Below are 57,671 nucleotides of genomic sequence, written 5' to 3' on the forward strand. Positions count from 1 at the left end.
TCGACATCTTCACATTGGCGAGATCAACTCCGCTCCCGTCCGCCTTCACGCGAACCTTCACGTTATAGTCAATCACGCGCTTGACAGGCACAAGTACCTTCATCGCGTTCTCCTTTTGTTAACTTGGTTTGGTTTGTACAAGCGAGGAGCGCCCGGATACCGTTTCGTACCAGGCGGAAAGCTGTGGACGGTCGGAACGCCAATCCCCGATCGGCAGGCGGAAATCGAGATAACCCAACGCGCAGGCAAGACCGATGGAGGCGGCGTCAAAACCGGGTTCCAGCGCGTCGGAGACATGCGCCTCGAACCAGTCAAGGGCGCGAGTGATCCTGTCTTGTTGCCCGTCGAGCCAAGGCTGGGACACCTGATCTTCGGGCCGGACACGCCGTTCATAAACGCAAAGTAACGCGGCCTCGATCACGCCTTCGGCAAGGCTTTCGACCGTGAGGCGGTCGAATTCGGCATCGCCGTCCGTGTAAAGGCGCGTCGCGTCGCTCAGGCTGTCGATGAAGCGTAAGATCGCGCGGCTGTCATACACGACCCGGCCATCAGCGCGAACCAGGCAGGGCAGTTTGCCCAGAGGGTTGTGCGCGGCCAGATCGGAGTTGGTATCAATCGGAGAAGTCGCGACCTCAACCTCTTCTATGAGGTTCTCGACTCCTTTTTCCAGCACTGCCACTCTGACTTTGCGGGCAAAAGGCGAGGCGGGAGAATAATACAATCGGTTCATGAAGCGGTTTCCTGATTCAGCGTGGCTGTGGGTGGCAGGATGCTATCCAGTTTTTCCGCAGGCACCAGCCCGCTCTTGGCCGCCACCTCGCGGATCGACCGGCCGGTAGCCAAGGCCTGTTTGGCAATGCGGGCCGAGGCATCATACCCAAGCAGCGGTACGAGCGCGGTTGCAAGAACCAGACTGTTGTCCAGCAAAGCAGCGCAGCGTCCGCCTTGATCCCCTGCACACATTTTTTTCGGTCAGTACGTTTATGCCTCTGATCAGGATATTGAGGGATTTCAGAAGATTGCAGGCAACGACCGGTTCCATCGCGTTCAGTTGCAATTGCCCGGCCTCGGCGGCCATTGTCACCACAAGATCATTGCCGATAACCTGATAACAGACCTGGTTGACCACCTCGGGGATGACCGGGTTCACCTTGCCGGGCATGATCGATGAACCGGCCTGCACTACCGGCAGAATGATCTCGCCCAAGCCCGCGCGCGGGTCGGAAGACAACAGCCGCAGATCGTTGCAGATCTTGGAAAGCTTGACGGCCACCCGTTTGAGGATGCCCGAGAAAGTCACGAAACCGCCCAGATCGGAAGAGGCTTCGATCAGGTCGCAGGCCTGTTTCAGATCGAATCCCGAAAGCTCTGCCAGATGGGCAGCCGCACGTTCGTCATATCCGTCCTCGGCATTGACCCGCGTTCCGATGGCGGTACCGCCGAGGTTGATCTCGGTCAGCAACCGACCGATTTCACGAATATGGTCAATATCTTCGCCCACGGTAACGGCGAAAGACCTGAATTCCGCCCCAAGAGACATCGGAACCGCATCCTGCAACTGCGTCCGTCCCACCTTGGCAATATCGGCGAAAGTCGAGGCGCGGTCTTCCAATGAAGACTGAAGTCGGGCCAGTGCGCCGCACAACGGATCTACATGCGACAACACCGCCAGCCGCACCGCTGTCGGATAAACATCATTGGTGGATTGGCCGTGGTTCACGTCATCGTTGGGGTGAAGATGCGCATAATCGCCCGGTGCATGTCCAAGCTTTTTAAGCGCAAGATTGGCGATAATCTCGTTCGCATTCATGTTGGTCGAGGTGCCAGCACCGCCCTGGATCATGTCGACGACAAAATGTGCGTGATGCCACCCGCAAGCCAAGCCAGCTTTTGGGCGGGCAGCAGCAGCGCGTCGCGCTGGCTCGCGCCCTGGCGCCGAAACCCAAGGTTCTGCTGTTGGACGATCCCCTGTCGGCGCTGGACTTGAAGCTGCGAAAGGCGATGCAGCTGGAACTCAAGCAGCTGCAGCGCGAAACCTGGATTACTTTTATCTTCGTCACCCACGATCAGGAAGAAGCTCTGACGATGTCCGATCGTATTGCGGTGATCTCGGCAGGCGAGTTGCAGCAGCTGGGTTCGCCGACGGATATCTATGAGCGTCCGCGCAACATGTTCGTGGCGGATTTCATCGGTGAAATAAACCTGTTGGACGTGTCGGTCGACGAAATCAGGAACGGCCGTGCGATTTGCCATCTGGGTGGCGGGTACGAGTTGACATGCGATCAGGTTGAGAGTGTCGGGGTGGGTTCAAAAGTCCACATGTCGGTTCGGCCCGAACGGCTGTACAGTCTGACAAACCCGTCCAAAGCGAAAGCCAGAAGGGACGCGTCAAGGAAAACATCTTTGTCGGAACCGACATCACCACGATTGTGGACCTGCCGGACGGCCCCGATTTCGTCGTGCACACGTCGAATTCGGATCGCGGCAACAAGCGGATCTTCGAACCCGGCACCGAGATGTTTGTCAACATGGAGCTGGGGATAGCGCGCCTCCTGATGGGCTGATGGCTGCGGGTGCTGCAGAGGTGGTTCCGCGACAACCGACATCTATAGTGAGGCCCGGACCTGGCTGTTGCCGCCTGCCTGGGTCGTTCCAGCCATTCTGGTTCTGGCTCCTGTTTTCATGATGCTGATCTACTCTTTCCTGACGAAAGAGTTTCGCGGAGGTGTGATCTGGGAGTTCAACCTGGCGGCCTATGACCAGTTCTTCTTTGACCGCGGCCTGTTCGGGGATGACCCGGCCAAGATCGAATGGACCTATCTCCTGATCTTCTGGCGTTCGATCTGGCAGGCCGGAGCGGCGACGATCCTGTCGCTGGCGATCGCCTTTCCGACCGCCTGTTTCATCGCCACGCGGGCCGAAAGCGTGCGCCCGATGTGGGTGTTCCTGATCACCATTCCCTATTGGGTCAACCTGCTGATCCGCACCGTTTCGATGAAGTTTCTTCTGCGCGATTAGGGCCCGCTGAATGACTTCCTGATCAATATCGGCCTGATCGACTGCCCGCTTCAGATCGTCAATACGAATTTCGCGGTGCAGTTGGGGCTGTCCTACTCCTATCTGCCATTCATGGTATGGACAACGCTGCGCCGGGTATTGCTGCGTGCGGTCAAGCCGGGCGTCATCGCGGGCTGTATCCTTGGCTTCGTGCCGTCGATGGGCTCGTTCCTTGCGCCTGACCTGCTGGGAGGGGCCAAGAACTTCATGATCGGTTCGCTGATCGAGGAACAGTTCAAGGGTAACGCGGGCAACTGGCCCTTTGGTGCGGCGGCATCGATGATCCTGATGAGTATGGTTCTTCCTGCTGATGTTCTATGCGCGTCGGCAATCCAAAGCCGAGAAAGCGGAGGGCTAAGTCAAAAACCCGCAAAGTTCGACATCCAGGCCTTTCCCGGTTCAAACCGATCACCGTTCTGTATCTGATCATTCTCTATGCGCCGCTGTTGGGTGTGACAATCTAAAGCTTCAACGCCTCGCAATCGCTGACAAACTGGGAGGGCATCTCGCTGCACTGGTACGCGGATGTCTTTACCGGCCCGGAAAACGACAAGTTCAAGGCTGCGGCACTCAACAGCGTTATCATTGCGATCATCGCGGCCAGCGTGTCGACAAGCATTGCCACGCTGGCGGCGACCCGCATGGTGCGTGGCGGCAAGTTCAAACTGCGTGCGCTTTCCTTTGGCCTGATCAGCATGCCGTTGATGGTGCCGGAGATTATCTCGGGTTTCCTGTTGGCGTTCATCGTCAGCCTGGATGACTTCATTATCACCAACTTCGTCAAGGCACGGGTGTCGAAACCCTGCCGACGGGGATCTTCGGGTCGGTCAAGCAGGGGATCAAACCAAACATCATGGCGATTTCGACCATGCTGCTGAGCGTGTCCATCATCATGGTCACAATCAGCTATTTCGTCGGCGAACCCGACAACACCAAATAACCGACAGATGGAGAAGACAATGAAACATTTGATGAAATACGCGGTTGCCGCACTGGCCCTGATACTCGGTGCGAATGCAGCCGCCAAAGGCAATCTGGTTCTGTACCACTGGTTCGAATACATGCCGCAAGAGGTGCTGGACAAGTTCGCCGAGGAAACCGGCATTGAGGTGGCCATGGACACCTACGATTCCAACGAGTCGATGCTGGCCTCGCTGCACCTGGGTATCCCGCAGTGCTCGACTGATCGCGAACTGCTGTAGGCACTGAACGAATTGCTGCAAAACGGCAAGCAGCACTGGACCTCGTTCAATTGGGACACCGCCAAGGAAGTTCTGGTGTCAGGCGATGCGGCTGCAGGTCAGATCTATGACGGCTTTACCGCCAAGGCCCGCGAGGAAGGCGCCAACGTGGAATATGCCTATCCGACCCAGGGCTATGTAGCGTGGATGGACAATGTGGTGCTGCTGAAGAACGCGCCCAATCGCGACAATGTGGTGAAATTTGTGGACTTCCTGTTTGAGCGGGAAAATATCGCCACAGTCACCAACTTTGCGCAATATAATGCCGGCATTAACGGCATCGAGGAGTTTCTCGACCCGGCGCTGGCCCAACAGCCCGAGAAAAACCCCCACGCAAATGCGGGTCCGGGCGTCTTTATCGAGGCCTGCAACGAAGAAACTCAGGCCGTTTACGACCAGATCTGGACCAATCAAAAAATAACCACTCCCCGTTCCAGGTTCCTATTGGAACATACTCCCCTCGACGCGAATATTCCGTCGGGGGAATATTTTTGTCCGGGCTATGATTCTGCAGGTCGCCGCACCGGATCAATCAGGCGCGCCGACATAGGTGTGCAGCATGACCAATTGCCGTTCGATGATGAGGTGCAGCCCGCGACAGGTGTTTCCGCGAAAGTTTTTGACGGCGACGACAGGTATCGCTCGGCCTGACCGGGATAAATCTGCAGCCCCTGGGAGGTACGTTCGGCGATTTTGTCCGACAGGACGTTGTCGGCCACCGAGCCCGGCACGGCTGTTTTATTCGGTCTGGATCACTTGCCCTGTGTGTGCATCTCGCGCTTGCGGTCGCGGGTACGTTTTGTGGCCTCTTCACTGCCATCGTGATAGGTGCCAAACCACTTGTCCCAAGGCATCTCGGCATTGCCATAGTTGCATTCATAATAGCGGTGGTGCAACTGGTGGAAGAACGCCCCGAGCAGCAACGCCTGGCGATCCCTGGCCCAGATCGCCTCGTATCCCGAATGGGACGAGGCCGCGCCCAGCATCAGCCAATAACCCAGGAACAGCATGTGTACCGGGTGACTGGGAAGGATCAGCACGATGAGGATGGCACTTGTATAGCCGAACGCCTCGACCGGATGCATCGACATTCCGGACCAGGGGCCGGGATTGACGTTGCGGTGGTGCACGGCGTGGACATGATTGTAGATAAACGGCTGGTGCAGAAACAGGTGCACCACATAGAAATGGAAGCTTTGCCAGATCGCCAGGACCGGGAACAGCAAAACAAACCAGATGGGATGCGCGGCAAAGCCGAGCGTGCCGATGAAATTGCTGGCATAGGCCAGACGCAGGATGCATTCGAAGATCGACAGGGACGTCGCGCCGAACACCATGGAGTAATAGATATTGTCCCAGGTCTGATAGCCGAACTTGTACAGTGCGTTCTTACGTTTCATATAGGGGCGCGGGTCGTATTTCAGCAGCTTGCCCTGCCCGTCGATGCCGTAGAACCAGTGATGCAACCCGCCCGCCACGATCAGCAGAAACACCCAGTTTCGGATGAACACCCAAGCCATCCAGCCAAATGCGAGGCTGGCCTGATCCGGCCCCACAGGTTGCAGCCAGAAGGCTACCACGAACGCCAACGCCAGATAAATCGAGCGGTCCGAGAATTGCAGGTAGTTCTCACAGATCCATTTGGCCAGCACGCCGAATTTGGGCGGCCAGAGCCAATAGGGGGCGTACTTCACCGGAAGCTCGGGGTGCCAGTACCATTCGCGGCTCATCGGTCCGGGATCGGTCAGAGTGGTGTTTGTGTCGTTCGGGTTGGTGTCTGCCGTCGTCATGTCATGCCTATTCCCGATTTCGTGCCGGTCTCAAGAAAGCCTGGCCGGCGGGCAACAGGCGTTCAGGCCCTTCATGCACTCGGTTTACAGCTTGGCGCGCATACCGGCCGTATCGCAACGGTCGGGTTGCGGGTTGCTGGGACACCACCATTTGTGAAATTCTGCTTCACGGCCCCCGCGCCCGCCTTATTCGGCAGCCTTGAGTTCGGAGCCTTGCGGGATCACCTCGTAACCGGGTTCTTCCGGCTCATCGTCCAGCATTTCCGGCGGGAAGCCCGGCGCGCGGATGTCAAGGCCGGTGGCCTCCTCCAAACGGCGGATGATGTTGGGACTCAGCTCGCGATCCCCGTAACGCTGGATTGCGTCATCGAATATCTTGATCATCAGCGGGTTCATTTCCAGCGGCACGCCAGCGCGGTCGGCGACCTCCTGAAACAGGCCGATATCTTTTTTCACCAGGTCCATGGTGAACGAGATATCGCGCGACCCATTCAGAATCACCTGGCTTTCGGTTTCGTGCACGAAGGATGTGCCCGAACTAATCTTGATCGCTTCATAGGTGGTGTTCAGATCCATACCCGCTGCCTTGGCGGTCACCAGTGCCTCGGCACAGGTGATCAGGTTGGCGGTGGCCAGGTAGTTGGTGACAACCTTCAGAACCGACGCCGAGCCCAGATCGCCGGTATGCAGAATGCGGCGGCCCATGGTTTTCAGGAACGGCGCAATCCGGTCGAACGTAGCCCGGTCGCAGCCCGCGAAAATCGAGATATTGCCGGTTGCCGCCCGGTGGCAGCCGCCCGATACGGGGCAATCCACCGCCGCGCCGCCCGCTTCCATCACCAGGGCCCCAAGGCGTTTGACCTCTGCCTCGTCGGTGGTGGACATCTCCATCCAGATTTTGCCTTCGGTCACCTCAGGCAGCATCTGCTGCATCACTGCGTCCGAAGCGGCGGGCGATGGCAGGCAGGTGATGACCGCATCGCAGTCACGCATCAGCTGCGCCGGGCCATCGGCCTTCTTCGCGCCACGGCTGACGAAGTCCGCCACCAGTTCTTCGTTCAGGTCATGCACCGTCAGATCAATGCCGTTGCGCAGCAGTGATCCTGACAGCTTGCCGCCCACATTTCCAAGACCAATAAATCCGACTTTCATCTGCACGTTCCTTTACCAGGCCCCCGCCCGCCGGTGCGGAGATTTTGATCCACAGAAACGATTAACGAGTATTGATCGAAAAAGTAAAATGAATAAAAAGAGCCGATATCATCAAAAATTTTTGGTTCTGGCATGTCCAAATCTCCCAATCTGGTGTGGCTTCGGTCGTTTGAATGCGCGGCTCGACACATGAGTTTCACCACTGCAGCCAAAGAGCTTGGAATTACCCAAACAGCGCTAAGCCTGCATGTCAGGTCGTTGGAAGCCGACCTGGGGTGCAAATTGTTCACCCGGGCTGCGCGCAATCTCAGCTTGACTGAGGTCGGGCAAGCCTACGCTTATTCCATCCGCCGCGCCCTGGGAGAAATCGATCTTTCGACAACCAGCCTGTTCGGGTCCACGCATTTGCAAGAACTGACCGTGCGGCTGCCGATTTCCTCGGCGACACTGTACCTTGCTCACAGATTGCCGGATTTCGTTCAAAGCCATCCCGATGTTTCAATTCGGTTGGTCTCCAACATCTGGGCTGAATCGGCAGGTCGCGAAAACGTTGATGTCGAATTGCGATTTGGCTTTGGCGACTGGAGCGACGTACCCGCCAGAAAAATTTCTGAAGAGAGAATCGTACCCATTGCCGCCAAGTCCCGAGGCCAGCACGGCCTTGCAATCGAGGATCTGCGCAAGGGTCCGCTGATACAGATCCTGGGTTTTCAGGACATGTGGCGAAAATACCTTTCGGCGTTTGGCGTCGAAGACACCGGCGAACCCCCCCCTTACGCAGTCGACACGACGATTGCGGCAGTGGATATTTCGGCCGCCGGTGGGGGATATGCGGTGATCCTCGAAAGATTTGCGAAAACAGCGATCGAGACGGGAAAATCAATCGCAATCGTCGGAGATGCAGTTCCGATCGATCAGGGGCATTTCCTTGTCGGCATGTCAGCATCAGGTTCAAACGGGGCCGCGAAACAGCTTTTCGAGAACTGGGTCGAAAGGGCATTCGAGTAGGGCGAACAATCCCGAGAACGAACGCGGCGGTTGGAGATCCAAGGCGAGTTCGGGATATCGGAGACAGGTCGTTCTTGCCGGTGCGAACAGGAAACATCGGCCGAAGAATTCAAACCGGCCCGCTACCCCCTTAAATTGCCAATTTGACTTGTCACTTGCTGTCCGATGTCGCGACGCCCATCCAGTCAACCGGTGGCGGTTCCGCCTGGAAAGCGGCGGCACGTCTTATCATGAGTGCGGAGGCCGGATCACCGCCGCGTGCTTTCTCGGCCGCATCAAATGCCAAAACCGCTTTGTCAAAACACCTGTTTCGATAGTGTGCCAGCCCTTCTTCGTAGGCCACGATCCAGTCACGAGAACCTTCGAAGTCGTCGGCCATTGCTATCAGTTCGAAGATGACGAGCCCTTCGGTGCGACCGAACACCGCGAGCGTGTCGAGTTCCCTGACGACAACTGTGTCGCCAGCCTCACGCCGTGTTGCCTGACCGATCAGGATGGAGGTGCCATACTCCTTGTTGGCGCCTTCCAGGCGGCTGGCAACGTTCACGACATCACCGATCGCCGTGTAGTTCAGCCGCTGTTCGGAGCCTATGTTGCCAACCAGCGCCTCGCCGCTGTTCAACCCGAGCCGAACATGCAATGGGTGACCCGTGTCGTCCCTTATATTCGTCGCCGCAACGGCATCGACGAGATCCAGCGCCGCGCGGCATGCGTTTTCGGCATGGCTGGAATCCAGACGTGGCGCCCCCCAAAATGCCATCACGGCATCGCCCATGAATTTGTCGATCGTGCCGTCATGACGGTCGATGGCAGATGCCGCGGCGCTGAAAAAGGGTTCCATCAGTTGAACGATCTTCGGGCCGAGCTTCTCGGACAGCCCCGTGAAACCGGCGACGTCGCAAAACAGGACGGAAATCTGCTTCACTTCTCCGCCGGGTTGCGTGTGGATGCCTTCGGCAACCAGCATTCGAACAAGATCGGCGGGAACGTATTTGCGAAAAGCCGAAAGACCCGCAGCCATGTTCGCCGTCGCAGCGGAAAGGTTCGCGAGCTCCGACAAATTGGAGGGCCGGCGTTCAATCTGTTCGATGTCGAAGCGTTCGACTTTGTTCAGGTCCTCGACAATGCGCGCCAAGGGGTTCGAGACGACCCGCCGAACCAGCCAGATCGCGAATCCGGTTGCCGCGATCACAACACCGACCAACACGTAAATCAGGTTCATCAAGGTCCTGTCGAACCCTGACAGGAATGCCGATTCCGGAATAACCGTGGCAACGCGCCAGCCGTAAAAACCCAGCGGTGTAAGTGCAACTGCGTAGGGAACGCCATCGTTGACAATTCTGGTCGTGGAATTTGCCGGTGTGCGCGTGGCAGATTTTCCCAGCAACGTCTCTCCCGACAATTTGGCGACCTCATAAAGATCGCCTTCGCCCATGCGCGCCGGCGTGACCTCATCGGCATTCGGGTCCGGAACGGCAATCACCTCGCCATCCGCGTCCAGAATAAAGGCTGCGCCGAACTCACCCGGTCGCAATGTACCAAGAAAACGCGATAGCCGGTCGGTTTCGATGACGACCGCCAGCACACCCTGTCGTCTGCGGTTCACGTCAATAGGTCCGGCAAAAGCATAAGCTGACTTCTGGCTGCCCGGCAAATCGCGAATTCCGATCCAATCCGGCGTGTCGCGCCCGATGAAATTCCGGAACCAGGCATGATCACGCGGGTCATATGTTGTTGGCGTAAAGTTTCGCTCTTCGAACTGGATGTCGCCCGGGATGAAGATGTACCGGTCGGCGCGCTGCATCCGATTTTGGATTTCGTCGTCAATTTCAATCATCTCAAGGCCGCTGTCGCCAAGGCGGTGAGCGCTGAAAAAATCTCCGTCGGGCCAGCCGAACATGATCCAGGATATGTTGGGTTGGGCCTGCAACTGGGACAGGAAAACAAACTCGCGCTTGTCGGCCTGCCGTGTCGTAATGACGTTTTGCAAAAAAGTAGTCCGTACGGCGGCCCAAGCTGCTTCTGCCGATTGGAGTGTCAGTCCGACTTCGGTTCGAACGGTGTTGGCGATCTGGCTGTTGATCTCGGCCGCAAGCATGCGGCTGTTTTCGCGCGCTGTCGTCCACCACAGTGAATGGACAACGAAAGTCGACATGCCAATCGAAAGGGCAACGAGCATTGTCACGGCGATCCCGACGCTGACGCGCATAGTCACTCCCAACGGCGGTAATCGCCAGCCTCAACAGCTTAATTTGTCAATTGGCCAATTGGAACCTCGTTGCTGTACCCGTTGATTTCACACCAAATCAACTAACAGTGCCATTCTGTGTTCAGTCCCGAATGGCAAGAGTTGTCTGCAGGTTTGAAATCATTGAACTGGGCGGCGGCAATTTCGGGCACACCAACGCTCAAGAGATCCAACCTGACGATCTCTGACGGCGCCCTTCCGTCGCCGTGGTGGTTTCGGAATCCTCACCGACAGCGAACATGGCCGCAGGAACGGTCAAACAAATTGGCGCAGCCGCACCGCCAGCCTACTGTGCCTTTGGCAGCAGCGCGCCAAGGGTCTCCGCCAGTTTCCCGATCATCTCGTCAATATGCGCGTCGTCGATGATGAAGGGCGGGGCCAGCAGGATGTGGTCGCCTACCCGCCCGTCGCGCGTTCCGCCCATGGGATAACAGATCAACCCGTTGGCCAGCGCGGTTTTCTTGATCCGCGCCGCCAGTCCCTCTGACGGGTCAAAGGGTTTCCGGCTGTCGCGATCCTCGACGATTTCGATGCCGCGGAACAGCCCGCGCCCGCGGATATCGCCAATATGGGGATGCTGGCCAAAGGCGGTTTCCAGCGCAGATTGCAGCCTGCCACCCATCGCGCCCGCACGCGAAGGCAGGTTGCGTTCGACCAGTTCGCGCACCACTGCCAGCGCCGCCGCCGTGGCGACTGGGTGGCCCAGATAGGTGTGACCGTGCTGGAAAAAACCCGACCCGTTTTCAATCGCTTGATAGATCGCCTTGCTGCACAACATCGCGCCAATCGGCTGATAGCCCGCGCCCAGACCCTTGGCGATGCACAGGATGTCGGGGGCGATCTCGTCATGATCGCAGGCAAACAGATGCCCGGTACGGCCCATGCCGCACATGACCTCATCCAGGATCAGCAGCACGCCGTGTTGATCGCAGATCTCGCGGATACGCTTGAAATACCCCTCAACGGCGGGCACAGCGCCCAGGGTCGCACCCACCACAGGCTCGGCCATGAAGGCCATCACGGTGTCGGGGCCAAGACGCAGGATTTCGGCCTCAAGCTCGTTGGCGACACGCTGACCGTAGTCAAAGCTGCTTTCGCCATCCGCCTTGCCGGCATATTCATAGCAGGGCGCGATATGGCTCATCTCGACCAGCAGCGGGGCGAACTTGGCGCGCCGCCATTCATTACCGCCGGCGGACAGGGCGCCCAGCGTGTTGCCATGATAGCTCTGCTTGCGGGCGATGACTCGGTGGCGCTCGGGTTGGCCGATTTCGAGGAAATACTGGCGTGCCAGCTTGATGGCGCTTTCCGTCGCCTCGGACCCGCCCGAAACGAAATACCCCCGGTCCAGATCTCCCGGCGCATGTTGGATCAGAAGATCGGCCAGCGCCTCGGCGGGTTGCGAGGTCATGAACCCGGAATGGGCAAAGGCGATCTGCGCGACCTGATCCTGCACCGCCTTGATTACCGCGGTATCGGAATGGCCAAGGCAGGACACGGCAGCATCGCCGAAATCCAGGTAGCGCTTGCCTTCGGTGTCGATCAGATACGGCCCGTCACCGCCCGCCGCGACAGGCAGATGCGACTTGGTGTGGCGCGGAAAGACATGGCTCATTCGGTGTTTCCTTTCAGTCTGGCCACCAACGCGACGACCGAGGTGGCATTGTCAGCCCATGGGGTACCGTCCGCCTGGGCCATGCTGTTTTCAAATCCGACACGTACATCACCGCCCTGCCGGGCGGCATGGACAAGGCAGTCATGTTCTTGTGGTCCAAAGGCACAGACCATCCAGGCGCATTTTTGATTTCCGGGTGTGGCGAATGCGGCCAGATCGGTCGGTGTGGCCCGTTGCCCGGTGCTATAGCGCCCCAGCACCAGCAGACGGTCGCTCTGGTCGATGCGAACGGTGCCGTCCGCCTGCCAGTTGTCCAGCAGCACCTCGTCATCCGCATCATAAAGGATATGCTGCACGCGGGTGCCCTGATCGGCGCAGGCGCCGTAAATCCGGTCGGCAAGTGCCGGATCGCGGTTGATCTCGCGCGCCGATATCGAGGCCCAGCCCGGTGCGACCTGCTGCAGGCAGGTCAGCTGGGCCGCAACGTCGAAACGCCCACCGGCCTCGGTCGTGATCTGTACCTCAAGGTCGGGAACAACGCGCGCCAGTTCAGCAAGGGTTTCCCGGTACCGGCCCGGATCCAACGAATGCACACCGTTTTGGTCGCGGACATGCAGATGAATGCCATCGGCCCCCGCTGCGAAACAAGCCTGTGCTGCGGCAACGATTCCGCCCGTGGTTACGGGCAGCGCGGGATGATCCTGCGGAGTTTTGCTGGCTCCGGTCGTGGACACCAGAACATAAGGCAGTGGCATCGGATCACCCTTTCATGCGAGAGCCAGCCGGTTCTCAGGCGCAGTCAAAATTGCATTCTGGCAACAAAACGCTGGCCCGCGATGGGCAACCCTACCGCAGCTCCGGCGGCATTTTCCAGACGCTCATGCACAAGCGCCACAAGTTTGGCAATACGATAGCCGAAGTTGGCCGAGGTTTTCGGGCCACTCGATCCGGTTTTCGGCACAGCCCGGTTGAACCGTTGGTCCTGGCTGTCATCCCCTTTTACCTAATCCCCCCTCGGAATTGTGCAGCATTGCGATTGCAACACGAGGATTTCGAGGCGGATCTGACTGGACGCGTCGCGCCAGTGGCTGTGCCCGATTGCTGGGCTAAACGCCTTTGTTGTTGCTTTTGATTTGCGCGTCGCGCACCAACGCGGCGAGGCGGTAGAACCCGTGCGCCATCTTGGAAAAGGGTATTAACAGGAAAAAGACCAGCACTGCACCCAGATGCAGCGCCAGAAGCGCCGGCATCAGCGCAATCGCTCCCGCCGCATAGAGCGCAAGGCCCGAAACCGCCACCATCAGCAGGAGCAGAACAAAGGCCATTTCCCCGCCCCAGACCCGCGTATCACCGAGTGTTTTTTCGCCCTTCGGTTTCAGCCAAGCCAGTTGTGCCGCACCAAGGCTCAGGAGTATTCCGCCAGATACGCCCAGCAACTTCGGCAGCGAAGGCAACGTATAGGGTGCAGGCATGTCAAAGACATAGTGCATGACCGTACCCGCCACCTTGGCGGCGAAACACAGCAGAAAGCCCCACATCGTCAACTGATGGCCGATGCGGCGCAATTGGGTAAACCGGTCTTCGGCCTCAAAGTTGCAGCCTTGTCCCTGGCCGCCCGACAAATCCTTCATCTGCGCGGTTCTGCTCAGGGCATGGCGGATGTGGGAAAGACGAACCCTCTTCCCGCCCACATGTCGCCAATAGCCGCGCAGAGAGACAAACAGCGCCACCAGAGGCAGCAGGAAGGCCGGCAAGAAGATCGAGACCATCAGACCATGGCTCATCACCGCATAGAAACCTTCACCGCTTTCAGGCCGCAAAGCTTGGGCAACCCAAAATAGCACTGCAAATCCCAGCATCAGAGCAAAAGCCAGTGCGGTACCGCTGCGCTGGAACAGCCTGGCCAATTGCCCGGACCAGGCAAATCGCTCCCAGCTTTCGGTGCGCACCTCGGCCAGTATTCCGGGCAGGTTCAGGTCGAATTCATGCGGTTCGGTGTACTGGCGGGCGTAATGGCAACCACGGCAGTTATGGCAAAGATTGGCGAACTGGGTGATATCCGCCTCGTCAAAACTGCGTTGCCGCATGATTGCCGGAAACACCGAACAATAGCCCTCGCAATAGCGGCACGCGTTGCAGATCTCGATCTGGCGGCGGGCTTCGTCGATGCGGGTCGAAGGCTTGCTGTTCATTTGGCTTTGATCAAACATATCGGGCGGCCTCCCGGCCCGCGATGCGACCGAACACCGTACCGATCGTCATGCCGAAACCGGCCAGATAGCCTTGCCCCAGGATCGAGCCTGCCATGGTTTCGCCAGCGGCCCAGAGGTTTTCGATGGGGCCATTGGCGCCCTGCACCTGGGCGTTGTCGTCCACCTTGAAGCCCAGATAGGTGAAGGTAACGCCGGGGCGCAGCGAATAGCCGTAAAAAGGGCGGCTCGGTGATCGGGCGTGCCCAGTTGGTCTTGGGCGGGATGAGGCCTTTGGTGGCCAGGCCGTCCAGCTCGGTCGGATGAAAATTGCCGGGACGGCAGGCCGCGTTGAAAGCATTGATCGTCTCAGATAGCTTCACCGGATCAAGGCCCAGTTTACCCGCCAGTTCCGGGATCGTGTTCGCGGTGACCGGCGGAAAGACCGAGGGCATGAACAGGTCACTGGACTTGAAATCGTTGATCGAATAGGCCAACTGATCCGGTTCGGCCGCAACCAGCCGCCCCCAAATCGCATAACGCTTGGGTCAGACGTCTTCGCCCTCGTTGTAGAAACGGTCGCCGCTCCTGTTCACCACCACCGAGAATGGCACGCAGTCGAGCCGAGTGACAATGCCGCCATCGAACTTGGGCGAGCGCCCGTCGATGGCGACCGCATGGCATTGGGTCGGGTCACCGATTGACTGCACCCCTTGCTCTAGCAGGTCAAACAGCACATCCCCACGGTTATAGGGCGTGCCGCGGATCAGAAAATTCCGGGCCCCAGGCCTCCACCAGCCGTTCGATATTGCCCTGAAATCCGCCGGAAGCCACCACGACAGCTGGCGGGCTGAGACTGTGGCGCTCGCCGCGATGGGTGAAATCTATCCGGGTCACCCGATCGCCGTCCAGTTCCATATGGGTCACCGGCGCCTCATACAATACCTCGATACCCAGCGCTTCCGCAGTGCGGTAATAGGCATTGACCAGCGCCTTGCCGCCGCCCAAAAAAAAAGCGTTGGTGCGGCTCAGCGACAACGTACCCGACAGCGAAGGCTGGAACCGCACGCCACGCGCCTCCATCCAGGGCTGGCTGTCCTGGCTGCCGCGAATGGCGATACGAGCCATGTGCTCATCGGTCTTGCCTTCGGTTACCAGCAGCAGGTCATTGTAATATTCTTCTTCATCATAGGTGCCGGTCAGCACCGACAGCGGTCCATCATGCATGCAACGGAAGTTGCGGGTGTGGCGGGAATTGCCGCCGCGATAGGGTTTTGGCGCGGCCTCCAGCATAGGCACGCGCTTGCCGGCCTCAGCTGAGGTAATCGCAGCGCAGAGGGCGGCATTGCCGCCGCCCACCACGACGATATCGGGTTTGTTTGTCATCGGGCTTGCTTTGGCGTCTTGAACAAGTCCTTGCGCAGGGTCATGAGCGCACCCGGATCGATCCTGGCCTGAATAACAGTTGTCTGATTACTGGCGATGGCCTCTTGCAACGCTGTGCTCATGCCTCCGGGCCCGTCAACCCAAATGCCCTTTCCGCCACAGAGTTCCGCGAACTTGTCAAAGCGCGGTGACTGGATCTCGGCTCCCAGCAGGCGGCCGCCATAGAATTCCTGCTGATAAGCCTTCTCGGCTCCCCATGCCTCGTTGTCCAGGACGACAACCACGATAGGCAGTTTGTGCTGAATGGCTGTCTGGATCTCGATCATGGTATAGCCCACGGCCCCGTCTCCCATGACCGCGACAACCGGACGCTTGGGGTCTGCCGCCTTAGCGCCGATGGCGGCGGCCAGACCAAAGCCGACCAGCCCGAAATCCAGCGGGGTGATCAGGCTCATCGGTGCGTAGTGCGCCAACCTGTCAGCCGCCTGCAGGCAGGTATTGCCCGTGTCCAACGTGACAATCGCGTCTTCAGGCAGGGCTTCGCGTATCTCGGCCAGTGCGCGGCGCGGATGCATCGGCAGAGTTGCGATCTGTGCTTCTTCCTGCCGCTCAGCAGCGAGGCTGGCGATGTCGGCCTTGAAAGCAGCCCGCCAATCGTCCGCCGCCGGCTTCGAGGCTGCAGCGGCCAGCGCCTGCGCCGTCAGCCTTGCATCCGCCTGCACCGCGATTTCGGCCGGGAAATAGCGCCCCACGGCTGAGCCATCGATATCGACATGGGCGATGCGGGTGTCCGCACCGACATAGTCGTTGCTGTGGAAGGTCGAATTGAAGCCAAGCCGCGCACCCAGCACTACCATCACATCGGCCTCTTTGGTCAGGCGGCTGGCCACCCGGTTGCCGCGCGGCCCGGCCTGTCCTGCGAACCAGGGATGGCCATGGCGCATGATGTCGGCGTGACCGGTCGAGGCCACGACGGGCACTTCGAGGGTTTCGGCCAGCGCGGTCAGCGCGTCGCGACCCTTGCCCCATTTAAAGCCACCGCCCGCAAAGATCACCGGGCGCTTCGCGTTTGAGAGCAGGGTTGTGATAGCGCTGATGTCTTCCGGAGCTGCAGGCCCCGGGCGGGCGATGTTCACGGGTTTTGGGTCGAGGGCCGGAACTTCGGCGGCGAACAGATCGCGAGGCACATGCAGCACCACCGGCCCGCGACGGCCCGAATTGGCCAGTCGGATCGCATCCTCCAGCATCGGCGCCAGGCGCGCCGGATCGGTGACCATGACCGACCGTTTGGAGATCGGGGCAAACAGGGCAACCTGATCGACCTCTTGAAACGTGTCCTTGGCATGATCGCAGCGGCTGATGGCGCCGGCGATCACAACCAGCGGCGAATAGGCCAGCTGGGCTTCGGCCACGGCAGTCACGATATTGACCACTCCCGGCCCCGCTTGCGCGCCCAGAACCACGCCGGGCTTGCCAGTCATCCGGGCCCAGGCATCGGCCATATGGCCCGCCGCACGCTCGTCCCGCGCGCCGACATATGAAATCGCGCCGTCCTGATACATGGCATCGTAGAGTTCGAGCATCGAGCCGCCCAGCAACCCGAACACCGTATCAATGCCGTTTGCCTTCAGAACGCGATAAGCGGCTTCGCCGCCGGTGATCATGGTCATTGTTTCAATCCTCGGATCGGAGCCGCAGGTTCTGCGGGTCAAGAATGGCGTCCTGGTGGACGGTCACGGGAATTTCGCAGTTCAGGATCTGCACGCTCAGGCCTTCGAGCGGGGTCCCCTTGCGTACGAACAGCCAGCCCAGCGATTTGCCCACGGTATAGCCATAGCCGCCCGAGGTTGTCAGGCCCACCGGTTTGCCGCCCAGCAGCACCGGCTCGCCGCCGTGAATGTCGATATCCTCCGCGTGCAGCTCGGCATAGAACAGCTCCCATTCCGGAGGGCGCGACAGCAGGGCGTCCTTGCCCACGAAATCGCGGCCTTCGGTGACGACAAAGCGGTCCAACCCCACGTCGAGCGGCCCCACATCGGTGGTCAGCTCGCCGGAGGCGCGATACGCCTTCTCCATCCGCATGCCGTTGAAGGCATAGGAGCCCAGATCGGTGAGCCCATGTTTGTCTCCAGCGGCAAACAGTGCATCGTAGATCTCGCCGATACGGTTCAGCGGCGCGTGCAGTTCCCAACCCAGCTCGCCCACGAAGGAGACCCGCAGCGCATAGCAGGGGATGCCCGCCACTTCGATCTCCCGCCCCGAAAGCCAGGGAAAGGCCTTGTTCGACAGCTCCGCTTCCGTCAGCTCTGCCAAAATATGGCGCGAGGCCGGACCGGACATCGCCAGCATGCCCCAGTCGGCGGTGCGATTGATCATCCGCACATCCTCGCCGTCGCGAATATGCGACTTGATCCAGTCGAAATCCGGATTGGCACGGGCGATAGGAGAGCCGGTGAAATACCGGTTCTCGGTAATGCGCCAGATGGTGATTTCGGTTTCGAACCGCCCCTTTTCCGTCAGCAGGTGGTTCAGGCTGATCCGCCCGTCTTTCGCCGGGATCTTGTTGGCCGACAGACGCTCCAGCAGCTTGCCCGCGTCCCTGCCGATCATTTCGAACTGGGCAAAGGCGCACAGGTCGATTACGCCCGCCGCTTCGCGGGTGGTTTTGGCTTCGGCCATGGCGTTGGCGTGCCACGGCTGATGGCCCCAGCCAATCTGCTCTTTCTCACCCACCTTGCCGAAATAACGCGGGCGCTCCCAGCCGGCGATTTCGCCAAATACCGCTCCCTTGGCGGCCAGACGGTTATAAAGCGGTTGTCGGCCTATCGGGCGCAGGCTTTCGAACTGCTTGCCAGGGCACGGCGTGTCGTGTCGCCGCATGAACTCGTCCTTGGTTCGTTCGACGATGAAGTGGTCGGTGGTGAAATCGCCATAACGGCGGGGATCCATGCCCCGTGTGTTTATTGGCGTTTCACCATGCACCATCCAGTCGGCCAGCACTTTGCCCGCACCACCGCCCCACGCGAGGCCAATGGACGAGCCGCAGGACAGCCAGACATTCGGCGCACCAGAGGGGCCGACCAGCATTCCGCCATCGGGTGTATGGGTGATCGCGCCCCGCACCACGCGCTTGATGCCAAGTTCCGCCAGCACCGGCATCTTTTCGAACGCCACCATCAGGAAGTCGCCAATCGAGTCGTAATCCGCATCGAACAGCTCATTCTCTGCGGCCCAGGGCGCGCCTTCCGGCATTTCCCAGACGGTCGGACAGACATGACCTTCGTAAATGCCGATCAGGCCCGATTTCTGCTCCTGCCGGATATAGCCGCCAAAGGCGTTGTCACGCATCACCGGCAGTTCTGGGCGGTCCATGAATTCCGGTACGGTATCGGTCACCAGATAATGGTGCAGACAGGAAACCGAAGGGATCCTGAGCCCGAACCACTCGCCCACCTGGTTGGCATAGGACCCGGCGGCAATCACCACATGTTCGGCCAGGACATCACCTTTTTCTGTGCGCAGCAGCCACATATCGCCCTTGCGGGAGGCGCCCAGAACACGATTGCGGCGTTCGATCCTGGCACCGCGCGCACGGGTGGCGGCAGCCAGTGCCATGGTCACCGAAGACGGGTCGATATGGCCATCCTCAAAGGTCTGCACTGCCGCCTTGACGTTGTCCACCTTGTAGAAGGGATTCAGCTTGGCGATTTCTTCCGGACCGACCAGCTCCATGGGCAGATCCAAGAGCTTGCCAACGCCCATGATCGACTTCATCCAGTCGACCTCATCGTCAGTCGTCGCGATACGGAAACCGCCGACCTCGTGCCAGCCGATGGACTGACCGGTTTCCTTCTCGACCCGCTTGTAGGTCTCGATGGAGGTCTTGTTGATCCAACCCGCCAGACGGCTGTCCACGGCATGGGCGATCTGGCCCGCCGCGTGCCAGGTCGAGCCCGAGGTCAGCTCTGCCTTTTCAAACAGGATGGTGTCGGTCCAGCCGTTCTCGGCCAGCTGGAATTGGGCGGCCACGCCCATAATGCCGCCGCCGATGATGGCGACCTGCGTGGTGCGGGTGGTATCATTCATGTGTAAACGCCTCTTTGGCGGGTTTCAGCGAAGCCTTGGCCCCGTAGCGGGTGCAGGCGATTTCGACTTCGAAGCCGCTTACGACGGTGTCTTTGGCGAGTTGATCCAGCGGTGTTTCAATCATCGCAAGGGCAACGGACCGACCGAATTTGTAACTCCAGGCTGCCGAGGTCACCTGACCCACGACATTGCCATCCAAGTAAACCGGCTCGTCATGGATCGGGATCGCATTCGGATCGTCAAACAGGATCGAGACAATCCGTCGTTCCGGCACATGCCTTTTCAGGGCCTCTTCACCCACAAATCCCGAGCCAAAGGCGCAAAAGGTGCCCAGGCCCGCCTCCTGCGGCGTGGTGCCGGGGCCGAGTTCATGGCCAAAGGCGCGGAAACCACTTTCGATCCGCAAGGACCCGCTGGCAAACAGCCCGGCATGGCTGGCGCCAGCCGCCACCAGAGCCTCATAGGCTGCCATCGCCAAATCCGCAGGGATGTAAAGCTCGTAACCCTCCTCTCCGGTGAAACTCAGCCGCCCTGCCCAGCCCCTCGCAAGGCCGATCTCGACCGGAGCAAACCTGAAGCGTTTCAGATCCGGCACCGGGCTGTTTGTAGTGGCTTGCAACACCTCGCGCGCCCTGGCACCTGCCAGACCGATGATCGCATAACCGCTGGTCACGTCGGTGAATTCTACTTGAAACGCACCTTTGGTCTCGCGCATCCGCTTCAGGTCGCGTACGACCTCGCCTGTGCCCACGATCATCAGAAAGGTGTCCGGACCGTGCCGCTGAACGGTGATATCAGACTCGATTCCACCCTTCTTGTTCAGAATTTGCGTATAGGCAATGCGGTCTTCAGGGATGTCCATCTGCGCTGCGCAAAGCCGGTTGAGGAAGGCACAGGCATCAGGCCCCTGCACAAGGATCTTGCCAAATGCGGATTGATCCAGAATGGCAGCGCCATTGCGGCACGCGTCAACTTCCTTCTCAACCTGGTCGCGCCATTTCGGCACCCCGAAGGTGAGCGGCAGATGCGCCGGCCCGCCACCGAAATGAACGGCGCGCTCCCAGCCGCCCCGGCTTTCAAACCGTGCACCCGCCGCCACCAGCCCGGCATGGATGGGCGAGCGGCGCTGGCCACGGGCGGTCTCCATCGAGCGGCCCGGGAACGGGTTGTCGTAGTGTCGGCCCAGCACCTCGGGGATGCGCGCCTCTAACGCGCCCAGCACGTTCATTTCTGGGCTGAACCGGCGGATATCGGCCTCGTTCAGCTCCATCGTCGGCTCGCCCGCAATGATCCATTCCGCCATCGCCTTGCCCGCGCCACCCGCCAGCGCGATGCCGGTCGAGTTCATGCCTCCCATCAGGAACAGGCCCGGCACTTCGGGGCTTTCGCCCAGCATGAACTGGCTGTCGAGCGTAAAGCTCTCCGGCCCGTTCAACAGCATCCGTACTTCGGCCTTCTCCAATGCCGGTATGCGGCGCAGGGCATTCTCCATCATCGGCATGAAATGGTCCCAGTCCTCGTCCAGAAGATCAAAGGAGAAATCCTTGGGCAGCCGGTCCAGCGGCAGGCCCCTGGCATGCGGTTCGAAACAGCCGACCAGCAGCCCCTCGACATCGTCGCGCGCATACAGGAACGCATCCTGATCGTTCAGCGTCGGAAGATGCGCGCCCTTGCCCAGTGCCTGTACCTCTTTCAGCGGCTTGGTCAGGATGTAAAAATGCTCGCAGGCATAAAGCGGCATATGGGCGCCGGCCATCGCCGCCACCTCGCGCGACCAGAGACCGCAGGCAATCACCACCTCATCCGCCTCGATCAGATGGCCGCCAACCTCAACGCCGGAAATTCGCCCGCCCTTCTTTTTCAGGCCAGTGACCGCGGTGTCCTCAAAGATCCGCACACCCCGTGCGCGCGCGCCTTTGGACAGTGCCAGCGCCACATCCGAAGGGTTCACCCGTCCATCGGCAGGCGACCAGACCGCGCCGATTAAATCGTCGGTCTCAATCAGTGGCCACAACTCCTTGGCACGATTGGCATCTACAACCTCGGCCTCCAGACCGAAGGCACGACCCAGCGAGACCTGGCGCTTGATATTGGTCAGCCGGTCCTCATTGGTGGCCAGCGTCAGCGAGCCGGTCTGGGTCCAGCCGGTGGCCTGGCCGGTTTCCATCTCCAGCTCGCCATACAGGTCGATCGAATAGTTGATCAGCCTGGTCAACGTTGCCGAGGGCCGCAGACGGCGCACCAGACCGGCGGCATGCCAGGTGGTGCCCGAGGTCAGCTTGGAACGTTCCAGCACCACGATATCCTTTCGCCCTTCGCGAGCAAGGTGGTAAGCGATGGAACAGCCGATGACACCGCCGCCGATGATGACCGTGCGGGCGTGGGAGGGAAGGCTCATTGAATTACTCCGTCACGGATAAGCGCGGAAATGGTGCCGCGAAATTGCTCAACGGCCTCGTCGATCAGAGCCGGGGTGTGTGGCAGCCCCGTCACGCAGGAGGTGAAGGACATGAAATCCACCCCCCGCTCCAGCAGCCCGTCGCGCAGGCCCTTGACGATGGCGGGAGGGGTCTTGCGGATCGCCGCCGCGTCCAGCCCGTCAATCGAGGTGTCGCCGAAATAAAGGTGGCAGGTAGAGCTGTCGCCATAGGCCAGCGCCTGAACCTCCAGATCGCGGAACACCGCGTTGAACCCGGCGCGCAGTCGCGCAGCCATGGCATCGGCATGGACCTGCACATCGCCGGTGGAGAGAATCTCCATCGCCCTGATCGCGCCTGCCGCCACCATCGGGGCTGCATTGAATGTGCCTTTGTGGCTGACTGGCGGGGAAAGCCCGTCGCGGGTCTCGGCAGGGCTTAGCAGCTCCATGATCTCTGCCTTGCCGACGACCGCGCCGCCGGGCAGTCCGCCGGTCACCACCTTGGCCAGCGTGGTCAGGTCCGGTATCACGCCATCGCGCGCCTGACGCCCGCCGGGTGACCAGCGTAGACCGGTAATTACCTCATCAAAGATCAGCACATGGCCGCTGCGATCCGCCAGCGTGCGGATGCCCTGCAGAAAGCCCTCGGGCAGCGGCACCGAACCGTAATTGGCGCCGGAGGCCTCGACAAAAACGGTACCGATCTGCGAGTCGCTGTTTAAAAGCGCGGCGATCGTATCCAGATCCGGCGGCACCACCACGGTCAGATCGCTAACCGCCTGCGGCACGCCCAGCGAAGGCGGTGTATTGGCGCCAGGCTTGGCCCCTTTGATCAGCATGTCGTGCCAGCCGTGGAAGTGCCCGTCGATGCGCAGGACCTTGTCGCGGCCCGAATGTGCACGGCCTAGCCGCAGGGCCAGCATGGTGGATTCGGTGCCCGATCCGGTGAAGCGCACCCGCTCGGCGCAAGGAAACAGGCGGCAGAGCCACTCGGCCCATTCGATCTCCAACGGATTGCAATCCCCGGTGTAGGGCATTTCCGTCATCTGGCGTGCAACCGCCTCGGCGATCTCGGGATGGGCATGACCCAGAATCTGGCTGGCGGCACCCAGCTTGAAATCGATGTAGCGCTTGCCTTCGACATCCCACTTTTCAGCGCCATTGGCCCGTTGAAAATAGATCTGATGCGGCGTCTTGTATCGGAGTTCGTGACTCACCCCGCCCGGCATGACTGCACGGGCACGTGATGTAAGATCCGCATTTTTGAAACTGTTTTGTGCCATCCGTGGCCAAACTCCTGTGACGGTGCGGTGCTGACATTCCGGTGCGCGCGTTTCTGCCACTAAAGTTCAAAAACGGGGGCTGCGACAACATTAAAAAAAGCACCCAACAGATGAGCGATAATCACCTGTGAGCTGTTGGGTAGCTGTCAGTCACCCAAGCCGGCTGGCGGCGGTCGCGGCGCCCTGACGCACGAACCATTGCACGATTTCGTCGAGCAACGGCGGGGATGACTGTTGTTTGTTCACAATCAGGTAATAGCCGCGCAACTGCGGCGAAGCGATCCTCGAGAGCGGCACCAGCCGGCCGTTGCCGATGTCATCGTCAATCAGAGGAGACCAGCCGATCGCCGCCCCCTGCCCTTCAATCGCTCCTCGAAACACCACGTTTTCGTCGTCGATGATCATACCGACGCGGTCGGACGTGCCGCTGAGCCCCGCATTCTGAAACCATTTGTTCCATTCATCCCGGTTGCGGTAATGCAGCAGCGGGAAGTGCAGAACATCTTCTGCGTCAGTCGGCATGCCCAGACGCTCCACGAGGTCGGGCGAAGCCACCGGTACCGCGCGGACCGGTAAAATCAGTTGTGCCTCGCGGTCGCTCCAATTGCGCGGCCCCCATAGAAGCAGGAAGTCGGATTTGGTCTCGGCGATGTTTTCCTCGGCGGGCATGCGCGTCAGGCGTAGTTCGACATTGGGGAAATCCTGCCAGAACTGGCTCAGACGAGGCGTCAGCCAGCGCGCGGCAAAGCTGGGGCCAACAGCGATGGACACCACCAGACGGTCGCTCGCCTTTGCAATTTCTGCAGTGGTGGCTTCGATTATGTCAAACGCTGCCGAACAGGCTCGCATCAGCTTGTCGCCCTTTTCGGTCAGCGTTACCTGCCGCGTGCTGCGGGTAAAAAGCTGCACCCCGATCCGCTCCTCCAGACGGCGAATGTGGTGGCTCACTGCCGTAGGCGTGACATGCAGTTCCTGGCTTGCGAGTTTGAAACTGCCAAGCCGCGCCGCTGCTTCGAACGCCTTTAGGGCATGCAGATTGGGAAGATCGCGTTTCATGCGACTCTATAGATAATCTGGTGTCATCCAAGGCAACACATTTTTGATGCCGCCAGTTTTTTGGCCGCGCAAAACGTTCTGTCAAGTAATTTAGAGGACAAAAAATATCATCAAAGCGGGTGGCTCAGCACCACTGATTTCTGCACGGTATAGGCCGCCATCGCCGCCACACCTTTTTCGCGCCCTACGCCGCTTTCCTTTACGCCGCCGAATGGGATGGTATCACCTCCCTGCAGGAACCCGTTGACGAATACCTGCCCGGCCTCGACCCGGCGGGCAAAATGCATCGCTTCGGTGACATCGGGCGTATAGATCCCTGCCGCCAGCCCAAATGGGGTTGCGTTGGAAATCGCCAGCGCCTCTTCGAGATCCTCGGCGATATGGGTGCACAGCACCGGGCCAAAAACCTCGCATTGCGCGATTTCTGCCTGTACCGGCACATCGGTGAAAATGGTGGGCCGGTAGAAGGCGCCGTTGGGCAGGTCCGGCAGCTGCGCCGCGACCCCGCCGGTCACGCAGGTCAGCCCGGCGGCCCTGGCCCGCTCGACAAATCCATCCACCCGCGCCAGATGCGCGGCCGAGGCCAACGGTCCAAGATCGGGGTCATCCAATCCGTGGCCCATCGTCATCTTTTCCGCATGGGCGATTATCCGGCCGACAATCTGGTCATGCAGGCCCGCCGTGGTGATCAGCCGTGACCCCGAGGTGCACACCTGGCCGCCATTGAAAAAAATTCCGCGAATGATCCCCCGCGCCACCTCGTCGGGGTCTGCCCCCGGCAGGGCCACCACCGGCGACTTGCCACCCAGTTCAAGCGTAACCCCGGCAATCGGGTTCGCCGCCGCCCGCATGATCTTGCGCCCGGTGGCTGTCGAGCCAGTAAACGTCACCTGGGCCACTTTGGGATGTTCGGCCAGCGCCGCGCCGGTTTGCCCTGCCCCGGTCACCACATTGAACACGCCCGGCGGCACACCGGCTTCACCGGCAAGTTCCGCGACGGCCAACGCCGAAAGCGGCGTGGTTTCGGCTGGTTTCGCCACAATGGTCGCCCCGGCCGCCAACGCCGGGGCTGCGCCCCGAGCGAGGGTAGAAATCGGATAATTCCAGGGGAGGATATGCGCGGTGACGCCAACCGGTTCAAGCAGGGTCAACGCGGTCTGATCCAGGCCAATCGGTATCGTCTCGCCGTTCAGTTTGTCGCAAAGCCCGGCGTAAAACCGGAAATAGGCGGCACATCGGCCCACGTCGCGCCTGGCCTGCACCAGCGGCTTGCCCATGCAGAGCACATCCAGCCGCGCCAGACGCTCGGTGGCCTGATCGATCAGATCCGCCAACCGCAGCATCACCGCCCCCCGCGCGCCGGGCAGCATCCGGACCCAAGCGCCGCGCAGAGCCTGATGCGCTGACAGCACGGCGGCATCCACTTCGGCTGCTCCGGCCTCGGGCACCCGTCCGATGACCTCGCCATTGGCCGGGTCCACCAGATCCCGGCGCGGCAGTGCTTCACCCTGCCTTTCGCCGTCAATCCAAATAAAGTCGTGGCGGTTCAGATTTTCAGGGATCATCTCATGCACGGCGGTCAGCTTGCCTTATTCATCATTGCTCTGGGCAGGCGAATATCAAAACGCGCACGCAATTCCCGGTCGATCTCTGCCGGAATATGCGCCGGAAAATACTCGGCCAGCAGGCGGCGGGTTTTTTCCTTGGCCACCTCGCCAATCGGTTTCGCACCGTCCGCCTCCCATTCTCTCGGTGTGCGCCGATCCCCCAGATGCGGATAGAAGTAATCCGATTTCATTCGCGTGAAGGTATGCATATGACCCAGATAATGCCCTTCGCCCCGGCAGACATTGGCGATCACGTCCTCGCCGATGTTTTCGGCCGTCACTTCGACCCCGCGCAAAGTGCGCAGGATATTGCCCAGCATGTCGTTGTCCACCACATAGGCCGCGTGGCTCACCCCCAGCAGGCTCGCCTGCATGCCGCAGGACTGTGTGATCAGATTGCTGCCCGCATGCGCCGCCAGGGAAACCGCCAGGCATTTTTCCGCACCATATTGCGCGTCATGGGTTTTCGCATCGGTGATTCCGGCAATCGAGGTGGTGGGCAGGTCATAAAAGCGCCCCATCTGCGCGGCACCGGCCATCAGGATCGCCTGTTCGCCACCGCCGCCGCACATCGAGCCGGTGCGCAGGTCTGCCACCAGCGGCTTGGGGCCAAAGATCGCCGCCACATTCGGATCAACCAACTGTACAAAAACCAGCCCGGCCAGGGTTTCGGCAATCGCCTGTGTCAGCGACCCGGCAATGGTGGCGGGGCTGGTCGCACCCGCCTGCCCGGCCGAGATCAACTGCACTGGAAACCCCGCCTCGACAGCCAGTTCCAGAACCTCAAGCGCCTCTTCGGCAAAGCGCATCGGCGGCACCACATGGCACACCATGACGGTCAGGAAGGGGCGCGCGCGAAAGTTTGCCTCACCGCCAGCCAGCATGTAACACAGATCGCGGATCGCCGGCACATGTGCCGGTTCGGTAATCGAGACGGACACGTGTTTTGATGTGCCTGACAGGCAGGCATAGGCCGTGTTCACGTCCATGGCCTCATTGTCATCCACATCCCGCGCCACGATCGAACGCGAGAAGTGATGAATGTTCTCCATCGCGTCACACAGCCGCGCCGCGTCATAGAGATCCTGAAGAGAGCCATCGCGATAGGCGCCGGTTTCCAGATCGAAAACCCCTGGCGCGCCACCACCGGACGACATATGCACCCGGTTCCCCGACAGATCCAGTTCCCGACCCGGTTCCTGGCCATAAAGCACGACATCGCGGCGGGCATTGGCCAGTGTTTTCCGGACCAGTTCACGCGGGAACAACAACCGCTTGTCATCGCTCAGCGATCCACCGGCAGCAACGACTTTTTCGATCATCGAAGGTATGGCCTGCGACATCCCCAGCGTTTCCAGAAGCCGCAACGCTGCCTCATTCACGTGCGCAGCTTCATCCGCGGTCAGCGGATCGAACCGACCGCCTTCGATGCCGGGCCAGACCGGTGGCTTTTCGTCGGTCGGGTTTTCCGCCGAGGCCAACCTTTGATCGCGCCCGCGCCGCCGTGTTCTACCGCTTGCCATGGAAGTTCCTTTCGGGCAATGAGTCTCGCACATGAAAGCGGAGTTTAGTTGAAGCTAAACACGCCGACAAAAGCGAATTTGTCTCTCATAAGATTAGTTTTTCTCATCCAACCTTCAGCAGGTTACTTGCCGAGCTTGGACGTGAGCCGAAATTCAAACTTTTCATCGTGCTGGACGCGGTTTTGGATGATTTAGTTTGCAATTGAAGCCCTATCTCTTTGTCAGTTCTGCCAGCTTCCTTGACGTTGATCTGCCAGCCGTCATGTCCAGATAGATCTGATCTTTTGTCGTCATCGCGACAAACTCTCTACCGCTCAATACCGCCAAACCCTACACCTTCGGAACTGCAGGGCGTCCACTCGTTCATAGCCCTCAGCAGACCCTTATTCCCGGTCTTCCGGGTCAGGTTCTGACGAACTGGCGGCTTTCATTGCGGTTATCAATGCGTCGACGGGCTCTGAATCGGCAAACGCACGCTTTTTGACTGCTTCCAAAGGAAAACCGGGCCACGTTTTCTGATAAACTCTGGCTAGTCGGCGTGCTTCCTGATGTTCACCGTTTTCCCAATGGGCCGCCATCAGGTAGGCTGTGGAAATCGGCCCGAACGGTCCGCCATGCGCGATCGTATCCTCAAAGGTACGAATTGAAGCAACATAGTTGCCGGTATGAAACCATGCCGCCCCGAGGGCATTGCCAAAAACCTGTCCGCCACCACTTTTCGCCAGTTTTTCGTAATGTCCGGATTGGGACAGAATCCGATCATAGTTCGATGTATAGAGAGAAATCAAAGCATCGAATTCTGCGATATGCGGATCGTTGGGCGCCAGGTCGACGGCCCGGACGGACAGCGAGGATGCCGTGTTGTAGTTTCCCAGCCCGAATTCCAGCCAGGCACGGGCTGATAGCGCCCAGGGGGCATCCGGGGCCAGTTCCAATGCGTGGGCGCTGGCCTTGTCGGCGGATTTTAACAGTTCACCCGAAACGGGATCCGCAAACTGAAGCATGGCCAACATGGTTTCAACCTGTGCCGAGCCGGCGTAACCGCCGAAATAATGCGGGTCCCTTTCGACCGCAGTTTTAAAGATCAGCAACGCGGGCTGAAGACGGGCCTGGTCAACCACAGGGAAAATCAGATCGCGCCCGGCCTTGCAAAGGTTCATCGCCTCGACGCGTGCAGGGGATACATCGTGGATAGCTCCTTGTGCGTTTTTCGCGCCTCTGGATTGCGAACCACGGCCAAGGTAGGCCGTCGCGAAGAGACCGAAAATGACCAGTGCGATGCCAAGCGCGGCCGCGGTTGCGAAGAACCATCGCTGGCGTAGGGGATGCGGGGAATGATCAGATCTTGACCTGAATTCCGGTGTGTAATTTCCGACCGGCAGCGAAATACCCACCGGGTCAGTTGCGCCGTCGCCGTTATAATACGCTTTCAGTTTGCGCCGGACGCGCCCGGCATCAACACGCACGACCCCTTCACGTTTTGACAGGTCGTCGGCGCTGTAGCCATAGACATCCATTGCGATGGTTTTTGCACGAATTTCATCCGACCGGCCGGCAAGCGCTTCGGCCACCACATAGCTCAGGAAGGATCGCATGCGGGCCGAACCCTTGAATTCTCGCGACCTCAAAACACGTCCACAGGCTGCGTTGATCTCCTCCGAAGTGAGAGACCGGGTGTTTCGCTGTCGCATGTCATTCCCCCCGGTCGACAAGAACTATCCTTTCATGACAAGAACTTGGCGCCATGTTGCTACGGTAGCATGCGACTTGATACGTTCAAGTCAAATTGTCCGTGGCGCACGCTGGCAGGTGAAAGCACAGAAAGCGCCGCCAATGAATGACGACGAGTTCTTTGATACGCAGTTTCCCGGAGCGTTGTCGCAGCTGCAATCCCTGCGCGCCGCAGACACAGAATTCGACCAGATCTGCAGGGACTATCAGGAAGTATTCGTTGAGTTGGCGCAGTCTCAAACGCCGGGGGCCAGGCTGCATCCCCGCTACTTCGCCGATTTGGCTGAATGCGTGTCGGATCTGCGGAGCAGCATCGAAGTAAGGTTGCAGACCTGAAATCAACAAACAGAACCCCGGCGCATGGATTGAGAGGTCTATCATGAGATTTAGACAAATATTGTTCACGCTGATTACCGGTGCCGGGACTGCATTTGCCGAAGAAAACCCGATTGTTCACGATGGAGAGTTCGAATTCCTGCGTGCGCAGTTTGGTGAAATCTGGGATGCGCAGGATATCGAGATCAACGCGCGACTGGCTGAGATACGCGCGGCCAACGGGGGCAGGCCGCCCAATATTCTGTACATACTGATCGATGACGTGAGCTTTGGTCAGATGGGCGACCGCAAGATGAATTACGTCATGGGGATCGAAACACCGAGCATCAACCAACTGGCCTCCGAAGGCTTGTCACTGATGCGGATGTATACCGAGCCCTCCTGCACACCGACCCGCACGGCCATGCTGACCGGGCGGCACCCTGTTCGCGCAGGCGTGGAGGAGGTAAAGGTGGCGCTGGTGGGAGAGGGTCTTCCTGCCAGCGAAGTGACCTTGCCCGAAATCCTAAGAGAGGTTGGTTACAACACCGCGCATGTGGGCAAATGGCATCAGGGCGATATCGAACAATCCTACCCTCATAATCAGGGTTTCGACTGGGCTGCTTTCCCGCTGCACCAGCAGGTGCAGCTGAGCCTCATGACACCCGACGCGATGCGGGCAAACAACATGCTCGGCTATGTGCCCGAGGGGCAGAGCAACCAGTTTAAATTGGATGAGCGGTTCAAGCCCTATGGTCTGGTGACGGGTGTCGAAGCAGAAGCCGGGGGCAGTGCCCGGGAAGTGGACATGTCGGCAGGCGAGGTGTGGACCCAGGCCAAATACGAAGAGATGAATGAACGTTATCAGCGGCAGATCCTTGAACGGCTGGAGCTTTTGGCTGCCGAGGATGCGCCTTTTTTTCTGCAATACTGGCCGCTGTATCCTCTGAACTTTGTGTACCCGGATCAGGCAATTTCTCGGAACGGCGGGTTCCACGCCGACAAATTGCAGCTGCTGGATGGCTGGATTGGCGATCTGCTGGCCAGACTTGATGAAACCGGTAAGGCCGGCAACACGATTGTGGTGCTGATGGCCGACAATGGCCTGATGTACCATTACGAAGGCACTTCGGGCCTCAATCAGCTGATTTATCGCGGGGGCAAGACACAACATCTGGAAGGCGGTGTGCGCACGGACGCGTTCATTCGCTGGCCCGGTGTGATCGAAGCGGACAGCGCCGCGGGCGATATCTTTCACGTGTCGGATATTTTCACCACGCTGGCCCGGATAGCGGGAGCGACCGACCATATACCGCGCGACCGGGTTATCGACGGCGTGGACCAGACCACCCTGTTGCTGAATGGCGAAGGAAATGGCCGCCGCGACTATGTATATGTCTACGAGGGGCCGGTATTGCGGTCGGTGGTCAAGCAGGAATTCAAGATGCATTTGCCCGCGCCCGGCGAACCAGGCGCTGCGGCACCAACCTATAACATCTACCGTGACCCGCGCGAGCAGCACCCGCTGGTGGGGTATTCACTTTGGGCCGGCGCTTCGTTTCAGGACATGATCAAACGCCATCAGAAAATGATCGCAAAATACCCGCATTCCGAGATTGGAAAGGGCGCGCCCTATGAAGGTATCGAGAATCTTCGACCGGAAACCGAGCTGACGCGTGACGTTTTTATGAGCTGGCAATGAGGTTGGTTGGAAACAAGAAATGCCGGGCTATGCGAATATGTCCACGGATGGGTTACGGCGCGCCCGCGGTCGCCGGACTGAACAAACAATTGGGAGATAGGTGATGAAGCTTTCGTGGATTCTGGTTTTTTCGGTAAGTCTTACACCGGTGCCGGCAATTTCGCAGAACGGGCCCATACAGCACGACGCGGAGTTTTACATACTGCAAGCGCAACACGCAGAGCAGTGGATGCAGGATGACGTCGCCGTTGACGAGGCTTTGGCCGCCTTTCGCGAAAGGAACGGTGGGAAGCCTCCAAATATTGTCAGCGTTTTGATTGACGACATGGGTTTCGGGGATATGGGTATTCCCGAACTTAACGCGGTCCGTGGGTACGACACTCCGAACATAAACGAATTTTCAGACGAAGCGCTGCGCATGGTTCGGATGTATACCGAACCGTCCTGCACCCCAACGCGTGTGGCACAAATGACCGGCCGCTTGCCCGTGCGTATCGGAATGGGCGACACGACGGTCGATATCGCTGGCTTTGGATTGCCTGAAAATGAAGTGACGCTGGCCGAGGTCTTGAAACAGGCAGGTTATGCAACCAGTCACGTAGGCAAGTGGCATATGGGTGACATCGCCGAAAGCTGGGCCATGAATCAGGGCTTCGATTACGCGCAGCATGCCATTCACCAGCAGGGCCAGCTGACCATTTTCAACGATGATGCGATCAAGGAACAGGTCGCGGTCGCGATACGAGATTATGACGACATAAATACGCTGGATGGCTGGTTCAGGCCGGATGCCTCGGCGATGATGACCGTGATCGAGGGTGAAGCCGGTGGACCGATTCACGAAATCCGCATGGATTCCGGCGAGCGTTGGAATGCCGCCAAATATGACGAGATGAATCAAGCCTTTCAGGACAAGACAATTGAGGAACTGGAACGCCTTGCCGGTGGTGAAGACCCATTCTTCCTTCAATACTGGCCGATGATCCCGCTGGACAACACGCGTGCCGGACGTGAAGGGCCCGAAAGCGCCAACGGTGGTCTTTACGTAGATAAGATGCAATTGTTGGATCAATGGTTGGGTGATCTTTTTGCTCGAATGGACGAGTTGGGGCTCAGCGATAATTCCATTGTTGTCGTCATGGGCGACAATGGGCACTTCACCAAATATGCACCTCAATCCGGGTTCACTCCGATGATCTACGCAGGTGGAAAAGGGGACACGACCGAAGGCGGAGTACGAGTCGATGCGTTTATTCGTTGGCCCGGAATGATCGAGGCGGACGGTTTGCTGAACAGCATCATTCACGTCTCCGACCTCTACACTACGCTGTCGCGTCTTGCTGGGGCGGACCAATTCATCCCGAGGGATCGATTGGTGGACGGTGTGGATCAGTCAGCGGCGTTGTTGACCTCGGACGAAACAAAGGCTCGGCGCGATCATGTCATCATCTACTCGGTTGCAAATCCCGAAGCCATTGTCAAAGACCAACTAAAGCTCAAACTTCCGGGACCAGGTGAGAGTGCAATTCTTGCGAAGTTCTTCGATCTTTATCGCGATACACGCGAAGAATACTCGGTGTCGACCGAAGTGGGCTCGTGGGGTGGACAGGAATTTGTGCGGATTTTGGGGCGTCACCTGGCACGTAAGGAAAAGTATCCTGACACGCCGCCGGCCTATGGCATACCCTATGAAGGGATCGAAGACATTCGCCCCGAGACCCAGCAAGCGGTTGAGGCATTTCTCGTCAAACGCCAGTCACCCCAGCAATAAAGCACGGTCTGCGCAAAGTTCCGCGCATGGCATAGCGCTTTGGACATTAGGAGCAAAGCATGTTTGGAACGTTACTTTTTGCGTTGGGTCTGGCCGGCGCACTTGGCATCGGGTTCGTATATTTCCGTGATCTGGGTGACGTTTCGCAGATGCTGCTGAAGGTCAAGCGCGAAAACATGATACGTTTTATCCGCAATGAATACCGCCTGATAGCGATTGGTCTTGGTGCATTTGCAATAGCGACCCTTGCGCATTTCGTGTTGGATGGCGGGCCATTCTGGCTTTGGGCGCTGTCGGCTGTTCTGGTTTTTTTCCTCTACGGGTTTCCCTATGTCTGGGTTCATCTTGGCCTGAGAAATCAGCTCAACAACGCCCAATATTTCTCTATCGATGAGGCGCGAAAATACGTCGGGCCAACTGCACCCGTGATAGTGATCGAAAACAACGGCCACGCGCGCGCGCATCCGGATGCGCAGATAATGCGCCCTCATCTGGCGGGAAACGCAAAGGGGCTGGGCGGCGAAGACATCGTCATGACCTATTGTGCCATGGCCAACCTTGGGCAAGGCTACCTTCCGGAAATCGAAGGCAAGCGCCTGAACCTTGAGGTTCTGGCTCAGCATGGCAACAACCTGATCCTGCGCGACAATGATACGGGTGAGCCGATACAACACATCTATGGCTTTCGCGAAGCTGATCGCGACCCGAGTACCGACGGCCCGGCCTGCCCCTTGCGGCCCGAGGCGCAGATGAAGCCGTGGCCCACCTACAGGATGACGTTCCGTGGCTTCCAAAAAGCATATCCGGATGGCGAGGTGTACCTGAACAAGCCGTCATCGAACCCCTTGCTGCGTCTGTTGGATATGATGACGGAAATCACCTTCGGCTGGGGCATTGGCCGCCAGCATCAGGAAGATTCGCCGGTGATGGATAATATGGATCGCTCAGACGACCGGTTGCCGAATAAAACTTATGTCTGGGGGATCTCGATCGGACAGGATGCCGCCTGCTGGACGGATGATTTCGTCACTGAAAACGATTGGATCATCAACGCCAATGTCGGAGGGCGTGATGTGGTCGTCAGCCTCGATCCGAAGTACGAAAGCCTGGGCATCTGGTACAATGACAGCGGTCAGCCGGTTGGCCGATGCGACTTTTGGGGAAACACTGATCAGGGAAAGCTGAAACGCGTCGAGACCTTGCGTGCGGGTGTCTTCTGGCACGTCTGGTCCGAATTTTTCCCAAAAACCGATATCAATCGTGTCGGACAAATTTCCGACGAAACCGGCGAAGCGGCGGCTTAATATCTGCTTGGCAAAGAGCGGCAATAAAGCACTTCTCGAAAGTCTCGATGCACCGGCTTTTTGCTTTCTTATTCGGGCAACGAAATGGTGCGAAAATAGCACCAATAGTGCGTATTTTCTGTCTCTTGGGCATATTTCGTGCCAAGTTGGCAAGAAGGACCGATTGGGAATTTCCTGTTCAGGTCATTTCTGGATGCTGCTCGAAAGAAAAGATCGTCATGAAAACCGTCGACAAAGCCATGAGATTATTGCGTCAATTCTCACTGGAAAATCTGGAGATTGGCTTGAATGAATTTGCGCGCGCCACGGGTGAGGATAAGGCTGTGGTTCGCAGGTTGCTGATTTCTCTGACCAAACATGGGTTTATTGAACAAAACCCTGACAACCGAAAATATCGGCTCGGGCACGGATTTCTGTCTTTGGCGCGGTTAAGGGAAGCGACAGTTCCGATGTTCAAGGCCACGCAGGTCGTTTCGAAGTGGCTTTCCACTCAAGCGAATGAAACTGTTCACGTTGGAGTTCCCGGAGCAACTGGTATGGCAACTGCATCGTTCACCTTGCCCCCAAGAGGCAACGTCATCAATTTGCGACCAGCTGATTCTTACCCATACCATTCCTCCGCCTCGGGGCTTGCCTTCTTGTCATTCTGTTCTGACGAAACGAGAGAGCGGCTGTTGACGCAAAAACGCGAGAAGCTAACCCGCTTCACGGTTACAGAGGACGATGAACTCGTCGACCTTATGGCGCAGACCCGCAGCCGAGGATTCGCCGCAACCCGCAACACGGTTGAGTTGGGCGTTGCAAGTGTTGCCATGCCATTTTTCACAGACGACGTTGACCCTGCGGGGACCATAGCAATTGCCGTCCCCGATTTGAACATGGACGATGCGCGCCGCGAAGAACTGGCTAAGCTTTTGAAAACAGCAGTCGAAAATCTGGAAACTGCGCTTACAGGGTCTTCTTCTCACACTGTGATCGGATAAATCGCATCTTAACTTAACGAAACTAGTAGGTGCTATAATCGCACCAATAGTGCATATTTCTTTGGATAAGCCTCTCTCTCTGTCACAGATTACGAATTCGAGCGAATGAGGTCTGCATCGAACAAGCCTGATTTGCACCCGGTTGGTAACCTGCGGATTGCCTGCACGAGTGGGCTGAAAGGTAGTTTGATGGCTCAATCTCTTCCTGAACGGGCGCCTGTGGTGATCGTCGGTGGCGGCATTATTGGTGTGTCGACCCTGTATCACCTGGCAAAGCGTGGCGTGCCAGCCGTTCTGGTCGAGCGTCGGAAAATAGCAAGCGGCACGACCTGGCACGCGGCCGGGATTGTGGGGCAGTTGCGCGACAGCACTGCGCAGACCGAACTGGGCAAATACACCGCGCGCCTGTTCCGCGACCTGGAAGAAGAAACCGGGCAGGCCACGGGCTATAAGCCCAACGGAACGATCAATCTGGCCATTGGCGAGGTTCGTCACGAACAGCTTCTGCGCAGCCACGACCACGCTGTGCGCATGGGGATTGAAAGCTTTATGCTATCGCGGGGGGAGCTGAAGGAAAAATGGCCGCTGATCGAAACGGACGATGTGAAATCGGCCTTCTTTGTGCCTTCCAACGGTCAAGTAAACCCTCTGGACGTCACGGTTGCACTTAGCAAGGGTGCCCGCGCCTTGGGGGCGCAAGTGTTCGAGGACACCAAGGTCAACCAGCTGGTTATCCGCGATGGCAAGATTGCCGGGGTCGAGACGGATAAAGGCGTGATCGCCACGGACAAAGTGCTTCTGGCAGGCGGCATGTGGAGCCACCTGTTTGCCAAGGCGCATGGCGTTACCGTGCCATTGCACGCGACGGAACACTTCTACATCGTCACCGAGCCTGTCGACGATCTTCCGAGAACTCAGCCAATCCTCAACATTGCCGAGGAACGGACCTATTGGAAAGAGGATACAGGCAAGCTGTTGATCGGGTCGTTCGAAAAGCACGGCAAGCCTTATGGCAAGGATGGTATTCCCGAGGATTTCGAGTTCGACGAGTTGCCCTTTGACATGGAACATGTCGAACCGAACCTCGAAAAGATGTTCGAACGTATGCCCGCCCTGGGCGAGATGGGCATTCAAACCTTCTTTAACGGGCCTGAGAGCTTCACTCCGGACGGACGCCCCTATTTGGGCCCGACCAGCGAGATCAAGGGCCTGTTTGTGGCCACCGGTATGAACTCGAACGGTATCCTGAATTCGGGCGGCGTTGGCCTGACCATGGCGGAATGGATGACTGACGGAGCCCCATCGCGTGGTATGGGCCCGATGCTCAGCCGCCGGGCGCATCCCTTCCAGCGCAACACCAGTTACAATCACGACCGCAGCGCGGAATCGGTGGGTTTCCATTATGGCGTCAGCTGGGTCGGCCGACAGATCCACTCGGCCCGTGGCGTGCGCCGTGTGCCTTTGCATGATCGCCTGAAAGAGGCGGGCGCAACCTTTGCCGAGCGGATCGGTTGGGAAATGCCGATGTATTACGACCCGGAACAGAGGGGTTGGAACGAAGAACCGAACCTGTGGTGGAAAGACTGGTCGGGCCATGTGCAAGCCGAATGTCTGGCCGCCCGTGACGCCGCCGTGCTTATTGACCAGTCGATGTATGCGAAAATTCTGGTCCAGGGTCCGGATGCGGTCAAGGCGCTGAACAAGGTTTGCGGCGCGCAAATGGATGTCGAGGTCGGCACCTCGGTCTACACCCAGTTCCTGAACACCCGTGGCGGGATCGAAGCGGATGTGACAGTGACCCGCACCGTCCATGATTGCTTCATGGTCATCACCGGGCACCCCAGCCAGATGCGCGATCAGGGCTGGATCAAGGATCACGCCGACCCGGACTGGCGCTTCGAAGTGTTTGACGCCACTTCGGGTTATGGCCTGATCACGATCCACGGCCCCAAGTCACGCGAGATTCTGTCCGCCATCTCGGGCGACGACCTGTCGAATGAAGCTTTCCCCTTTGGCGCCGCGCGTGAGATCGACATGGCCTATGCGCGGGGCTGGGCGATCCGTCGATCATTCCTTGGGGAACTCGGGTACGAACTGATGATGTCCACCGAATTCGTGGCTGGCGTCTATGAGGCGCTGACAGAGGCAGGTAAACCGCACGGCCTGCGCCACATGGGCATGTTTGCGATGAACGCCTGCCGGCTGGAAAAAGGTTTCCGTCACTTTGGCCATGACATCGGGGAAGATGATACACCATTTGAAACCGGGTTGGGCTTTGCTGTCGCCCTGGGCAAAGAAAACGACTTCCTCGGCAAGGCCGTTCTGGCCGAGCAGAAGGCCGGCGGTGCCGCCACAGGGTTCCGCACCGTGTCCTGTATTGTCGAGGGCGTGGGCGCAAAAAACGGCCCTTATCTGATCCACAATGAACCAGTCTGGAAAGACGGCCAGATCGTGGGTCACGTAACCTCGGGCGACTGGGGATTCAGGCTTGAAGCCATGGTTGGTCTGGCGAGCCTGCACCGCGATGAAGGAGTGTCCAAAGCCTGGATCGACGAAGGCGGCTTTGATGTTCAGATCGCCGGAAAAATGTATCCGCTGAAGGTGCAATTGGCTCCGTTCTACGACCCCAAAGGCGAAATTATGCGCGGGTAGGGAATACAAAAAGGGAGGAACTCATGGTGGACAAGACCATTCTGGTCATTGGTACCTACGACACGAAAAATGACGAGCTGGAATTCATGGCCGGCAAGATCCGTGCACTGGGCGGCAATGTAATAACACTGGATGTCAGCGTACTGGGCGACCCCGCCAAGCCCACCGACTATTCGAAACATGACGTGGCCGAAGCCGGCGGAAGTAACATCCAGGCGGCCATCGACAGCGGCAGCGAACATGTGGCGATGCAGATCATGTCCGCGGGCGCCTGCGCGCTGGCCCGAAAGTTGTACAATGAAAGCCGGATCCACGGCGTGATCATTCTGGGCGGTACGATGGGCACTGATTTGGCCTTGGACGTCTGTCAGGCCCTGCCGATTGGGGTGCCCAAATATGTGGTGTCGACCGTATCGTTCTCGGCGCTGATCCCGGCGGAACGTCTGTCGCCGGACATTCAAATGATCCTGTGGGCGGGGGGCCTCTACGGATTGAATGCGATCTGCAAATCTTCGCTGGCGCAGGCGGCTGGCGCTGTCTTGGGTGCGGCACGCGCTGCAGAACCTGCGGTCAGTGGGCGGCCCGTGGTGGGGATGACATCGCTTGGAACGTCTTGCCTGAAATACGTCAAGACCCTCAAACCGGCTCTTGAAGGGCGCGGCTATGAAGTGGCGGTGTTTCACGCCATGGGCATGGGCGGCATGGCTTTCGAGCAGATTTCAAGCCAAAAGGGTTTTGTCTGCGTAATGGATTTTGCCGGGTGTGAGTTGGGCAACCTGTTGGCTGGATCCGTTGTAAATGCGGGCAAGGACCGGCATCGGGCAGCAGGAAGAGCGGGCATCCCGCAAATCGTGGCTCCAGGCTGCATGGACCTGATCGATTTTGCTGGCTGGCAGGAAATCCCGGAGCAGTTCAAGGACCGTCCGATCCACACCCACAACAAGCTCGTCAAGAATACCTACTACAACGTCGAAGAACGGCGTGAGATTGCCCGCGAACTGAACAAGCGTCTCGGAGAAAGTTCGGCCCCAACGCATCTGATCATCCCTCGTGAAGGGATCGAGGAATGGGATCGGCCGGGTGGCGATTGCCACGACGCCGAAGGGTTGAAGGCCTTCATCGGGGAACTCAGCGCGACTGTCCCGGCTTCGGTCCAGGTCACGGAGCTGGATGCCCACATAAACGACCCCGAATTCAGTGCCACGGCGTTGGCGATATTCGATCAATGGGTTGCCGATGGCACCGTTCCGGCTGGCGCACTTTGATCTTCAACTTGCAACACCATTCGTCACAAGGGAGGACACCATGACGAACGTTCTCAAAATGGCATGCGCAGCCACTCTACTTAGCGCGACGGTGGCCTTTGCCGAATACCCGGAAAAGCCAGTCTCATTTGTTGTACCGTTCCCGCCGGGTGACTTGGAGGACGTGTTGACCCGCGTCATCGCGGACAAGTTTCAGGAAATGTACGGGGTTCCGGCAGCAGTGGTGAACAAACCTGGCGGCGGTGGCGGACCGTTCCCCGGCGCTGTCGAAGTGGCGGGTGCGCCTGCGGATGGTTACACGATCGGTTCCTTTGTGATTGATGTGCCGGTTGTTGGCCCGGAAATCGGCGTTCCCGAACTGGACCCGAACCCGTTTGAGCCGGTTGGCATCTTCATGACCTATCCTTTCGTGATCGCCACGCTGAAAAGGCAGCCTTACAGCAGCTGGGAAGAACTGGCCGAATACGGCAAGGAGAATGATGTCTCGCTTGGCCACTACGGTTCATTCCTTGCACCGACCCAGGTGACTTTCGCTGCGGCGCAAAAAACCGGATGGGACTTCGGTTCTGAGGCTGCGTTCGATTTGCTGGATTGCAATGTTCTGGCCTCGGGTGATGTGGATATAGTCAACGCCACGATCCAGACCCTGTTGCCCTGCATCGACGATCTGACGATCCTCGCGTCCATCGGCGAAGAGCGTACTCCGCTGACGCCGGATGCACGGACGGTGGGCGAAATCGTTCCCGAACTGCCCCTGTCACTATGGAATGGTCTGTTTGTACCCAAAGGTACGCCGGACGACGTGAAAGCCAAAATCGAAGCGGCCGCCACGGCGGCGCTGGAAAGCGACGCTGTCAAAACCCTGTCGGAAGAAACCGGTGTACTGATCTATTGGAAAGACGCCGCAGAGTCGACCGCGCAGATCGAAGCCGACATCAGGGTCAACGGCGAAATCGCGAAACTGCTTGAGTAACGGACATTGCGTGAGGGGTCTCAAACCCCTCAAACGCTTCCGAAACAATGATCCGTTTGCTGCCAGATCAGGGAGGAGGTCCCGTCGTGACCCGCATCAAGTATTTCCAGGAATTGTTTCAGAGATACCGCCGCCCGGGCGACAAAGTCTTTGCTGTTGCGTTCCTGCTGTTCGCGCTCTTCCTGCTGAGCCAGTTGGGCGAGCAAACCCAGTGGGTCAAACGCACGAAGTGGTTTGCTCAGCCATCGCTGTGGCCCACCATTGCAGTCTGTGGGATGGTTATTTTTGGCGCCTTTCATGCATTGGGCTCGTTTGTCTCTCCGCGCATTCCCGGGCGCTGGACCGAAGTCGTGTTCTGGCTTCGGTCACTGGAATATGTGCTCTACTTCCTGATCTACGTGGTTCTGGTGCCGCTGTGCGGTTACCTGCCGACAACGCTGGTTTTCGCTTTTTTTCTGGCGCTTCGGGCCGGATTCCGAAGCAAACAGGCATTGGGACTGGTTGTACTGTTCGCAATCTGCGTCGCGATTATCTTCCGTGGCTTTTTGCAGGTCAAAATACCTGCTGGACAAATTTACAACCACCTTCCCGACGCGCTGCGAGCCTTCGCGCTGACCTATCTCTGAGGCCGACATGGACACTCTTCATTCCGGTATTTCGCTTCTCGCACAATGGGACGTAATGATCGCCCTCGTCATCGGCTCCATCGGGGGTGTCATCATCGGTGCGCTGCCCGGTGTCGGCCCTGCGGTAGCCATTGCCATTCTGTTGCCCGCAACCTTCGCATTCGAGCCGATCGTCGGACTGACCCTACTCTTGGGGATTTACGGGTCATCGATGTATGGTGGCGCCATTCCTGCCATTCTCATCAACACGCCCGGTACGCCGGTGAATGCGCTGACAACTTATGACGGCTATCCCATGACCAAACGCGGTCAGGGACACCGGGCATTGTCATTGGCCTATTCAGCTTCATTTTTTGGCGGAATATTCTCGGTCATTTGCCTGATCGTGCTGTCGCCCCTTCTGGCGCTGATCGCGCCGCATTTCGGCAGCCGAGAGATTTTTCTGGCCGCATTCATGGGCATTCTTCTGGTTGTTGTCGCGCATCGCGGCCAGACCTTTGCTGCCGGTATGCTCGCCTGTTTCGGTATCTTTTTGAATACTGTCGGTCTTGAGCCCGTCAAATACACGCGCCGCTTCACATTCGAGCAAAGCTGGCTGACGTCGGGATTCGATCTGATCGTAGTAGTGCTGGGTTTGTTCGCAATCAGTCAGGCATTCTTGTTGTTGATAGACAAGGATCACGCGCCCGGCGACACTCATGTCGAAGGCAACATGTTTTCTGGCTTGAAAGAGTTGCTGGGGATCAAACGCATCGCAGGCGTCTCCTCCTCCCTGGGCGTCCTGATGGGTATGATCCCCGGCGTCGGTGAATTCACCGCGCAATTCCTCTCTTATACTTACGCGCAAAAAACGTCGAAAGACCCAGAATCCTTCGGCAACGGCTCTCCCGAAGGTCTTGTCGCATCCGAGGCCGCAAACAATGCAGTCCCGGGTGCGGCGATGATTCCGCTGCTGGCCCTCGGCATCCCGGGCGAAGCGCTGACTGCGATGATGCTGTCGGTGTTCTATGTCCACAACGTGATCCCTGGTCCGCAGCTGTTCGAGAACCAGCTAGACTTTGTCATGGCGCTTTATGTGGCGCTGATCCTGCTGAACGTGATCGTTTTGGTGTTCTTGCTGTTTTCGACCAATCTGTTGTTGAAGATCATCCAGATCCCGACCCGGTTCCTGGGCATCATGATCCTGACTCTGTCCTTTATCGGAGTCTATTCCCTGCGCAACTCCATTACCGACTGCGCCGTTGCGGCTGGGTTCGGGGTGTTCGGATTGATCCTCAAGAGGCTCAACCTGCCGATCGTTCCGATCATTCTGGGCATGGTTCTGGGCGGCATCATGGAGGTCAAGCTGCGCAGCGCCATGGCGGCGGTCAAAACACCGATCGACTTCATCAGCCGTCCGATTGCCGCGATCATCTTCATCATGATCATTGGCATCCTGGTCCTACACGTCCGCACCCTGATCAAAGAGCACAAGGCCAGGCTCAAGCCGGACCCGATCGGACCGGACACGGAACATTCAAGCCAGCAAGGATAACGATATGCTGAAACAGGAAAAAATCGACAGCCTGAGATACGCAAACATTTCCCTGCAAGGGCATTTCATCGACGGGCAGACGGTTCCCTCGGCCTCGGGCAAAACGCTGGACGTTCTGTCGCCGATCAACGGTCAGGCCATAACCCGGATCGCCGAAGGAGAACCCGAGGACATGACCCGGGCCGTGGCTTCGGCTCGGGCGGCCTTTGAGGACGGTCGCTGGTCTCGCATGGCTCCAGCGGTGCGAAAGAAAGTGCTGTTGCGTCTGGCCGACCTGATCGAGGAACGGGCGCTCGACATAACGGTGCTGGGGGTTCGCGACAACGGGACCGAGATCAACATGGCGCTGAAGGCCGAAGCCCTGTCTGCGGCCCATACCTTCCGGTATTACGGCGAGGCGATCGACAAGGTCTATGGCCAGATCGCACCGACCCCGCATAACATTCTGGGACTCGTGCATCACGCGCCAGTCGGGGTCGTCGGCGCAATTGTTCCCTGGAACTTCCCGCTGATGATCGGCAGCTGGAAGATTGCTCCGGCTTTGGCTGCGGGCAATTCCATCGTGCTTAAACCGGCAGAAAGCGCCTCGCTGTCGCTGCTGAAAATCGCCGAACTGGCGGTTGAAGCAGGCTTGCCTGAAGGTGTCTTCAACGTGGTAACCGGCAAAGGCAGCGTCGTGGGCGAAGCTTTGGCGCTGAGCATGGATGTGGACATCATGGTGTTCACAGGGTCCGGTGCGACGGGGCGTCGTCTGCTGGAATATTCGGCGCGCTCCAACCTCAAACGCTGTTATCTGGAACTGGGCGGCAAATCCCCAAACATCGTGTTCAACGATGCAAAAGATCTGGCTGAAGCAGCCAAAGTGTCGGCAGCGGGAATCTTCCGCAACTCCGGTCAGGTATGCATCGCGGGGTCGCGCCTGCTGGTGCAGGAAGACATTGCCGAAGATTTCATCGCGGATATGGCCCGCCATGCGCAAGCTTACCGCGTCGGAGACCCGCTGGATCTGAACAGCCAGATCGGTGCCGTGCATTCACTGTCGGAACTCGAGGCCAATCTGGGCTTTGTCAACCGCGCCGAAACCGAAGGGGCAGAATGCCGGTCCGGCGGCCAGCGTATCCTTGAGGAAACCGGTGGTTACTACATGCAGCCCACGATCATGGCCGGGGTCAAACCGGACAGCGATCTTTTCCAGAACGAAGTGTTTGGCCCGGTTCTGGCAGTCACCACCTTCCGGGACGAGGATGAAGCCGTCGCGCTGGCCAATTCCACGGTTTATGGCCTGTCCTCCGGCGTGTGGACGGCCGATCTCAGCCGCGCCCACCGCATGGTTGAGCGTATCCGCGCAGGTATCGTGCATGTGAACACCTATGGCGGTTCTGATCTGACCGTGCCGCTGGGGGGTGTGCGCCAGTCCGGCAACGGCCACGATAAATCGCTGTACGCGCTGGAGAAATACTTCGACCTGAAATCCGCCTGGATTCAACTCTAACCTCAGGATTGACCGCGATGACACTCTCTCCCAAATCCGCAGAGCTGATTGAACGGCGCAGCAAGCTGCTGGGTCCCAATGTCTCGACCTTCTATGACGAGCCCGTTCATGTCGTTAAGGGAGAGGGGGTCTGGCTGTGGGATGCGGATGGCCGCAAGTATCTGGATTGCTACAACAACGTGCCGCATGTCGGGCATTGCAATCCGCGAGTGGTCGAAGCGATCTGCCGCCAGGCATCAACCCTCAACACCCATACCCGCTATCTACATAACGGTATTCTGGACTATGTCGAGAAGCTGACAGGCACCATGGACGCGTCGCTGGACACCGCGATCCTGACCTGCACCGGGTCCGAGGCCAACGACATTGCCCTGCGCATGGCCGAGGGCATGACGGGCAAGCGCGGCATCATCGCCACCGATGCGACCTATCACGGCAACACCTCGCTCGTCAGCCAGTTGAGCAAGTCGAACGTGCCGACCGTGGGCTTTGGACTGGGTCAGTATTTCCGCTTTGTTGAAGCGCCGGACAGTTATCGCAACCCCGACCCGGAGGGCACCAAATTCGCCGACGCGGTAGCCGAACAGATCGCCGAGCATGAGAAATCCGGCATCGGCTTCGCCGCGCTGGTGGTCTGCCCCTATTTCCTGAACGAAGGCTTCCCGGACAATCCCGACGGCTGGCTGAAACCGGCGGCAGGCGTGGTGCGCAAGGCCGGAGGTCTGCTGATCTGTGACGAAGTTCAATCCGGCTTTGGCCGCACCGGCACCCATATGTGGGCGCATCAGAAGATGGGCGTCGTGCCCGACGTAATGACGCTGGGAAAACCAATGGCCAACGGCCATCCGGTTGGGGGCGTGGTGACACGGTCCGAGATTCTGGCGAACTTCCGCAAAGGGTATCGCTATTTCAACACTTTCGGCGGCAATCCGGTCTCCTGTGCGGCGGCCATGGCCGTGCTGGAAGAGATCGAAGACAAGCAGTTGCTGGCAAACGCCAAAAACCTGGGCGACCATGCCCGCGCGCGGTTGGAGACCTTGCAGCAGAAATACGACATCATCGGCGATGCGCGCGGGTCGGGTCTGATCTTCGGGGCCGAAATGGTGTTGGACCGCGAAACCAAGGAACCAGCCAGCGAATTCACCGACCGTGTGATCAACGAAATGCGCCAGCGTGGCGTCATTCACTCCAAACTGGGGCGGCACAAGAACACGCTGAAAATCCGCCCGCCGATGCCGTTCTCGAAAGAGAATGCCGATCTGCTGTTCGACACGCTGGATGACGTATTGGCGGAAACAGCGCTATGACCGTGGCGGAAACAACCGAAAAGGCACTGGCGCTCTGGGGATTCGAGGGGGCATCTTGCCAACTGATCGCGGAACGCGAAAACCGGGTATTCCGGGTCGAACATCAGGGCAAGGCCTTTGCACTCCGCCTACATCGCCTGGGGTATCGAACCGATGCCGAGCTGTGGTCGGAATTGGAGTGGATGGGCGCACTGGCGCAAGGCGGGCTGCATGTCCCTGCCCCGATCGCTTCGGTTTCGAGCAAGGTTCTGCATGTGGTGGACGGGATTCAGATCGACGTCCTGACCTGGCTGTCCGGTGTTCCGGTCGGCAGGACCGGGGTGGCATTGGACAGTGCCGACCGCGCCGGATTGTTCCACGGCATCGGGCGTGAAATGGCGCGGATGCATGCGCTGTCCGATGCCTGGACCCCGCCCGAAGGCTTTACCCGCTGCGCCTGGGACCGTGCGGGGCTTGTTGGAGAGAACCCCGTCTGGGATCGTTTCTGGGACAACCCGACCCTTTCCGGCGAAGACCGCGCCTTGTTCCTGAAGGTTCGGGACCTTGCGGATCAAGAATTGCAACGGCTTGAATCGGGGCTGGATTACGGCTTGATCCACGCCGATCTGGTGCGTGAAAACGTGATGGTCGACGGTGACAAACTGCAACTGATCGATTTTGACGACAGCGGCTTTGGGTTTCGGCTGTTTGACCTTGCAACGACTCTGCTCAAAAACCTCGAGGAACCCGACTATCCCAAACTGCGCGCCGCCTTGATCGAGGGTTACAAATCGGTTCGCGAAGTCGATACGGCAGCGCTGGACCTGTTCATTCTGCTCAGATCCGCAACCTATGTGGGCTGGATCATCTCTCGCATGGATGAAGCCGGATCGGAAATCCGCAACGAAAGGTTTATGCGCGACACCCGCAAACTGGCGCTGGCCTGTCTGGCTGGTCAGGAGGAACCATCATGAAACGCTTCGACGGGAAAACCGCAATTATCACCGGTGCCGGAACAGGCATCGGTGCCGCAACCGCATGTCGTATTGCCGAAGAAGGAGGCAATGTCATCCTGACCGGACGACGGGCCGACCCGATCGAGGCCGTGGCCGAGCGCTGTGGTGGTATTGCAATTGCCGGTGATGCGTCGTCGGCGGATCACATGGACCACCTGGTCGCCACCGCCCGGGACAAGTTCGGCGGGCTTGACGTGATGGTCTGCAATGCCGGTGGTTTCGGGTTCGGGACTTTGTCAGACATTACGGACGACGATTGGGCAAAAGCCGTGCAGGCCAATCTGAACACGGCCATGGTGGCAGCACGTTCCGCAATACCGGCGCTGGTCGAACGACGCGGCAACCTGCTCATGATGGCATCGATTGCCGCATTGGCTGCAGGCCCCGAGGCATGCGGCTATGTCACGATGAAACACGGGCTGTTGGGGCTGACCCGGTCGATTGCACGCGACTTTGGCCAAAAGGGTGTTCGTTGCAACGCGATTTGCCCGGGATGGGTGCGTACAGAAATGGCCGACGCCGAAATGGCGGAGTTGGTAGAGCGCCAGAACTTGTCCTCGGTCGAAGAGGCCTATGCCCTGGTAACGCGCGATGTGCCGATGGGCCGTCCCGCCACGGGGGATGAGGTCGCTGCGGCCGTGGCATTCCTGTGCTCGGGCGATGCAGCCATGATCACAGGCGCAACTCTGACCGTAGATGGCGGAGCCACCATAGTGGATGTCCCGACTCTGGCATTCTAGTGGCTCGGCTCCGCCTGAGATACCGACGATCGATCAAATTGAATTCAACAGGCAAACCCTGGAGACCCCGACATGAAAGACTCCAACTTCCTGAAGGAAAACAACGCCCGCCATTTCTGGCATCCGATGGCACACCCGGTCGACAGCCGGAACAATCCGCCGACCATTCTGACCGGTGGCGAAGGAGTCAGCATTATCGACGTGGACGGCCACAAGGCCATCGACGCCGTCGGCGGGTTGTGGAACGTCAATCTGGGCTATTCCTGCGAGCCGGTGAAGCAGGCAATTGCAGATCAATTGAGCGCCCTGCCCTACTACTCGACCTTCCGGGGCACCAGCAACGACAAGGTGATCGAACTGTCCTATGAGTTGGCGCAGTTTTTCGAACCCGATGGGCTAACCCGCGCCTTCTTTACCTCGGGTGGATCGGACTCGGTTGAAATCGCGCTGAAACTGGCGCGCCAGCACCACAAGGTTCGCGGCGAGGCCGACCGCACCAAGTTCATCAGCCTGAAACAGGGCTATCACGGCACACATTTCGCCGCCGCCTCGGTCAACGGAAACCAGAAGTTCCGTGCCGCTTACGAACCTTTGATGCCGGGGTGTTTCCACGTGCCCGCCCCCTGGACCTATCGCAACCCGTTCGATGAGACCGACCCCGAACGTCTGGCCCAGCTCTGTGTCAAAGCGCTGGAGGCCGAGATCGCCTTTCAGGGCGCCAACACCGTTGCCGCCTTTATCATGGAACCGGTTCTGGGGGCCGGGGGGGTAATCCCACCCCACAAGAGCTTTATGCCCATGGTGCGCGAGGTGTGTTCGAAACACGGAGTTCTGTTGATTTCGGACGAGATCATCACCGCATTCGGCCGCACGGGCAGCGAAAGTGGCGCGCGGCATTGGGGCGTGCAGCCCGACATCATGACCATCGCCAAGGCCATCACCAACGGCTATTTCCCCTTTGGTGCAGCGATGATTTCCGGCGCGGTGGCCGAAGTGTTCGAAAGTGACACCACCGGCAAGGCGTCGGTCGACCAGGGCTATACCTATTCCGGGCATCCGGTTGGTTCGGCGGCGGCATTGGCCGCTCTGTCGGAAATCAACCGGCTGCGCGTCTGGGAAAATGCAGCCATCCGGGGTGATGAGCTGTTTGCCGGTCTGAAAAAGCTGGAAAGCAAATATGACGCCATCGGTGACGTGCGCGGTGGCGAGGGCCTGATGTGCGCGCTGGAGCTGGTCTCGGACCGCGAAACGAAGGCGCCCATCGCCAGACATCTTCCGCTGCAGGTGCAGAAGGCCACCTATGAAGACGGTGTGATGGTTCGTGTGTCGGGCAACAACATCATCCTGTCGCCCCCGTTGGTCATCACTTCGGATGACGTGGTCAAGATCTTGTCGGCGCTCGATACCGGTCTGGCAACGCTATAGGAGTTGCCTTTTTTGATTTTCTCCGGCCATTCAGGAACATTTGGTCATTCCCCGCAGCATTCTGAAAGCCCGCGAGGATGGCATTGTTTATGACGGGATCAACGTAGCTTGAAAAGGTCAGGATCAAATATTGGCTGGCACAGAAGGAACCCGTATGACCAATCCAGTCTATGCAATTGGCGATATACACGGACAGCTCGGGCAGCTTGAAACGGCGCTGTCCCGAATAGAGAAAGATGGCGGAGCTGATGCCCGGATCGTATTCTTGGGGGATTATGTAGACCGGGGTGATCACAGTTGCGAAGTGCTTGACCTGCTGATCAAGGGGCTTGCCGAGGGCCGAAACTGGATTTGCCTGCTGGGCAACCACGACCGCATGTTCGCGATGTTCATGGAGGAGTATCCGCGCCATGACTCTCAATTTCTGGTTGGATATCATTGGCTGCATCAAAGGATCGGCGGAGTTGAAACGCTTCGGTCCTACGGGGTGGAAGTGACCGAAAAAGATCGGCTCTTTCAAGTGCATCAGCGCGCTCGCGCCGCCGTCCCGTCAAGCCACGTCGAATTTCTGGGTAGCTGCCCATATTTTCACCAACAGGGCGAATTGCTGTTTGTTCACGCCGGCATCCGGCCCGGGGTGCGCTGGGAAGATCAGAACAGAGATGACCTAATCTGGATTCGCGACGAGTTTCTGAACGACACAAGCGAACATCCATGGTTGGTGGTGCATGGCCATACACCGGCACAAACGGCGGAACACAGAGGTAACCGGGTAAATCTTGATTCAGGCGCCGGCGAAGGGCGCGCGATAACGGCTGCCGTGTTCGAGGGACGAACCTGCTGGAAATTGACAATTCAGGGCCGGGTCCGATTGGAACCCACGCCCATATTGGCGTCTACCGATTAGCGTAGATCAAAAGTTTTGTTGTTTATCTGAGTTTGGAGAAACCCATCTCTTCCAAGATTTTCGCCACCAAACCAGTTGCATGTGCCAAGAGGACCTCTCCGAGGTCCCCTCGCCATTCGTGGCTTTACAATCGGTGGCACGAAATCTGCCTTTGCAGCTGACCCGAGCTTCTCCCGGCACCAAAGCACTTCGCGAAGTGCTTTAGATATCCAATGTATGCTCTTTCTCCCAACGCGAGAAATGAGACACGAAGGAATTCCATTCCTGATGTTTCATCTTCAGGAATGCTTTGGAAAACTCGTCGCCCATCATGGCCTTGAGTTCGCTATCCTTGTCGTATTCGCGCAGACCGTCCAGCATGTTCAGTGGCAGTTTCGGTGCGTCGGTGACGGTGTGGCCCTCGGCATACATGTCGATGTCATAGCGCGGACCCGGATCGGCTTGCGTGCGAATACCGGACAGACCCGCCGCAATGATCACGGCCTGCAGCAAATACGGGTTGGTGGCGCCGTCGGGCAGGCGCAGTTCAAACCGGCCCGGCCCGGGGACGCGCACCATGTGGGTGCGGTTGTTGCCGGTCCATGTCACAGTGTTCGGAGCCCAGGTCGCGCCGGACATGGTTCGCGGGGCATTGATCCGTTTGTAGGAATTGACTGTCGGATTGGTGATCGCCGCCAGCGCGCTGGCGTGTTTCATGATTCCGCCAAGGAAATACTTGCCCTGCTCTCCCAGGCCCACTTCACCGGTCGGACCATCGCCCTTGCCCGCGAAGACATTGGTTTTAGCGTCCACACCCGGCGCATCCCAGACCGAAATATGCGCGTGGCAGCCATTGCCGGTCAGCCCTTCGACGGGTTTCGGCATGAAAGTGGCGCGTAGCCCGTGCTTTTCGGCCACCGATTTGGTCATGAACTTGAAGAAGCTGTGCTTGTCGGCGGTCCTGAGTACGTCGTCGAATTCCCAGTTCATTTCGAACTGGCCGTTGGCGTCCTCGTGGTCGTTCTGATAGGGTCCCCAGCCCAGTTCCAGCATATAGTCGCAGATTTCGCGCACCACGTCATAGCGGCGCATCACTGCCTGCTGGTCATAGCAGGGTTTCTCGGCGGTATCGAACGGATCACTGATCCGTTCGCCATCCGGGCTCAGCAGAAAGAACTCGGCCTCGATGCCGGTCTTGACGTGCAGCCCCATTTCGGCCGCCTCATCGATCAGCCGGCGCAGCACGTTGCGCGGAGCCTGGGCCACATCCTGCCCCTCCATCACGCAGTTACCGGCGACCCAGGCCACTTCGGGTTTCCAGGGCAATTGAATCACCGAAGACGGGTCGGGTACCGCCAGCATGTCGGGATGCGCAGGGGTCATGTCCAGCCACGTGGCGAACCCGGCAAATCCCGCGCCGTCCTCCTGCATTTCCGCAATGGCCTGCGCGGGAACCAGCTTGGCCCGTTGTCCACCGAACAGATCGGTGAACGAGATCATGAAATACTTGACGCCATTTTCTTTTGCGAAAGCTGCCAGATCTGTCGTCATGGTGCGCTTTCCTTTCCCTGCTGATTATTGGTTTCAGAACGAAAAACGCGACCCTCAACCGAGGGTCGCGCGACATGATTTCAAAATCCGGCCTTGCCCGGATACCAACTTGTTCCCGCCAGCGGCACCTGCGCCATCGCCGCCGCCTCAATCGTCAGGGCGCACAGGTCTTCGGGTTCGAGATTGTGCAGGTGATTGTGGCCACAGGCGCGGGCGATGGTCTGGGCCTCAAGCGTCATCACCTTGAGGTAGTTGCGCAGCCGCCGCCCCGCATCCACCGGATCGAGCCGCGCAGACAACTCCGGCGTCTGGGTGGTGATGCCCGCAGGGTCCTGCCCTTCGTGCCAGTCGTCATAGGCACCAGTGGTCGAACCCAGTTTCTGATATTCTTCTTCCCATTTCGGATCATTGTCGCCAATGGCAACCATCGCCGCCGTTCCAATCGAAACCGCATCGGCACCAAGCGCCAGCGCCTTTGCCACGTCGGCCCCGGTACGGATGCCGCCCGAAATCACCAGTTGCACCTCGCGATGCACGCCCAGATCCTGCAGTGCCTGCACGGCTGGTCGGATACAGGACAGGGTTGGCAGCCCGACATGTTCGATGAACACGTCCTGCGTTGCCGCCGTGCCGCCCTGCATGCCGTCCATCACCACCACGTCAGCCCCGGCCTTGACCGCCAGCGCGGTGTCGTAATAGGGCCGCGTCGCGCCAACCTTGACATAAATCGGCACCTGCCAGCCGGTAATCTCGCGCAGTTCCAGAATCTTGATTTCCAGATCGTCCGGCCCGGTCCAGTCGGGATGACGGCAGGCCGAGCGCTGGTCGATGCCCTTGGGCAGGGTCCGCATGTCGGCCACCCGGTCAGAGATCTTCTGACCCAGGAGCATGCCGCCGCCACCGGGCTTGGCGCCCTGGCCAACCACAACCTCGATGGCGTCCGCCTTGCGCAGATCATTGGGGTTCATGCCATAGCGCGACGGCAGATACTGATAGACCAGCTTGGTCGAATGGCCGCGCTCTTCGGGCGTCATGCCGCCGTCGCCGGTGGTGGTCGAGGTGCCGGCCGCCGACGCGCCGCGCCCCAGCGCCTCTTTCGCGGGGCCAGACAATGCGCCGAAACTCATCCCCGCGATAGTTATCGGAATGTCGAGTTCGATCGGTTTCTTGGCAAAGCGGGTGCCCAGGGTCACCTTGGTGTCGCATTTCTCGCGATAGCCTTCCAGCGGATAGCGCGAGATCGACGCACCCAGAAACAGAAGGTCGTCGAAATGCGGCACCCGGCGCTTGGCACCGCCACCGCGGATGTCATAGATACCAGTGGCCGCGGCGCGTCGGATTTCGGCATTAATCGGGTTCGAGAACGTCGCCGACTGGATCGGGACGGTGCGTGGAATGCCTGAATTGTCCATATCTTTCATATCCCTCTCCTTAATACGCCTGCGCGTTGTCGACGTCGAAGTTGTACAGCTTGCGGGCCGAACCGTAGCGTTTGAACTCTTCCGGTTTTGCATCGCTGCCCGCGCGTTCCAGCAGATCCTTCAGGATCTCGATATGTTCGGGACGCATGTCTTTTTCGATGCAGTCCGCGCCCAGGCTCTTGACCGAACCACGCACGAACAGCCGTGCCTCGTACAGGGAATCCCCCAGCGCGTCGCCTGCGTCACCGCAGACCACCAGATTGCCCGCCTGCGCCATGAAGGCCGACATGTGTCCGATGTTGCCATGCACCACAATGTCGATGCCCTTCATCGAAATACCGCAGCGCGATGAGGCGTTGCCCTTGATGACCAGCAGTCCGCCGTGGCCGGTGGCGCCCGCATATTGGCTGGCGTCGCCCTCGACTATCACCTGGCCGGACATCATGTTTTCCGCCACACCGGGGCCGACAGAGCCTTCGACCTTCACGGTCGCCTGCTGGTTCATACCGGCGCAGTAGTATCCGGTCGAGCCCTTGACCGTCACCTCGATCGGCGCGTCCAGTCCGACCGCAATCGCGTGACTCCCTTTCGGGTTCACGATTTCCCAATTGGTCTGGTTGGTCTCGCTGCTTTGTGCCTGCAGGGACGTGTTCAGCCCGCGCAGGCCATTTGCTTCAAGATCATAGGTCTGCATGTCAGGCGGCCTTCTCTTGCGTTGTCGGACTGTCGTTGTGGGACCAGAAATAGACAGTGGCCGGTTCGGGTTCCCAAACGCGGGCCTCGTCGATCCCGGGCAGGTTTACCAGCGCCCGGTATTCACTGCCGAACGCCACATATTGATCGGTTTCCGCCATCACGGCCGGTTTGCAGGCGATCGGGTCGCGGACCACGCCAAACCCGTCCTTGGTGCCGACCACAAAGGTAAAGAACCCGTCCAGATCATCCAGGCTGGATTGCAATGCCTCGCCCAGCGTCGCGCCGTTCATCATCTTCCAGGTCAGATAGGCGGCCCCGACCTCGGTATCGTTCTCGGTCTGGATGGTCACCCCCTCGCGGCGCAGTTTGCGGCGAAGCGAGTTGTGGTTCGACAGCGAGCCGTTATGCACCAGGCATTGATCGGGACCGGTGTTGAACGGATGCGCACCCATCGTCGTCACGGCGGATTCGGTCGCCATGCGGGTATGTCCGATCCCGTGCGTACCGCTCATGCCGCTCAGATTGAAACGCGCAGCCACATCCTTGGGCAGGCCCACCTCCTTGTAGATTTCCAGGTTTTCGCCCCGGCTCATGATCCGTACCGAAGGTCGGATCTCGGTCAGCGCGGCGCGCGCGGCCTCGAACTGCCTTGCCGGAATTTCCAGAACGCTGTGCGTGTCATTGATAGCCTGGGTCACGGTTACGCCCAGATGTGTGCCCAGTTCGTCTGCCAGCCCGGCAAAGTCCTGATCGGGGCTCGCGGACTGCACCGTCAGCTTTGTCTTATCCGTCGTGGCTTCGCCATAGATCGCTATTCCGGCACTGTCCGGGCCGCGGTCCGTCATGGTGATAAGCATATCTGTCAGCATATTGCCCAGTTTAGGCGCAAGTGACTGATCTTTAAGGAATAGTCCGACAATTCCACACATAGAGCGACTCTCCTCGATTGAGTTTCGAGAAATCAGTATCACTGTTAGGAATATTATTCAACCACTGTGAAAGATGGTGGCGAGTTTCATCGGGCTCCAGTCAACGATCATTGACCAGCCGGGCAGCGCGATACGCGTGGGCGGGGCTTAACTTACTGAGTTTTTATAGGAAATTACCGACAGGAACCGGATCGGCAACTCGATCAGTTCTTCCGGTCCGTGTGGGGCATCTGCGTCAAAAAACAGGGTGTCACCGGGCAAAAGGTGGTACAACCGGGAGCCGTGGCGATATTTCAACTGCCCCTGAAGTAGATATATGAACTCGATTCCGTCATGCTGAAAGGTCGGGAACACGTCTGATTCTCCGCTGAGCGTGATCAGATAGGGTTCGGTAATCACGCCGCTTGCGTTTGATCCGAGATGTCCCAGCAGATTGTATTGGTGACCGGCGCGGGTGCCTTCGCGTTCGATCTCCAGTCCGGTGCCCGCCGAGGTGTGCACCGCCTCGCGCTTTTCCTCGAACCTGCGGAAAAAGGCCGTCACCGGAACACCAAGGCCGCTGGCCAGCAGCTGCAGCGTGGTCAGCGACGGTGAGGTCACGCCGTTTTCGATTTTCGACAACATTCCCAGAGAAAGACCGGTCTGGTCCGCCAGATCCTTTACCGTGATTTTCTGGTTCTGACGAAGGGCTTTGACTTCCTTACCGATCGCAACTTCGAGGTTGCGTTCTTTTTCGACCCGGACACGATGCGGATCCTGCGCCAAAGAAGTGTTGCCGCGCACGGGTTTTGAATTCTTCGGATCACTCATGCCTCGACCTCGACATCACCCCGTTCGTCCTGACCATGGACCGGCCATTTTTGACTTTGAGTGAACTATTTTCATCGCAAATGAAATTCCACTATAGTATTCGGTGAGAATGGCGACCACCTCAAAGCACAGTTCTTTCGGATTTTTGCTATTGCCGGGATTTCCCATGGCATGTCTGACGTCGGCTATCGAGCCCTTGCGGGCGGCTAATGAAATTGCCGGAGAAGATCTCTTTCAATGGCAGTTGCTGTCGGAGACCGGCGAGGCGGTGCAATCCAGCGCCAATGTTGTGTTTCAACCAGATCATGCACTGAACAGCGAGACCCCTCCGGACTACCTGTTTATCCTGTCCGGTCCAAAGGGTACCCCTGCCGACACGCGTGCGACCTATGGCAAGCTGCGCAATCTGGCCCGCCACGGCACGCCGTTGGGTGCGTTCAGCGGCGGTGTGTTCCATCTGGCCCGCGCGGGGTTGCTGGAGGGGCACAAATGTTCGGTCCACTGGTGTTACGAAACTGCATTCAAAACAGAATTTCCGGGTCTGAACACCACCGATGACGTGATCGTGCTGGGACCAAGCCGGTTTACAGCCTCGGGTGCTGCGGCAGCCTTTGACATGATGCTAAGCTTTATCGGCGATGTGATCGGGGCCGAAATCGCAACCGAGGTCGCGTGCTGGTTCCAGCACCCCGTCGTGCGCGCCGAGGGCGTTCGACAGAGGATGCCGTCGCTCAGAACCAAAGAGACGACGGATTCCTTGCCGCCACTGGCGGCCAGGGCGATCAAGCTGTTTTCGCAGAATCTGGAACATCCGGTGGCAACGCATGAGGCCGCGCAGGAACTGGGAGTTTCCCCGCGCCACCTGGAACGCGTATTCAAAGAGGCTCTGGGCCAGAGCCCGGGGCGGTATTACCGGGTTCTGCGTCTGCGGGCGGCGCGCCAGCTGGTGCTGTATTCCAACCAGACCATTACCGCGATCGCCTATTCCATCGGCTACAGCAACGCGTCGGCCTTTGTCAGAAACTACAAACAGGAATTCGGTGTGCGTCCAGCCGAGGATCGCCTAAACGCCAACAGTTTCCGGGTCGAGGATAACCTGCCGCTGCCCTCGGTCTGACCTCAGCCGACCGAATGGGCTGCTTCGATCAGTGCGTGGTGCAGCGACCCTGCCGATGAGCGCGGCCCCAGTACGGACCAGCCCCGGTCCTGGCGGATCAGAAAACAGCCAAGGTGATGGATCGTTGTTCGCGTGACCCATCCCGGTTGAGCAGCCCGGACATCAGCCGGGCACAGCCGTTCGAACAGGTCGGCAACCGTTTCGCCCTCGACATCAAACCGGCACCAGCCGTCGGTTTGCTCGACAACAGACACGGCATCGCCAAGGGCGGATTTGATCACTTGCGCTATGCGTTCGTTGCCCGCATAGGGCGCATCGACCATCCAGCTGTCCGGGCCGATCCAGAACGCGAAATAGGCATCGCCTGCCGCCGACTGCTGCGGCTCGGGCAGCGCCAAACCCAGAAAGGCGTTTGCGGTGGATTGCACCTGGGCCTCGTGCCCCAGCCGGGCAGTCATCGAGGCCAACGCCCGGCCTGGGTTCTCGGTGATCGTCAACGCGCCGATGCGATCGACCTGCGGGGCGCTGCCGCCAAGCGGAGTGATGGGTACAAGATCAGACACGGAGTTTCTCTCCTTCCGGATCGACAAAATGGGCGCTGACGACTTCGACGGTAACCTCGGAACCCTCCAGCGGATTGACGGCACGGATGACCTCGCCCTTGCGGTTCGCGCCGTTCTTCAGAAAGCCGATGCCGATGGAATGGCCCAGCACCGGCGAATAGGCCGCCGAGGTGATGTAACCCTGATCGTTTTGGGCATCGACAGGGCCGTCCCGGTTCATCAGATGAGCGCCGGCGGTGACAGGGTTCTTGGGGTCCACCGGGCGGAAACCGACCTGCATCAGCGCGTCGGGTGTGTTCAGGCCCTCGCGTTCGGACAAGGTGTTGCCGATGCAATCCTTTTTCTTCGAAACCATCCGTTCCATGCCAAGGTTCCGGGCGGTCGTGGTGCCGTTCAGTTCATTGCCCGCCGCGTGCCCCTTTTCGATGCGCATGACGCCAAGCGCCTCGGTGCCATAGGGCACGACATCGAATTCCGCGCCCTCGTACATAATCCGCCGGATCAGTGCGTCGCCATAGCGGGTCGGTACCGCGATTTCATAGGCCAGCTCGCCCGAAAATGAGATCCGGAACAGACGCGCCCGCAGCCCCCCGCAAACGGTGATCTCACCGCAGGCCATGAAGGGGAACGCCTGGTTCGAGATGTCGAATTCGGGATCGACGATCTTTTGCAGCAGCTTGCGGCTGTTGGGACCGGCGACCGCGAATTGCGCCCAGGCCTCGGTGGTCGAGATCAGTTGCACATCCATATCCGGCCACAGGCACTGGCGCGCGAATTCCATGTTGCGATAGACCAGAACCGCGTTGGCGGTGGTCGTGGTCACGACAAAATGGTCTTCGGCAAGCCGCGCGGCGGTGCCGTCGTCATAAGCCACGCCATCCTCGCGCAGCATCAGGCCATAGCGGATCTTGCCTACGGCCAATTTGGCAAAGCCGTTGGCATAGATCCTGTTCAGGAACGCAGCCGCATCTGCGCCCTGCACGTCGATCTTGCCCAGCGTGGTCACATCGCAGACCCCAACCGATTTGCGCGTCTGCATTACCTCACGGTCCACCGACTGACGCCAATGGGTTTCGCCCGGGCGCGGGAACCATTGCGCGCGCAGCCAATTGCCGACCTCGACAAACACCGCGCCCTGTTCGGCGGCCCATTTGTGGCTGGGCGTTTCGCGGGTCGGGTGAAACTCCTTGCCGACCGAGCGGCCCGCGAAGGTGCCCATCGGA

The 57,671-nt window shown here is 59.0% G+C and carries 46 protein-coding genes and 4 pseudogenes (1 of these 50 running past the window's edge); 22 read left to right on the forward strand and 28 right to left on the reverse strand.

Annotation, left to right across the window (positions count from 1 at the left end; translation table 11 throughout):
- From ACR0AO_RS20415 to ACR0AO_RS20430, 4 genes and pseudogenes are all read right to left on the reverse strand, one after another.
- A pseudogene (locus tag ACR0AO_RS20415) lies at nucleotides 1-103 on the reverse strand (electron transfer flavoprotein subunit beta/FixA family protein); the annotation flags it as partial.
- A 15-nt stretch (nucleotides 104-118) separates the two neighbouring features.
- Nucleotides 119-730, reverse strand: coding sequence for a glutathione S-transferase family protein (locus ACR0AO_RS20420; protein ID WP_480607803.1), 612 nt, complete (start codon nucleotides 728-730; stop codon nucleotides 119-121).
- A complete protein-coding gene (locus ACR0AO_RS20425) occupies nucleotides 727-963 on the reverse strand; it encodes a hypothetical protein (protein ID WP_480607806.1) in 237 nt (78 codons plus the stop codon). The genes ACR0AO_RS20420 and ACR0AO_RS20425 overlap by 4 nt, the downstream gene beginning before the upstream one ends.
- Nucleotides 872-1,843: a lyase family protein gene (locus tag ACR0AO_RS20430; protein WP_480607808.1), complete on the reverse strand. Its 972-nt coding sequence runs from the start codon at nucleotides 1,841-1,843 to the stop codon at nucleotides 872-874. The genes ACR0AO_RS20425 and ACR0AO_RS20430 overlap by 92 nt, the downstream gene beginning before the upstream one ends.
- 23 nt (nucleotides 1,844-1,866) lie before the next feature.
- Here ACR0AO_RS20430 and ACR0AO_RS20435 point away from each other — a divergent pair.
- The 3 genes and pseudogenes from ACR0AO_RS20435 to ACR0AO_RS20445 all read left to right on the forward strand — a co-directional run.
- Nucleotides 1,867-2,564: pseudogene (locus ACR0AO_RS20435) on the forward strand (ABC transporter ATP-binding protein); the annotation flags it as partial.
- A gap of 67 nt (nucleotides 2,565-2,631) precedes the next feature.
- Entirely contained in the window at nucleotides 2,632-3,018 is a 387-nt protein-coding gene (locus ACR0AO_RS20440; RefSeq protein ID WP_480607811.1) for a hypothetical protein, read from the forward strand.
- Between the two features lie 111 nt (nucleotides 3,019-3,129).
- A complete protein-coding gene (locus ACR0AO_RS20445; RefSeq protein ID WP_480607813.1) occupies nucleotides 3,130-3,483 on the forward strand; it encodes an ABC transporter permease subunit in 354 nt (117 codons plus the stop codon).
- Nucleotides 3,484-3,517: 34 nt separating this feature from the next.
- Here the strand turns inward: ACR0AO_RS20445 and ACR0AO_RS20450 are convergent, their stop codons facing one another.
- Nucleotides 3,518-3,823, reverse strand: coding sequence for a hypothetical protein (locus ACR0AO_RS20450; RefSeq protein ID WP_480607816.1), 306 nt, complete (start codon nucleotides 3,821-3,823; stop codon nucleotides 3,518-3,520).
- 193 nt (nucleotides 3,824-4,016) lie between these two features.
- Here ACR0AO_RS20450 and ACR0AO_RS20455 point away from each other — a divergent pair.
- Nucleotides 4,017-4,715: pseudogene (locus ACR0AO_RS20455) on the forward strand (extracellular solute-binding protein); the annotation flags it as partial.
- A 335-nt stretch (nucleotides 4,716-5,050) separates the two neighbouring features.
- On the opposite strand, the gene ACR0AO_RS20460 reads toward ACR0AO_RS20455, so the two are convergent.
- From ACR0AO_RS20460 to ACR0AO_RS20470, 3 genes are all read right to left on the reverse strand, one after another.
- Entirely contained in the window at nucleotides 5,051-6,088 is a 1,038-nt protein-coding gene (locus ACR0AO_RS20460; protein WP_480607819.1) for a sterol desaturase family protein, read from the reverse strand.
- 186 nt (nucleotides 6,089-6,274) lie between these two features.
- Nucleotides 6,275-7,240: an NAD(P)-dependent oxidoreductase gene (locus ACR0AO_RS20465; RefSeq protein ID WP_480607822.1), complete on the reverse strand. Its 966-nt coding sequence runs from the start codon at nucleotides 7,238-7,240 to the stop codon at nucleotides 6,275-6,277.
- Complete coding sequence (locus ACR0AO_RS20470; protein ID WP_480607825.1) at nucleotides 7,237-7,374, reverse strand: hypothetical protein; 138 nt, start codon at nucleotides 7,372-7,374, stop codon at nucleotides 7,237-7,239. The genes ACR0AO_RS20465 and ACR0AO_RS20470 overlap by 4 nt, the downstream gene beginning before the upstream one ends.
- Between ACR0AO_RS20470 and ACR0AO_RS20475 the strand changes: the two genes are divergently transcribed.
- Nucleotides 7,373-8,248, forward strand: a complete 876-nt coding sequence (locus ACR0AO_RS20475) for a LysR family transcriptional regulator (RefSeq protein WP_480607827.1) — start codon at nucleotides 7,373-7,375, stop codon at nucleotides 8,246-8,248. The genes ACR0AO_RS20470 and ACR0AO_RS20475 overlap by 2 nt on opposite strands.
- 151 nt (nucleotides 8,249-8,399) lie before the next feature.
- On the opposite strand, the gene ACR0AO_RS20480 is transcribed toward ACR0AO_RS20475, so the two are convergent.
- The 13 genes and pseudogenes from ACR0AO_RS20480 to ACR0AO_RS20540 all read right to left on the reverse strand — a co-directional run bounded on the left by ACR0AO_RS20480 (nucleotide 8,400) and on the right by ACR0AO_RS20540 (nucleotide 29,255).
- The gene (locus ACR0AO_RS20480) at nucleotides 8,400-10,457 is read right to left on the reverse strand and encodes an adenylate/guanylate cyclase domain-containing protein (protein WP_480607831.1); all 2,058 of its coding nucleotides are present in this window, start codon (nucleotides 10,455-10,457) and stop codon (nucleotides 8,400-8,402) included.
- A 325-nt stretch (nucleotides 10,458-10,782) separates the two neighbouring features.
- Nucleotides 10,783-12,111: an aspartate aminotransferase family protein gene (locus tag ACR0AO_RS20485; protein ID WP_480607833.1), complete on the reverse strand. Its 1,329-nt coding sequence runs from the start codon at nucleotides 12,109-12,111 to the stop codon at nucleotides 10,783-10,785.
- Nucleotides 12,108-12,866 (reverse strand): 3-keto-5-aminohexanoate cleavage protein, encoded by a 759-nt coding sequence (locus ACR0AO_RS20490; RefSeq protein WP_480607836.1) that lies wholly within the window; start codon nucleotides 12,864-12,866, stop codon nucleotides 12,108-12,110. The genes ACR0AO_RS20485 and ACR0AO_RS20490 overlap by 4 nt, the downstream gene beginning before the upstream one ends.
- A 351-nt stretch (nucleotides 12,867-13,217) precedes the next feature.
- Nucleotides 13,218-14,321, reverse strand: a complete 1,104-nt coding sequence (tcuB, locus tag ACR0AO_RS20495) for a tricarballylate utilization 4Fe-4S protein TcuB (protein WP_480607838.1) — start codon at nucleotides 14,319-14,321, stop codon at nucleotides 13,218-13,220.
- Nucleotides 14,314-15,686 (reverse strand): annotated as a pseudogene (gene tcuA / locus ACR0AO_RS20500) (FAD-dependent tricarballylate dehydrogenase TcuA). The gene tcuB and the pseudogene tcuA overlap by 8 nt, the downstream one beginning before the upstream one ends.
- Entirely contained in the window at nucleotides 15,683-17,356 is a 1,674-nt protein-coding gene (locus ACR0AO_RS20505) for a thiamine pyrophosphate-binding protein (protein WP_480607841.1), read from the reverse strand. The pseudogene tcuA and the gene ACR0AO_RS20505 overlap by 4 nt, the downstream one beginning before the upstream one ends.
- A gap of 4 nt (nucleotides 17,357-17,360) precedes the next feature.
- Nucleotides 17,361-19,772, reverse strand: a complete 2,412-nt coding sequence (locus ACR0AO_RS20510) for an FAD-dependent oxidoreductase (RefSeq protein ID WP_480607843.1) — start codon at nucleotides 19,770-19,772, stop codon at nucleotides 17,361-17,363.
- Nucleotides 19,765-22,170 (reverse strand): GcvT family protein, encoded by a 2,406-nt coding sequence (locus ACR0AO_RS20515; RefSeq protein WP_480607846.1) that lies wholly within the window; start codon nucleotides 22,168-22,170, stop codon nucleotides 19,765-19,767. Before ACR0AO_RS20515 ends, ACR0AO_RS20510 begins: the two co-directional genes overlap by 8 nt.
- Nucleotides 22,167-23,474: an aspartate aminotransferase family protein gene (locus ACR0AO_RS20520; protein ID WP_480607849.1), complete on the reverse strand. Its 1,308-nt coding sequence runs from the start codon at nucleotides 23,472-23,474 to the stop codon at nucleotides 22,167-22,169. The genes ACR0AO_RS20515 and ACR0AO_RS20520 overlap by 4 nt, the downstream gene beginning before the upstream one ends.
- A gap of 150 nt (nucleotides 23,475-23,624) precedes the next feature.
- A complete protein-coding gene (locus ACR0AO_RS20525; RefSeq protein ID WP_480607852.1) occupies nucleotides 23,625-24,530 on the reverse strand; it encodes a LysR substrate-binding domain-containing protein in 906 nt (301 codons plus the stop codon).
- A 110-nt stretch (nucleotides 24,531-24,640) separates the two neighbouring features.
- The gene (locus ACR0AO_RS20530; RefSeq protein ID WP_480607855.1) at nucleotides 24,641-26,095 is read right to left on the reverse strand and encodes an aldehyde dehydrogenase family protein; all 1,455 of its coding nucleotides are present in this window, start codon (nucleotides 26,093-26,095) and stop codon (nucleotides 24,641-24,643) included.
- 14 nt (nucleotides 26,096-26,109) lie between these two features.
- Complete coding sequence (locus ACR0AO_RS20535; RefSeq protein ID WP_480607858.1) at nucleotides 26,110-27,660, reverse strand: trimethylamine methyltransferase family protein; 1,551 nt, start codon at nucleotides 27,658-27,660, stop codon at nucleotides 26,110-26,112.
- Between the two features lie 383 nt (nucleotides 27,661-28,043).
- Entirely contained in the window at nucleotides 28,044-29,255 is a 1,212-nt protein-coding gene (locus ACR0AO_RS20540; RefSeq protein WP_480607860.1) for a tetratricopeptide repeat protein, read from the reverse strand.
- Here ACR0AO_RS20540 and ACR0AO_RS20545 point away from each other — a divergent pair.
- The 16 genes from ACR0AO_RS20545 to ACR0AO_RS20620 all read left to right on the forward strand — a co-directional run bounded on the left by ACR0AO_RS20545 (nucleotide 29,254) and on the right by ACR0AO_RS20620 (nucleotide 49,382).
- The gene (locus ACR0AO_RS20545; RefSeq protein ID WP_480607862.1) at nucleotides 29,254-29,727 is read left to right on the forward strand and encodes a hypothetical protein; all 474 of its coding nucleotides are present in this window, start codon (nucleotides 29,254-29,256) and stop codon (nucleotides 29,725-29,727) included. The two genes, ACR0AO_RS20540 and ACR0AO_RS20545, sit on opposite strands and share 2 nt — an antisense overlap.
- Before the next feature lie 43 nt (nucleotides 29,728-29,770).
- On the forward strand, nucleotides 29,771-31,408 hold the full coding sequence (locus ACR0AO_RS20550) for a sulfatase-like hydrolase/transferase (RefSeq protein ID WP_480607863.1): 1,638 nt from the start codon (nucleotides 29,771-29,773) through the stop codon (nucleotides 31,406-31,408).
- A 103-nt stretch (nucleotides 31,409-31,511) separates the two neighbouring features.
- Nucleotides 31,512-33,179: a sulfatase-like hydrolase/transferase gene (locus ACR0AO_RS20555; protein ID WP_480607866.1), complete on the forward strand. Its 1,668-nt coding sequence runs from the start codon at nucleotides 31,512-31,514 to the stop codon at nucleotides 33,177-33,179.
- Nucleotides 33,180-33,238: 59 nt separating this feature from the next.
- Nucleotides 33,239-34,483 carry a DUF3179 domain-containing (seleno)protein gene (locus tag ACR0AO_RS20560; RefSeq protein WP_480607869.1) on the forward strand — a complete coding sequence of 415 codons (1,245 nt, stop codon included), beginning with the start codon at nucleotides 33,239-33,241 and terminating at the stop codon, nucleotides 34,481-34,483.
- Between the two features lie 218 nt (nucleotides 34,484-34,701).
- Complete coding sequence (locus tag ACR0AO_RS20565; protein WP_480607872.1) at nucleotides 34,702-35,466, forward strand: IclR family transcriptional regulator; 765 nt, start codon at nucleotides 34,702-34,704, stop codon at nucleotides 35,464-35,466.
- A gap of 189 nt (nucleotides 35,467-35,655) precedes the next feature.
- Complete coding sequence (locus ACR0AO_RS20570; RefSeq protein ID WP_480607875.1) at nucleotides 35,656-38,118, forward strand: FAD-dependent oxidoreductase; 2,463 nt, start codon at nucleotides 35,656-35,658, stop codon at nucleotides 38,116-38,118.
- A 23-nt stretch (nucleotides 38,119-38,141) separates the two neighbouring features.
- Nucleotides 38,142-39,383 (forward strand): Tm-1-like ATP-binding domain-containing protein, encoded by a 1,242-nt coding sequence (locus ACR0AO_RS20575; protein ID WP_480607878.1) that lies wholly within the window; start codon nucleotides 38,142-38,144, stop codon nucleotides 39,381-39,383.
- Nucleotides 39,384-39,423: 40 nt separating this feature from the next.
- Nucleotides 39,424-40,356, forward strand: a complete 933-nt coding sequence (locus tag ACR0AO_RS20580; RefSeq protein WP_480607881.1) for a tripartite tricarboxylate transporter substrate binding protein — start codon at nucleotides 39,424-39,426, stop codon at nucleotides 40,354-40,356.
- Between the two features lie 86 nt (nucleotides 40,357-40,442).
- Nucleotides 40,443-40,982, forward strand: coding sequence for a tripartite tricarboxylate transporter TctB family protein (locus ACR0AO_RS20585; protein ID WP_480607884.1), 540 nt, complete (start codon nucleotides 40,443-40,445; stop codon nucleotides 40,980-40,982).
- 7 nt (nucleotides 40,983-40,989) lie between these two features.
- On the forward strand, nucleotides 40,990-42,516 hold the full coding sequence (locus ACR0AO_RS20590; protein ID WP_480607887.1) for a tripartite tricarboxylate transporter permease: 1,527 nt from the start codon (nucleotides 40,990-40,992) through the stop codon (nucleotides 42,514-42,516).
- A 4-nt stretch (nucleotides 42,517-42,520) separates the two neighbouring features.
- Nucleotides 42,521-44,008, forward strand: a complete 1,488-nt coding sequence (locus tag ACR0AO_RS20595) for an aldehyde dehydrogenase (protein WP_480607890.1) — start codon at nucleotides 42,521-42,523, stop codon at nucleotides 44,006-44,008.
- 17 nt (nucleotides 44,009-44,025) lie between these two features.
- Nucleotides 44,026-45,315, forward strand: coding sequence for an aspartate aminotransferase family protein (locus tag ACR0AO_RS20600; protein WP_480607893.1), 1,290 nt, complete (start codon nucleotides 44,026-44,028; stop codon nucleotides 45,313-45,315).
- Entirely contained in the window at nucleotides 45,312-46,268 is a 957-nt protein-coding gene (locus ACR0AO_RS20605; RefSeq protein ID WP_480607896.1) for a phosphotransferase enzyme family protein, read from the forward strand. The genes ACR0AO_RS20600 and ACR0AO_RS20605 overlap by 4 nt, the downstream gene beginning before the upstream one ends.
- Nucleotides 46,265-47,050, forward strand: a complete 786-nt coding sequence (locus tag ACR0AO_RS20610) for an SDR family NAD(P)-dependent oxidoreductase (RefSeq protein ID WP_480607899.1) — start codon at nucleotides 46,265-46,267, stop codon at nucleotides 47,048-47,050. Before ACR0AO_RS20605 ends, ACR0AO_RS20610 begins: the two co-directional genes overlap by 4 nt.
- A 72-nt stretch (nucleotides 47,051-47,122) precedes the next feature.
- Nucleotides 47,123-48,475 carry an aminotransferase class III-fold pyridoxal phosphate-dependent enzyme gene (locus ACR0AO_RS20615; protein ID WP_480607901.1) on the forward strand — a complete coding sequence of 451 codons (1,353 nt, stop codon included), beginning with the start codon at nucleotides 47,123-47,125 and terminating at the stop codon, nucleotides 48,473-48,475.
- A gap of 154 nt (nucleotides 48,476-48,629) precedes the next feature.
- Nucleotides 48,630-49,382, forward strand: a complete 753-nt coding sequence (locus tag ACR0AO_RS20620; RefSeq protein ID WP_480607904.1) for a metallophosphoesterase — start codon at nucleotides 48,630-48,632, stop codon at nucleotides 49,380-49,382.
- Nucleotides 49,383-49,583: 201 nt separating this feature from the next.
- On the opposite strand, the gene glnT is transcribed toward ACR0AO_RS20620, so the two are convergent.
- The 5 genes from glnT to ACR0AO_RS20645 form a co-directional block, all read right to left on the reverse strand.
- Complete coding sequence (gene glnT, locus ACR0AO_RS20625; RefSeq protein ID WP_480607907.1) at nucleotides 49,584-50,912, reverse strand: type III glutamate--ammonia ligase; 1,329 nt, start codon at nucleotides 50,910-50,912, stop codon at nucleotides 49,584-49,586.
- An 80-nt stretch (nucleotides 50,913-50,992) separates the two neighbouring features.
- On the reverse strand, nucleotides 50,993-52,324 hold the full coding sequence (locus ACR0AO_RS20630) for an FMN-binding glutamate synthase family protein (RefSeq protein ID WP_480608001.1): 1,332 nt from the start codon (nucleotides 52,322-52,324) through the stop codon (nucleotides 50,993-50,995).
- Between the two features lie 19 nt (nucleotides 52,325-52,343).
- Nucleotides 52,344-53,027: a protein GlxC gene (locus tag ACR0AO_RS20635; protein ID WP_480607911.1), complete on the reverse strand. Its 684-nt coding sequence runs from the start codon at nucleotides 53,025-53,027 to the stop codon at nucleotides 52,344-52,346.
- A 1-nt stretch (nucleotide 53,028) separates the two neighbouring features.
- The gene (locus ACR0AO_RS20640) at nucleotides 53,029-53,958 is read right to left on the reverse strand and encodes a class II glutamine amidotransferase (RefSeq protein WP_480607914.1); all 930 of its coding nucleotides are present in this window, start codon (nucleotides 53,956-53,958) and stop codon (nucleotides 53,029-53,031) included.
- A gap of 147 nt (nucleotides 53,959-54,105) precedes the next feature.
- A complete protein-coding gene (locus tag ACR0AO_RS20645; RefSeq protein ID WP_480607917.1) occupies nucleotides 54,106-54,768 on the reverse strand; it encodes a helix-turn-helix domain-containing protein in 663 nt (220 codons plus the stop codon).
- A 166-nt stretch (nucleotides 54,769-54,934) separates the two neighbouring features.
- Here ACR0AO_RS20645 and ACR0AO_RS20650 point away from each other — a divergent pair, with 166 nt between their 5' ends.
- Nucleotides 54,935-55,885: a GlxA family transcriptional regulator gene (locus ACR0AO_RS20650; protein WP_480607920.1), complete on the forward strand. Its 951-nt coding sequence runs from the start codon at nucleotides 54,935-54,937 to the stop codon at nucleotides 55,883-55,885.
- A 2-nt stretch (nucleotides 55,886-55,887) separates the two neighbouring features.
- On the opposite strand, the gene ACR0AO_RS20655 is transcribed toward ACR0AO_RS20650, so the two are convergent.
- On the reverse strand, nucleotides 55,888-56,448 hold the full coding sequence (locus tag ACR0AO_RS20655) for a sarcosine oxidase subunit gamma (RefSeq protein WP_480607923.1): 561 nt from the start codon (nucleotides 56,446-56,448) through the stop codon (nucleotides 55,888-55,890).
- On the reverse strand, nucleotides 56,441-57,671 hold the 3' end of the coding sequence (locus ACR0AO_RS20660) for a sarcosine oxidase subunit alpha family protein (protein ID WP_480607925.1). 1,727 nt of this gene lie beyond the right edge of the window; 1,231 of the gene's 2,958 nt are visible here — the last part of the coding sequence; the start codon falls outside the window, past its right edge — the gene reads right to left on this strand; the stop codon is at nucleotides 56,441-56,443. The genes ACR0AO_RS20655 and ACR0AO_RS20660 overlap by 8 nt, the downstream gene beginning before the upstream one ends.

The organism is Ruegeria sp. AF8 (genome assembly GCF_056541825.1).

Bases quoted from the DNA above. Each gene is read 5' to 3' on its own strand.
- ACR0AO_RS20570 (WP_480607875.1), top strand. From the start codon at position 35,656: ATGGCTCAATCTCTTCCTGAACGGGCGCCTGTGGTGATCGTCGGTGGC.
- ACR0AO_RS20615 (WP_480607901.1), top strand. From the start codon at position 47,123: ATGAAAGACTCCAACTTCCTGAAGGAAAACAACGCCCGCCATTTCTGG.
- ACR0AO_RS20620 (WP_480607904.1), top strand. From the start codon at position 48,630: ATGACCAATCCAGTCTATGCAATTGGCGATATACACGGACAGCTCGGG.
- ACR0AO_RS20480 (WP_480607831.1), bottom strand. From the start codon at position 10,457: ATGCGCGTCAGCGTCGGGATCGCCGTGACAATGCTCGTTGCCCTTTCG.
- ACR0AO_RS20605 (WP_480607896.1), top strand. From the start codon at position 45,312: ATGACCGTGGCGGAAACAACCGAAAAGGCACTGGCGCTCTGGGGATTC.
- ACR0AO_RS20650 (WP_480607920.1), top strand. From the start codon at position 54,935: ATGGCATGTCTGACGTCGGCTATCGAGCCCTTGCGGGCGGCTAATGAA.
- ACR0AO_RS20505 (WP_480607841.1), bottom strand. From the start codon at position 17,356: ATGACCATGATCACCGGCGGCGAAGCCGCTTATCGCGTTCTGAAGGCA.
- ACR0AO_RS20510 (WP_480607843.1), bottom strand. From the start codon at position 19,772: ATGAATGATACCACCCGCACCACGCAGGTCGCCATCATCGGCGGCGGC.
- ACR0AO_RS20485 (WP_480607833.1), bottom strand. From the start codon at position 12,111: ATGAGCCATGTCTTTCCGCGCCACACCAAGTCGCATCTGCCTGTCGCG.
- glnT (WP_480607907.1), bottom strand. From the start codon at position 50,912: ATGACGACAGATCTGGCAGCTTTCGCAAAAGAAAATGGCGTCAAGTAT.
- ACR0AO_RS20560 (WP_480607869.1), top strand. From the start codon at position 33,239: ATGTTTGGAACGTTACTTTTTGCGTTGGGTCTGGCCGGCGCACTTGGC.
- ACR0AO_RS20450 (WP_480607816.1), bottom strand. From the start codon at position 3,823: ATGAAGTCATCCAGGCTGACGATGAACGCCAACAGGAAACCCGAGATA.
- ACR0AO_RS20545 (WP_480607862.1), top strand. From the start codon at position 29,254: ATGCGGGCCGAACCCTTGAATTCTCGCGACCTCAAAACACGTCCACAG.
- ACR0AO_RS20575 (WP_480607878.1), top strand. From the start codon at position 38,142: ATGGTGGACAAGACCATTCTGGTCATTGGTACCTACGACACGAAAAAT.
- ACR0AO_RS20590 (WP_480607887.1), top strand. From the start codon at position 40,990: ATGGACACTCTTCATTCCGGTATTTCGCTTCTCGCACAATGGGACGTA.
- ACR0AO_RS20600 (WP_480607893.1), top strand. From the start codon at position 44,026: ATGACACTCTCTCCCAAATCCGCAGAGCTGATTGAACGGCGCAGCAAG.
- tcuB (WP_480607838.1), bottom strand. From the start codon at position 14,321: ATGTTTGATCAAAGCCAAATGAACAGCAAGCCTTCGACCCGCATCGAC.
- ACR0AO_RS20525 (WP_480607852.1), bottom strand. From the start codon at position 24,530: ATGAAACGCGATCTTCCCAATCTGCATGCCCTAAAGGCGTTCGAAGCA.
- ACR0AO_RS20540 (WP_480607860.1), bottom strand. From the start codon at position 29,255: ATGCGATCCTTCCTGAGCTATGTGGTGGCCGAAGCGCTTGCCGGCCGG.
- ACR0AO_RS20460 (WP_480607819.1), bottom strand. From the start codon at position 6,088: ATGACGACGGCAGACACCAACCCGAACGACACAAACACCACTCTGACC.
- ACR0AO_RS20645 (WP_480607917.1), bottom strand. From the start codon at position 54,768: ATGAGTGATCCGAAGAATTCAAAACCCGTGCGCGGCAACACTTCTTTG.
- ACR0AO_RS20565 (WP_480607872.1), top strand. From the start codon at position 34,702: ATGAAAACCGTCGACAAAGCCATGAGATTATTGCGTCAATTCTCACTG.
- ACR0AO_RS20630 (WP_480608001.1), bottom strand. From the start codon at position 52,324: ATGGACAATTCAGGCATTCCACGCACCGTCCCGATCCAGTCGGCGACG.
- ACR0AO_RS20520 (WP_480607849.1), bottom strand. From the start codon at position 23,474: ATGGCACAAAACAGTTTCAAAAATGCGGATCTTACATCACGTGCCCGT.
- ACR0AO_RS20610 (WP_480607899.1), top strand. From the start codon at position 46,265: ATGAAACGCTTCGACGGGAAAACCGCAATTATCACCGGTGCCGGAACA.
- ACR0AO_RS20445 (WP_480607813.1), top strand. From the start codon at position 3,130: ATGGTATGGACAACGCTGCGCCGGGTATTGCTGCGTGCGGTCAAGCCG.
- ACR0AO_RS20490 (WP_480607836.1), bottom strand. From the start codon at position 12,866: ATGCCACTGCCTTATGTTCTGGTGTCCACGACCGGAGCCAGCAAAACT.
- ACR0AO_RS20515 (WP_480607846.1), bottom strand. From the start codon at position 22,170: ATGAGCCTTCCCTCCCACGCCCGCACGGTCATCATCGGCGGCGGTGTC.
- ACR0AO_RS20530 (WP_480607855.1), bottom strand. From the start codon at position 26,095: ATGATCCCTGAAAATCTGAACCGCCACGACTTTATTTGGATTGACGGC.
- ACR0AO_RS20430 (WP_480607808.1), bottom strand. From the start codon at position 1,843: ATGATCCAGGGCGGTGCTGGCACCTCGACCAACATGAATGCGAACGAG.
- ACR0AO_RS20595 (WP_480607890.1), top strand. From the start codon at position 42,521: ATGCTGAAACAGGAAAAAATCGACAGCCTGAGATACGCAAACATTTCC.
- ACR0AO_RS20635 (WP_480607911.1), bottom strand. From the start codon at position 53,027: ATGCAGACCTATGATCTTGAAGCAAATGGCCTGCGCGGGCTGAACACG.
- ACR0AO_RS20470 (WP_480607825.1), bottom strand. From the start codon at position 7,374: ATGCCAGAACCAAAAATTTTTGATGATATCGGCTCTTTTTATTCATTT.
- ACR0AO_RS20475 (WP_480607827.1), top strand. From the start codon at position 7,373: ATGTCCAAATCTCCCAATCTGGTGTGGCTTCGGTCGTTTGAATGCGCG.
- ACR0AO_RS20535 (WP_480607858.1), bottom strand. From the start codon at position 27,660: ATGGCAAGCGGTAGAACACGGCGGCGCGGGCGCGATCAAAGGTTGGCC.
- ACR0AO_RS20580 (WP_480607881.1), top strand. From the start codon at position 39,424: ATGACGAACGTTCTCAAAATGGCATGCGCAGCCACTCTACTTAGCGCG.
- ACR0AO_RS20425 (WP_480607806.1), bottom strand. From the start codon at position 963: ATGTGTGCAGGGGATCAAGGCGGACGCTGCGCTGCTTTGCTGGACAAC.
- ACR0AO_RS20640 (WP_480607914.1), bottom strand. From the start codon at position 53,958: ATGTGTGGAATTGTCGGACTATTCCTTAAAGATCAGTCACTTGCGCCT.
- ACR0AO_RS20465 (WP_480607822.1), bottom strand. From the start codon at position 7,240: ATGAAAGTCGGATTTATTGGTCTTGGAAATGTGGGCGGCAAGCTGTCA.
- ACR0AO_RS20420 (WP_480607803.1), bottom strand. From the start codon at position 730: ATGAACCGATTGTATTATTCTCCCGCCTCGCCTTTTGCCCGCAAAGTC.
- ACR0AO_RS20550 (WP_480607863.1), top strand. From the start codon at position 29,771: ATGAGATTTAGACAAATATTGTTCACGCTGATTACCGGTGCCGGGACT.
- ACR0AO_RS20555 (WP_480607866.1), top strand. From the start codon at position 31,512: ATGAAGCTTTCGTGGATTCTGGTTTTTTCGGTAAGTCTTACACCGGTG.